The 41019-nt window shown below is 74.7% G+C and carries 35 protein-coding genes; 16 read left to right on the forward strand and 19 right to left on the reverse strand.

What is annotated here, in order from left to right; translation table 11 throughout:
- Nucleotides 1–127: 127 nt before the first annotated feature.
- From ACWD4P_RS27985 to ACWD4P_RS28025, 9 genes are all read right to left on the reverse strand, one after another.
- Complete coding sequence (locus ACWD4P_RS27985) at nucleotides 128–1129, reverse strand: TauD/TfdA family dioxygenase (protein ID WP_449781518.1); 1002 nt, start codon at nucleotides 1127–1129, stop codon at nucleotides 128–130.
- Between the two features lie 56 nt (nucleotides 1130–1185).
- Nucleotides 1186–1455 carry a phosphopantetheine-binding protein gene (locus ACWD4P_RS27990; RefSeq protein WP_359831178.1) on the reverse strand — a complete coding sequence of 90 codons (270 nt, stop codon included), beginning with the start codon at nucleotides 1453–1455 and terminating at the stop codon, nucleotides 1186–1188.
- A 5-nt stretch (nucleotides 1456–1460) separates the two neighbouring features.
- Entirely contained in the window at nucleotides 1461–2927 is a 1467-nt protein-coding gene (locus ACWD4P_RS27995) for a type III PLP-dependent enzyme (protein ID WP_449781519.1), read from the reverse strand.
- A complete protein-coding gene (locus ACWD4P_RS28000) occupies nucleotides 2917–4548 on the reverse strand; it encodes a class I adenylate-forming enzyme family protein (protein WP_449781520.1) in 1632 nt (543 codons plus the stop codon). The genes ACWD4P_RS27995 and ACWD4P_RS28000 overlap by 11 nt, the downstream gene beginning before the upstream one ends.
- Nucleotides 4545–5600 carry a ketoacyl-ACP synthase III family protein gene (locus ACWD4P_RS28005; RefSeq protein ID WP_359830683.1) on the reverse strand — a complete coding sequence of 352 codons (1056 nt, stop codon included), beginning with the start codon at nucleotides 5598–5600 and terminating at the stop codon, nucleotides 4545–4547. Before ACWD4P_RS28005 ends, ACWD4P_RS28000 begins: the two co-directional genes overlap by 4 nt.
- Before the next feature lie 369 nt (nucleotides 5601–5969).
- Nucleotides 5970–8693 (reverse strand): penicillin acylase family protein, encoded by a 2724-nt coding sequence (locus tag ACWD4P_RS28010; RefSeq protein ID WP_449781521.1) that lies wholly within the window; start codon nucleotides 8691–8693, stop codon nucleotides 5970–5972.
- A gap of 239 nt (nucleotides 8694–8932) precedes the next feature.
- Nucleotides 8933–9952, reverse strand: a complete 1020-nt coding sequence (locus tag ACWD4P_RS28015) for an AfsR/SARP family transcriptional regulator (protein ID WP_449781522.1) — start codon at nucleotides 9950–9952, stop codon at nucleotides 8933–8935.
- A gap of 167 nt (nucleotides 9953–10119) precedes the next feature.
- Nucleotides 10120–10347, reverse strand: coding sequence for a hypothetical protein (locus tag ACWD4P_RS28020; protein ID WP_449781523.1), 228 nt, complete (start codon nucleotides 10345–10347; stop codon nucleotides 10120–10122).
- Nucleotides 10348–10549: 202 nt separating this feature from the next.
- Nucleotides 10550–10822: a hypothetical protein gene (locus ACWD4P_RS28025; RefSeq protein ID WP_359830273.1), complete on the reverse strand. Its 273-nt coding sequence runs from the start codon at nucleotides 10820–10822 to the stop codon at nucleotides 10550–10552.
- Between the two features lie 344 nt (nucleotides 10823–11166).
- Here ACWD4P_RS28025 and ACWD4P_RS28030 point away from each other — a divergent pair, with 344 nt between their 5' ends.
- Complete coding sequence (locus tag ACWD4P_RS28030) at nucleotides 11167–12150, forward strand: helix-turn-helix transcriptional regulator (RefSeq protein WP_359830271.1); 984 nt, start codon at nucleotides 11167–11169, stop codon at nucleotides 12148–12150.
- Between the two features lie 94 nt (nucleotides 12151–12244).
- Here ACWD4P_RS28030 and ACWD4P_RS28035 read toward each other — a convergent pair whose 3' ends face one another.
- Both ACWD4P_RS28035 and ACWD4P_RS28040 read right to left on the reverse strand, forming a co-directional pair.
- Nucleotides 12245–13372 carry an NADH:flavin oxidoreductase gene (locus tag ACWD4P_RS28035; RefSeq protein ID WP_449781524.1) on the reverse strand — a complete coding sequence of 376 codons (1128 nt, stop codon included), beginning with the start codon at nucleotides 13370–13372 and terminating at the stop codon, nucleotides 12245–12247.
- 95 nt (nucleotides 13373–13467) lie between these two features.
- Nucleotides 13468–14823, reverse strand: coding sequence for a cytochrome P450 (locus ACWD4P_RS28040; RefSeq protein WP_449781525.1), 1356 nt, complete (start codon nucleotides 14821–14823; stop codon nucleotides 13468–13470).
- 253 nt (nucleotides 14824–15076) lie between these two features.
- On the opposite strand from ACWD4P_RS28040, the gene ACWD4P_RS28045 reads away from it, so the two are divergent.
- Complete coding sequence (locus tag ACWD4P_RS28045; protein WP_449781526.1) at nucleotides 15077–17137, forward strand: phosphocholine-specific phospholipase C; 2061 nt, start codon at nucleotides 15077–15079, stop codon at nucleotides 17135–17137.
- A gap of 105 nt (nucleotides 17138–17242) precedes the next feature.
- Here ACWD4P_RS28045 and ACWD4P_RS28050 read toward each other — a convergent pair whose 3' ends face one another.
- From ACWD4P_RS28050 to ACWD4P_RS28060, 3 genes are all read right to left on the reverse strand, one after another.
- A complete protein-coding gene (locus tag ACWD4P_RS28050) occupies nucleotides 17243–18439 on the reverse strand; it encodes an agmatine deiminase family protein (RefSeq protein ID WP_449781527.1) in 1197 nt (398 codons plus the stop codon).
- Nucleotides 18440–18590: 151 nt separating this feature from the next.
- Nucleotides 18591–20348 (reverse strand): serine/threonine-protein kinase, encoded by a 1758-nt coding sequence (locus tag ACWD4P_RS28055; protein WP_449781528.1) that lies wholly within the window; start codon nucleotides 20346–20348, stop codon nucleotides 18591–18593.
- Between the two features lie 126 nt (nucleotides 20349–20474).
- Nucleotides 20475–21116 (reverse strand): TetR/AcrR family transcriptional regulator, encoded by a 642-nt coding sequence (locus tag ACWD4P_RS28060; RefSeq protein WP_359829325.1) that lies wholly within the window; start codon nucleotides 21114–21116, stop codon nucleotides 20475–20477.
- A gap of 157 nt (nucleotides 21117–21273) precedes the next feature.
- Between ACWD4P_RS28060 and ACWD4P_RS28065 the strand changes: the two genes are divergently transcribed.
- The 7 genes from ACWD4P_RS28065 (at nucleotide 21274) to ACWD4P_RS28095 (ending at nucleotide 29008) form a co-directional block, all read left to right on the forward strand.
- Nucleotides 21274–22320, forward strand: a complete 1047-nt coding sequence (locus tag ACWD4P_RS28065; protein ID WP_449781529.1) for an agmatine deiminase family protein — start codon at nucleotides 21274–21276, stop codon at nucleotides 22318–22320.
- Between the two features lie 28 nt (nucleotides 22321–22348).
- A complete protein-coding gene (locus ACWD4P_RS28070; protein ID WP_449781530.1) occupies nucleotides 22349–23998 on the forward strand; it encodes an ABC transporter substrate-binding protein in 1650 nt (549 codons plus the stop codon).
- The gene (locus ACWD4P_RS28075; RefSeq protein WP_449781531.1) at nucleotides 23995–24954 is read left to right on the forward strand and encodes an ABC transporter permease; all 960 of its coding nucleotides are present in this window, start codon (nucleotides 23995–23997) and stop codon (nucleotides 24952–24954) included. The genes ACWD4P_RS28070 and ACWD4P_RS28075 overlap by 4 nt, the downstream gene beginning before the upstream one ends.
- Nucleotides 24951–25805: an ABC transporter permease gene (locus tag ACWD4P_RS28080; protein ID WP_449781532.1), complete on the forward strand. Its 855-nt coding sequence runs from the start codon at nucleotides 24951–24953 to the stop codon at nucleotides 25803–25805. The genes ACWD4P_RS28075 and ACWD4P_RS28080 overlap by 4 nt, the downstream gene beginning before the upstream one ends.
- Nucleotides 25802–26854: an ABC transporter ATP-binding protein gene (locus tag ACWD4P_RS28085; RefSeq protein WP_449781533.1), complete on the forward strand. Its 1053-nt coding sequence runs from the start codon at nucleotides 25802–25804 to the stop codon at nucleotides 26852–26854. Before ACWD4P_RS28080 ends, ACWD4P_RS28085 begins: the two co-directional genes overlap by 4 nt.
- Nucleotides 26847–27677, forward strand: a complete 831-nt coding sequence (locus ACWD4P_RS28090; protein WP_449781534.1) for an ABC transporter ATP-binding protein — start codon at nucleotides 26847–26849, stop codon at nucleotides 27675–27677. Before ACWD4P_RS28085 ends, ACWD4P_RS28090 begins: the two co-directional genes overlap by 8 nt.
- 155 nt (nucleotides 27678–27832) lie before the next feature.
- A complete protein-coding gene (locus tag ACWD4P_RS28095; RefSeq protein WP_449781535.1) occupies nucleotides 27833–29008 on the forward strand; it encodes an agmatine deiminase family protein in 1176 nt (391 codons plus the stop codon).
- A 12-nt stretch (nucleotides 29009–29020) separates the two neighbouring features.
- On the opposite strand, the gene ACWD4P_RS28100 is transcribed toward ACWD4P_RS28095, so the two are convergent.
- Complete coding sequence (locus ACWD4P_RS28100; RefSeq protein ID WP_449781536.1) at nucleotides 29021–29716, reverse strand: TetR/AcrR family transcriptional regulator; 696 nt, start codon at nucleotides 29714–29716, stop codon at nucleotides 29021–29023.
- Nucleotides 29717–29858: 142 nt separating this feature from the next.
- On the opposite strand from ACWD4P_RS28100, the gene ACWD4P_RS28105 reads away from it, so the two are divergent.
- Nucleotides 29859–31067, forward strand: a complete 1209-nt coding sequence (locus tag ACWD4P_RS28105; RefSeq protein WP_449781537.1) for an agmatine deiminase family protein — start codon at nucleotides 29859–29861, stop codon at nucleotides 31065–31067.
- A gap of 105 nt (nucleotides 31068–31172) precedes the next feature.
- Here the strand turns inward: ACWD4P_RS28105 and ACWD4P_RS28110 are convergent, their stop codons facing one another.
- From ACWD4P_RS28110 to ACWD4P_RS28120, 3 genes are all read right to left on the reverse strand, one after another.
- Entirely contained in the window at nucleotides 31173–32336 is a 1164-nt protein-coding gene (locus ACWD4P_RS28110) for an agmatine deiminase family protein (protein ID WP_359829225.1), read from the reverse strand.
- Between the two features lie 75 nt (nucleotides 32337–32411).
- Nucleotides 32412–33449, reverse strand: a complete 1038-nt coding sequence (locus tag ACWD4P_RS28115; protein ID WP_449781538.1) for an agmatine deiminase family protein — start codon at nucleotides 33447–33449, stop codon at nucleotides 32412–32414.
- Between the two features lie 234 nt (nucleotides 33450–33683).
- Nucleotides 33684–34238, reverse strand: coding sequence for a TetR/AcrR family transcriptional regulator (locus ACWD4P_RS28120; RefSeq protein ID WP_449781539.1), 555 nt, complete (start codon nucleotides 34236–34238; stop codon nucleotides 33684–33686).
- Between the two features lie 170 nt (nucleotides 34239–34408).
- On the opposite strand from ACWD4P_RS28120, the gene ACWD4P_RS28125 reads away from it, so the two are divergent.
- From ACWD4P_RS28125 to ACWD4P_RS28145, 5 genes are read left to right on the forward strand one after another with little or no spacing between them, the layout of a single operon-like run.
- Nucleotides 34409–34969, forward strand: coding sequence for an RNA polymerase sigma factor (locus tag ACWD4P_RS28125; RefSeq protein WP_359829222.1), 561 nt, complete (start codon nucleotides 34409–34411; stop codon nucleotides 34967–34969).
- Nucleotides 34966–35793, forward strand: a complete 828-nt coding sequence (locus tag ACWD4P_RS28130) for a zf-HC2 domain-containing protein (RefSeq protein ID WP_359829221.1) — start codon at nucleotides 34966–34968, stop codon at nucleotides 35791–35793. Before ACWD4P_RS28125 ends, ACWD4P_RS28130 begins: the two co-directional genes overlap by 4 nt.
- Nucleotides 35794–35825: 32 nt before the next feature.
- Nucleotides 35826–36635: an ABC transporter ATP-binding protein gene (locus ACWD4P_RS28135; RefSeq protein ID WP_359829220.1), complete on the forward strand. Its 810-nt coding sequence runs from the start codon at nucleotides 35826–35828 to the stop codon at nucleotides 36633–36635.
- Nucleotides 36632–38026, forward strand: coding sequence for a hypothetical protein (locus ACWD4P_RS28140; protein WP_449781540.1), 1395 nt, complete (start codon nucleotides 36632–36634; stop codon nucleotides 38024–38026). Before ACWD4P_RS28135 ends, ACWD4P_RS28140 begins: the two co-directional genes overlap by 4 nt.
- A complete protein-coding gene (locus ACWD4P_RS28145; protein WP_449781541.1) occupies nucleotides 38023–38607 on the forward strand; it encodes a hypothetical protein in 585 nt (194 codons plus the stop codon). Before ACWD4P_RS28140 ends, ACWD4P_RS28145 begins: the two co-directional genes overlap by 4 nt.
- A 109-nt stretch (nucleotides 38608–38716) precedes the next feature.
- Here the strand turns inward: ACWD4P_RS28145 and ACWD4P_RS28150 are convergent, their stop codons facing one another.
- The gene (locus ACWD4P_RS28150) at nucleotides 38717–39100 is read right to left on the reverse strand and encodes a peptidase inhibitor family I36 protein (RefSeq protein ID WP_359829217.1); all 384 of its coding nucleotides are present in this window, start codon (nucleotides 39098–39100) and stop codon (nucleotides 38717–38719) included.
- Between the two features lie 462 nt (nucleotides 39101–39562).
- Between ACWD4P_RS28150 and ACWD4P_RS28155 the strand changes: the two genes are divergently transcribed.
- A complete protein-coding gene (locus ACWD4P_RS28155) occupies nucleotides 39563–40552 on the forward strand; it encodes a phospholipase (protein ID WP_449781542.1) in 990 nt (329 codons plus the stop codon).
- Nucleotides 40553–41019: the final 467 nt, after the last annotated feature.

A 41019-nucleotide genomic window follows, 5' to 3' on the forward strand; every position in this document is an offset into this window, starting at 1 on the left:
GGAAACCTCGGCCAACCGCTACACACGGGCTGCCCAGCGCACGGGGAAGGCCCAGATCGAGGAGGGAGGGTCCGCGGTCGGCCGGGCCGTGGGGGTGCGCGGGGACGCGGGGGTGGTGCGGCGGGGCTCAGGCCTCCGGTTCGGCCGGGTCCGCCAGGACGTAGCCGTCGTCCGCCCGGTGGGCGCGCGAGCGGCGCAGGTCGGCGAGGACGAAGGTGCGCTGGAGCCACCGGTCGCTGCCGTCGAAGCGCGGGCTGAACGCGGTGCGCCCGTGCACGGTGATCCGGTTGTCGACGACGGCGAGGTCACCGGGTTCCAGCCGGACGGTCCGGGCGGTGCGCTCGAAGAGCCGCTGGAGCTCGGCCAGTGCGGCCGCGGCCCGTTCGGTCAGGGGCTCGGTGGCGGCCATGTCGACCCGCAGGTCCGGGTCCTCGGGCGCGCCGCCGAGCACCGGGTGCGGCTCGGCGGGGCCGTCGGCGGCGCCGAAGGAGGGCGGCGGCGCGGTGCGGAACTCCGGCCGCCGCAGGTCCGTCCTGGTCCGCTCGTCCAGCAGCGGCAGCACCTCGCGCACGCAGGAGGTGCGCAGCCCGGCCACGCCGCCCGGGTCGGCGCGCAGGCAGAGCAGCATGACGAAGTCCGGGCGGTGCGGGTGGAAGGCGTTCTCGTTGTGGAACGTGAGCAGCACCGAGCCCGCGTTGCCCTGGAACTCCTCCTGCCCGGGCACCGGGACGACGTCCTGGACCAGCGCGCCGGTCTTCTCGGGGAGGAAGGCGGCCGGGTCGCCGAGCCCGCACGCGGCGAGCATCAGCACCGCGGCCGGCACGGTGGCGGTGCGTTGCACCGACCCCCGGGTCAGCGGGGTGCGGCCGAGCGCGGGCCCGGTGACGGGCAGTCCGCGCACCAGCAGCGCCCCGCCGGGCCCCGGGTCGCGCCGGAAGGCGCGCAGGGCGCGGCGCAGCCGGGCGGGCAGGTCCTCCCAGTGGTCGCGTGCCGCGCCCACCCAGGCGGGCTCGTCGACCAGGGACTCCGGCGCGCAGAGGAGCGCGGCGACCTGCTCGGTCGCGGCTCTCTCGGCCCCGGTCAGCACCACGTCCGGTGCCGAGATCTCGATGTCCGGTGAAACCGGCACGGGTACCAGCCTTTCTCGAAGCGGTCGGGGGCGGTCGCACCGGCCCCCGGTGGAGGTCAGGGGCGGGCGGCGGCGTCCAGCTGGGCGGCGACCACGGCCCACAGGCTGCCGACGTTCTCGAAGGCCTCCGGGTCCAACTCCTCGTCGGGAATGGCGATCCCGTAGGCCTCCTCGAGCCGCACCAGCAGTTCGACGGTGGCCATCGAGTCGAGCCCGGCGGTGCGCAGGCGCAGGTCGGCGGCGAGCGGGCGCTCCTCGGCGAGCCGGGGCAGCAGGTCGGTCAGGACGGTCTCGTACCGCTCGTCCCAGGGGGCGGGCGTGGTCATGGTGTTCAACTCCTCGCGGGGCGACCGGCGGGGTCGCGGTGGTGGTCGGTGGGGTCGGTGAGGTCGGTGGGGTGGGTACGGCCGGTGGCGCCGCCGTGGGCCGGGACCGTCCCGGGGACGGGCAGCGGTTCGCGCCGGAGGGCGAGGCGGTCGGCACCGACCACCCGGCCGTCCCGGACGGTGACCTCGGCCGGGGCGGGGCGGCTGAGGAAGCCGAGCAGGCTCGCGGTGGCGCCGTACGCGCCGACGTTGGGCACGGCCAGCAGCGCGCCCGCCCGTGGCGGGACGGCCTCGGCGGCCCGGCTGATCACGTCGGCCGGTGTGCAGAGCGGTCCGACCAGCGCCACCCGGCGGGTCGCGGCGGCGGGGCCGGGTTCGCCACCGCCGCCGGGTTCACCGCCGGGGCCGGGCGCGGGTACGGCCTCCGGCTCGGCGAGGCGCAGCGGTTCGGCGCGCAGCGAGGGCAGCCGGCCGACTCCGGAGAGCCCGCCGAGGTGGTTGATCCCGCTGTCCAGCACGCCGTACGTGGTGCCCCGGCTCTCCTTCACCTCGGTGACGGTGCAGATCAGCCGGCCGCTGTCGCCCACCAGGTACCGGCCGGACTCGAAGGCGAGCTCCAGCCGCTCCCGCCAGCCGGGAAGGTGCTCGTCGAGCGCGGCCGTCAGCGGCTCGCGCAGCCCGTGGTAGAGCGGCCGTTCGCCCGGGGCCGCGTACGGGCAGGCGAAGCCGCCGCCGAGGTCGAGCATCCGCAGCGGCAGTCCCCAGTGGGCCTCCAGCGCGGCGGCGGTGCGGATCGAGGCCACCGCCTCGGCCAGCAGCCCCTGCGGATCGGCGGCGTTGGTCAGCGGGAAGAAGTGCAGGCCGCACAACTCGGCGCCGTCCACGGTGAGTTCGGCGAGGTCCGGCAGACCGTCGGTGATGTCGTGGCCGAACTGGGAGGCGCCGCCGGTCATCCGCAGGCCGACGCCCGCGCCCGCCCCGGTGCCGTTGATCCGCAGCAGGCAGCGCGCGGTCGCCCCCAGGGCCCGGGCCTCGGCACCGACCCGGCGCAGGTCGGCCGGCGACTCCACGGAGAAGGTGCGCACCCCGGCGGCCAGGGCCTCGCGCAGCTCCTCGGCGGTCTTGCCCGGGCCGCCGTAGAGGCAGTCGGCCCCGTCGAAGCCGGCGGCCAGCGCGGCGTCGAGCTCGCCGGTCGAGCAGATCTCCGGAGCGCACCCGGCCGTGCGCAGGGTGCGGACCAGCTCGGGGTGCGGGTTGGCCTTGAGTGAGTAGTAGAGGCGGGACCGCTCGGGCAGCGCCGCCCGCAGGTCCTCGGCGGCCCGGGTGACCCGGTCCAGGTCGTAGACGTACAGCGGGCTGCCGTAGCGGCGCACCAGCGCGGCCGCCAGGACGTCCTCGGCGGCCGGGCCGGTGGCCGTCGGGCCGGTGCCGGTGCCGGCGGCGGAGGCGGCGGGGGAGTGGTCAGTGCGCATCGGTGTCCAGCGCCTTCCGGTCGATCTTGCCGTTGGGCGTGAGCGGCATCCGGTCGAGGATCCGGCAGACGGCGGGCACCTTGGCCGGCTCCAGCCGCTGCTCCAGGCCCTCGATCACCCGGCGGGCCGTCAGCCCCTCCTCGCCGGTGACGACCAGGCGCAGGTCGAGCCCGTCGCGGGGCGGCAGCGCGGCGGCGGCCCGGACGCCCGGGACGTCCAGGGCGGCGGCCTCGATCTCCGGGGTCCCCATCCGTACGCCCCGCCGCTTGAACTGGTCGTCGAGGCGGCCGGCGAAGTAGAGGTGGCCGTCCTCGTCCAGCCGGCCGTGGTCGCCGGTGTGGAGCCGGGTCCGTCCGGTGCGCGGGTCGGGTCGGTAGCGTCCGGCGGTCAGTTCGGGCGCGTTCCAGTACCCGGCCATCACGTGCGGGCCGCTGACGGCGATCTCGCCGACCTCGCCCGGCGGCAGCGGACGGCCCCGGTGGTCGAGCACCTCGACGGTGGTGCCGTCCAGGGCCCGGCCCACCGAGCCGGGGCGCTCGCGGTCGGCGTCCGGCTCCGCGATCGTCACCCGCTTGCACTCGGTGATGCCGTACATCGCCACCACGGCCGCGCCCGGGAAGCCGGACCGCAGCGCCTCGATGGTCGAACCGGCCAGCGCCGCACCGGTGTTGGTGAACAGCCGGACGTGCTCCGGCGGCGTGCCGCGGGCCGCCAGCCGGCACAGCATCTCGGCCAGCGAGGGCACCACCGGCACCACGGTGGCCCGGCACGCGCGCAGGGCGGTCAGTGTCCGCACCGGAGCGGAGGCGTCGGCCAGCACCAGTTCGGAGCCGCCGATCGCGGCCAGCAGGAGCTGGTAGAGGCCGTAGTCGAAGGAGAGCGGCAGCGCGGTGAGCACCACGTCCTCGGGCCGGTAGGCGAGGCGGCGGGCGATCGCGCGGGCGGCGAAGACCACCTGGCGGTGGGTGCAGACCACGCCCTTGGGCGCGGAGGTGCTGCCCGAGGTGTAGATCAGCTGGGCGACGTCGTCGGCGGACGGCCGGTCGGCCGGTGCGGGGCCGTCGTGCTCCGGCCCGTCCTGCCGCGGCCGGTCGTGCTGCGGCCCGTCCTGCTGCGGCCCGTCGTCCGTGAGCAGCTCGGCGGGCGTGGCCGACCGGGCGCCGCAGGCGGTGACCGCCTCGTGGACCGGGAGCTCCTCGGAGGCGCCGAGCACCACGACGGCGGGCGCGGCGTCCGCCAGCACGCCGCGCAGCACGAAGGGCTTCATCTCCGGGTTCAGCGGCACCGCGACGGCTCCGGCGCGCAGCACGCCGTAGTACAGCGCGGCGAACTCCCGCCGGTTGCCGAGCCGCAGGACCACCCGGTCGCCCGGCCGGACGCCGCCGGGCCCGCGCAGCCGGCAGGCCACCGTCCGGCTGGCGCGGGCGAGTTCGGCGTAGCTCCAGGCGCCGTCGGCGTCCCGGACGGCCGGCGCGCCGGGGCGGGCGGTGGCGGTGGCGTCCAGCAGGTCGACGACGAGGGCGCCGTCGCCGTCGCCGTCCGGACCGGCCCCGGCCCAGGGGGCCGTCGGGTGCGTGGTGGCGGCGGGGTGCGGCCGCTCCGCCGCTGCCGCGGCGCTCATGCGCACCAGCCCGAGGGATCGGTGATCTCGACCACCGCGCTGGTGCAGCTGTAGCCGGTGCCGCCGCCGACCAGCAGCACCCGGTCGCCGCCGTCCAGTTCGCCGGTCTCCAGCAGCTCGTTCAGGCCGGCGACGTGGTCCCCCGCGCCCAGGTGGCCCACCTCGCGGCAGAACTCCCAGGTGGAGCGCTTCTCGTCGATGCCCAGCCGTTCCAGCTGCCAGCTCATCCGCTGGTGCCCGGTCGCGTTGAGGACCACCCGGGCGATGCGCTCGACCGGGGTGTCGGCCTCGGCCAGCGCGGTCCGGACGGACTCCGCCGCCACCTCGGCGGTGCGCAGTGTCGCGGCCCGCATGTTGCGGTGCTCGCGGAAGTGCTCCTCGGTCCGGGCCCCCAGGTCCACCGGGCGGTCCGCCGCGTCCGGGCCCGGGCGGAACCCGGTGCCCCGGGGGAGCCCCTCCAGCGAGTTGTCCACCCTGGTCACGGTGGAGAGCAGGCGTCCGACGGCGTTCTCGGGGCAGGAGCTCAGCACCAGCGCGGTGCCCCCGTCGCCGTAGACCATGCCCCGTTCGGCGCGCCAGCGGTCGAAGGCCGGCGGTGCGAAGCGGTCGGCGGTGGTCAGCAGCACGGCCTCGTCCCGGCCGGGTTCGCGGGCCCGGAGCTGCCGGGCCGCCAGCTCGATCCCCGACAGCCCGGCGTTGCACTGCTGCAGCAGCTCGAAGGCGGGCACCGCCGGGCCGACGGTGTGCTGCGCCACGTACGCGGCGGACGGCCACAACTCGGCGCCCTGGAACCACAGGTAGCTGTGCAGGACGGTGCCGACCAGGTCCGCCGAGCGGCCCGCCCGGCGCAGTGCGGTGCGGGCCGCCCGGACCGCCATCTGCGGTGCGGCCAGGTCGTCCGGCCCGCCGGCGGTGGCCGCGCTGACCGAGTCGATCCGGTTGACGGCGTGCTCCTCGGCGTCGTAGCGGCCGTCCGCGACCGCCGCCGCGGCGTCCGCGCGGTCGGCCAGCCAGACACCCGTGCCGGCCAGGTACACCTGCTCCCAGCGCATGTCTCTCCGATCTCCGGCCCCGTGGCAGCGCTCTGCCGGGGCGACTGTCGGTGACGATGCTGCCGTTCGCCGCCTGTCGCGCGGTTGCCGTCCACTGGCGCCCGGTCGGTGCGGCGCTGGTGCCCGGCTGACGGCCCGCGGGCGGCGGGCTGACGGGGCGCGGGCGGCCGGCTGACCGGCCGGGGCGGGGCCGCTGACCGCCCACGGGCGGGCGACTGAACGCCCACTGAAGGCCGGCCGCGCCGCGCTCCGGTAGCACCGCGGCTCCGCTCCGGCTCCGCTCCGGCTCCGCTGCGGGCGCCGTGGCACGCCGGTGCCCGGCCCCGCGTGGGCGGGAACCGGGCACCGGGCGGGACCGTGCGCGGGCGGTCAGGGGGTGAGGCGCAGGCGGTCGTGGGCGGCCGCGTCCACGGCTGCCGCCCCGTAGGGCCAGGCGAGGCTGTCGCCCCGGGCCCAGAGCGCGGTCTGGTCCGTGTAGGTGTCCGCGGTGGCGTGGCCGGAGGCGCCGGTCAGGTTGATCCAGCGGGAGCGCTCGAAGTCCCCGAGGTCCACCACCATCCGCATCGAGGGGACCCAGATCACCTCGAACCCCTTGCGCGGGTCCCAGCCGTTGGCCAGGACGGTGTCGGTGCCGCCGCCGACGCCGATCGGGTCGGCGTTCAGCAGCCACTGGAGGGGGGCCGGGCCGGCGGTGCCCAGGGTGGGGCTCTCCAGCGTCAGGGTGTGCAGGGCGCCCCAGCGCCACTTCCGCGGATCGTCGCCGAGCCGCTTGCGCAGGTCGGTGGCCGCCTGCTCCATCGCCCGGCGGAGCATCGCGTCGCGGCCGTGGACGGAGGGGTCGGTGGTGCTCGTCCACCAGAGGCTGTCGGGCTTGTCGAGGAGGCCGCGGACGACGTCGAACCAGTGGCCGCCGCCGTCCGGGTAGGCGTAGCTCTTGACCCCGGCCTGGCTGAGCCGGTCGGTGAACGCCTCCTTCAGCAGTTCGCGCCAGACCGCGTTGAAGTAGGCGGCCGGTGCCGAGTCGGCGCCCTGGGTGTAGTCCCAGTCGCGCAGCAGGGCCTGGGCGGGCTCGGCCCGGGCGTCGACCTGGACCCGGAGCAGGGCGGGCGCCAGGGTGGCGGCGTTGCCGTTCCAGGTGTCCTGGGTGATCCGCTCCATCGCCGCGACGTCCAGCTTGCCGGCCTGCTCGATCAGTTCGGCGATCCGCCGGCTGCGGTGGCCGGTGCCCCAGTCGCTGCCGATCAGGTGCGGGTAGTCCGGGCCGACGACCGCGTTGTTGGCGGTGACGATGTAGCCCTCCGGCGGGTTGAAGCTGGTGGGTAGCTGGTCGAAGGGCAGGTAGCCGGTCCAGTCGTAGGTGCCGGTCCAACCCGGGACGGGGCGCCGGGCGTCGCCGGCCTTGCGGACCGGGATCCGGCCGGGGGTCTGGTAGCCGATGTTGCCGGCCGTGTCCGCGTAGATCATGTTCTGCACGGGGGAGGCGAAGGCCGCGGCGGCGGCGCGGAAGTCGTTCCAGTCCTTGGCCCGGTCCAGGGCGAAGAGGGCGTCGAGGGTGGGGGCGGGGTCGAGCGCGGTCCACTGCATGGCCACCGCGTAGCCGTCCTGCTCGCCGTGCGGCGGGACGTCCGGTACCCGGCCGTGGTCGGCGACCTCGTCGGCGGACTTGAGGACGTCCGAGATCAGCGGGCCGTGCAGGGTCGAGCGGACGGTCAGGTCGACCGGGCGCCCGCCCGCCACCTTGATGGTCTCCTGGCGGACGGTCAGCGGCAGCTGCTGCCCCTCGTGCTCGTAGCCGGAGCCGCTGACCCGCTCCACGAACAGGTCGGAGTCGGCGGCGCCGAGGTCGGTGAAGCCCCAGGCGATGTCGGCGTTGTGGCCGATCACCACGCCGGGCATGCCGGCGAAGGTGAAGCCGCTGACGTCGTACCCGCAGTCCGGGCCGATCCGGTTGCAGTGCAGGCCGACCTGGTACCAGATGCCGGGCAGCGAGGGCGTCAGGTGGGGGTCGTTCTCCAGCAGCGGCTTGCCGGTGGTGGTGCGACTGCCCGCCACCACCCAGGAGTTGGAGCCGATGCCGGTGCCCTGGGGGCCGAGGACGGCGGCCAGGACGGTGCGCACCTCCGCGCTGTCGGCGAGCGCGGCCGAGGCCGCGGCGGGGACGGGGGGAGCGGTGGGGACGGGGGGAGCGGTGGGGGCGGCAGGGGCGGCGGTCGGGTCGGCCGCCGGCGTGGCCGTGCCGGCCCGGTCGGGGACGATCGGCGTCCAGCGCTGGTAGTCGTAGGGCGGGAAGAGGTCGTCGGTGGCACCCTCCGGCAGGTCGGCGGGCAGCATCGCGTGCTCGAACTGGTCGATCATGCCGGTGTTCAGGTTCCAGGCCATGGTCTTCAGCCAGGAGACCGAGTCGGCCGGCGTCCACTGCTCGGGGCGGTAGTCGTCGGCGACGAAACCGAGCACGGGGTACTCCACCGACAGCTCGGCGCCCTCGTGCTTCGCCAGGTAGGCGTTGACGCCGTCGGCGAAGGCCCGCAGGTACTCCTGGGTCTGCGGCGACAGCATCGTCACCTCCTGCTCGGCCACCCGGTACCAGCCGAAGGTGCGCGCCACCTTGTCGGTCTGCACCTCGCCGGGGCCGAACATCTCCGCGAGCCGTCCGGCGGTGACGTGCCGTTGGACGTCCATCTGCCAGAACCGGTCCTGCGCCTGGGCGTAGCCCTCGGCGAGGAACAGGTCGTGGGCGGTGTCGGCGTAGATCTGCGGGATGCCGGAGGCGTCGCGGACGATCCGGGCCTCGCCGTGCAGCCCCTGCACGGTGGTGCTGCCGGACAGCTTCGGCATCGAGCGCTGGACCGTCCAGTACGCGTAGCCGGCCAGGCTGCCGGCGGCCACCAGGACCAGGGCGGTGAGGACGGCGGCGGTGCGCCTGGCGATGCGCAGCACGCGGCGGCGCCGGGGGGGCGGCGCGGGCTCGGGCCCGGGGTCCGCGACGGCGACGGCGGCCGGGGCGGTGCCGGGTTCGGCGGAGTCCGCCGCCGGCCGGGGCTCGGCGGCCGGACGCGGATCGTCCGGCGGGGTGGTGTCGGTGTGGACTGTCACGGGGCGGTGCTTCCTTGTCTCGACGGGGTCCGGCCATGGCAAGTGCCGCCGCGCGCGCGGGAAGGCGCGGGCGCGGCGGCGGGGAACGAGCAGGGGGAGAGCGGCGGAGCGCGGCGCCGGGGACGGGGCGCGCGACGGGCACGGAGAAGCCGAGCAGGATGCGCACGACTGCCGGCGGAACGGCGGAACGGCGGAACGGCGGTGCGGCAACAGCGGTGATGCGGTGGGCGGCAGGAGGCTCAGCGGGCCAGTCGGGCCGGTCCGCCGCTCCAGGGGCCGTGCGGAGTCGCGCCGGGCGCGGGCGCCGGGGCGGGCGTCCGGCCGACCAGGGCCAGGTGCGGTCGTCCGGGGGCCGGCTCGTGGCGGTACGCGGCCGGGGTGTCGAAGCGCGGGTCGGCGTCGGCCGGCCGGGCGGGGACGGGTCGGGTGAGGTGAGCGGTGTCGTCGGGGCGGGCCCGGACGAGCGGGTCCGGGCGTCCGGCGAGGATCGCCTCCTCGATGCCGCGCAGTTCCGGCCCCGGCAGCAGGCCGAGGTTCTCCATCAGGGTGTGCCGGGCGCGCTGGTAGGCGGCCAGGGCGTCGGCCTGCCGGCAGCCCCGGTAGAGCGCGATCATGAGCAGGGCCCAGAGCCGTTCGCGGTACGGGTGCTCGGTGGTGAGGACGAGCAGGTGGGGCACCAGCCACGCGTGGCCGCCGAGTTGGAGCGCGAGTTCGGCGTGCTCCTCGACCACCGCGAGCCGCAGCTCGGCGAGCCGGGCGCGTTCGACGTCGAGCAGCGGGCCGCTGACGCCGGTGAGCGCGGGGCCCTTCCAGGAGGCCAGGGCGGTGGACAGGGTCCGTTCGGCTGCGTCGGGCTGCCCGGCCGACCGCAGCGAACGGGCGTCCGCCACCGACTGCTCGAACCGGCCGAGGTCGTACTGCCGGGGAGCGATGGAGAGCCGGTAGGAGGCGCCGACCCTGGTGAGGAGGCCGCCGGAGGTGCGCGGCGCCCGGTCGGGCTCGAAGAGTCTGCGCAGCTTGGAGATGTACGCCTGTACCAGGTTGGCGCCGTCCGTCACGGTGGCGTCGCCCCAGATGCCGTCGATCAGGTGGTCGCGGCCGACGGGGGAGCCGGCGCGCAGCAGCAGGGCGGCGAGCAGGGCGCGTTGGCGGGGGGCTCCGAGCGGGAGTTCGACGCCGCCGCGCCAGCCGCGGACCTCACCCAGCAGTTCGAAGCCGAGGTCGTCCGGGCAGGTGGTCGGAAGGGGTGGAGTGGTCATGGCAGCCTCCGCCGAGCCTGGACCGTCGGGTGGTGGCTCGGACGCAGTCGAGGGAACTGGTGCGGGGTCGGGGTCCGGGGGGCTTGGCCGGGGAGGGCTGGGCCGGGGTCAGGGACGGGACGTACCCGGTCGGGCCGGACTGCGGTGCCGGGCGGGCCGGCGCCGGTTCACCACTGCCAGCCCATGTCCTCGGTGCTCGCGGTGCCGTGGCCGGTGCCGGCGGCGGCGGCGGTGGTGGGGCCGGCGGCACCGGCGGCCGGGGCCTGGTCGGCGGCGACCGCGGTGGCGCTCCGGTCGGCGGCGGTGTTCCCGGCGAGGTCGGCGAGTCCGGCGGCGGCGCCGAGGACGACGGTGGCGGCGGCGAGGACGGAGACGAGGCGGGACTTGGCGGACATGAGGGCTCCTTTCGGGCATGGGGATGCCCGGTGGCTTGGGGTGGATTCGCCGGACGGGGCAGTGGTTCGTCCTGCTGCCCGGGGTGCCTCGGCGAGTTCGATTCTGCCGGGCCCGGAAGCCGGTTGTCCCGGCTCTCCGGTGACACAATCTGTCGCTGGCATATCTGTGTCAGCGGTTCCGGCCGGATCGTGCCAGGGGCGGTCACGACGGGTAGACGTGAACGAACCACCCCTCCAACTGCGGGGTTCTGGCGATGGCCTGGACGCAGACGATCAGGCACAGGGCGCGGGCGATGTCCGGGCTCGGCGCGATCACGAACATCACGCCGCGGGCACCCGCGCGCGAGCCGTGGACCCGGACGTGTTCAGGACCGTCGTGGAGATCGGCGGCGGTGCGTAAGGCGGTGGCCACCGCGCCCTCGGCCGGCATCGGGGCTTCGCGGGGGCGGGTCAGGGCGAAGTGAACGACATGCACTCAGCCACGATGGAGGAAGCGGCGCGCCGATGGGCGGGCTTGCGTCGGCACGTTCCTGCCATGGCGTGCCTGTGCCAGCCCGAACGTCCGGATATGTGTGACGAATCCCGTTCCATGGCGGTCAGTTGCGGTCTGGGCGCGCCCCGCCGTCCGGCCCGTGCGCTCCTCCGGGTGGCGGAGGTGGATTCCTGCTGATCGGCGGGTGTCTGGGCTCTCCGGGGCGGTGGTATTTTCTGACCCCCGGACCTGCCCGTTTGTGGTTGTGGGCGACGTCCGGCACCACGGCCACGGGAAGCGGACCCCGTGGCCGCACCGCTCGTCTCATGGCCAGGGGGGCCGATCGAATGCTCACCACACTGGGCCTCACGCACCAGGCCGAGGCGGTCTACCGCCTCATGCTGGGTCAGCCCGACTGGGGCGTGCTCCGGATCGCCGAGGCGCTCGGCTGGGACGAGACGGCCGTCCGCGCGGCGATGGACGAACTGGCCGACCAGGAGCTGATCAGGCCGTCCTGGGACGACGGCGGCGCCATGCGCACGGTCAGCCCCAAGGTGGCCTTCGAGGCCCTCATCGCCCGCCGGCAGGCCGAGATCGCGCGCAAGCAGCACGAGGTCGAGTCCAGCCGGGCCGCGATCGCCGGGCTGGTGGCCGAGTACTCCATGCTGCGTCCCGAGGAGGGCGCCGGCGGCATCGAGCACCTGACCGGCCTCGACGAGATCCGCTCCCGCCTGGAGGAGCTGGGCGCCCGGGCCTGCCGCGAGACCATGGCCTTCGCCCCCGGCGGGAAGCAGACCCCGGAGAACCGCGAGGCCAGCCGCCCCATCACCCAGGCGCTGCTCGACCGCGGCGTCAAGGTGAAGACCATCTACCTCAGCAGCATCCGCAACGACCCGGGCAGCGTCGACCACGCCAACTGGCTGGCCGCGCACGGCGGCGAGACCCGCACCATCGGCGTCCTGCCGATGCGGATGCAGATCGTCGACCGCGAGATCGCGATGGTGCCCCTCGACCCCGACGACGTGACCAAGGGCGTCGCGGTGATCCGCGAACCCGGGGCCCTCGCCGGGCTGTGCGCGCTCTTCGACCAGGTCTGGGAGCAGTCCGAGCTGCTCGGCGCCGCGCCGGTCACGCCGGCCGGCGAGATCACCCCGCAGCAGCGCGAACTGCTCCGCCTCCTGTCCGCCGGTCTCACCGACGAGGCCGCCGCCCGCCGGCTCGGCATCTCGCTGCGCACCGAGCGCCGGATGATCACCGACCTGATGGAGCAGTTCGACGCGCAGAGCCGGTTCCAGCTCGGCCAGCGCGTCAGCGAACGCGGCCTGCTCTGACGCCGCCCGGCGGCCGACCGCCGCCGGGTGGTGCGGCGGGCGGCGGTCGGCGGCCGCCGACGCGGCCCGGTCGGGGCCGGGTCGGGGCCCGCGGTCAGCTCAGGGTGCGGACCGCGACGGCGTCGTACGGGCGCAGCTCGGCGAAGCGGCCGGAGAGGACCTTGGCGGCCCACTGCGGGTCCTGGAGGAGGGCCCGGCCGACGGCGACCAGGTCGAACTCGTCGCGCTCCAGCCGGTCGAGCAGGTTGTCGATGCCCTGGACCGGCGCGCCCTGGCCCGCGAAGGCGCCGATGAAGTCGCCGTCGAGGCCGACCGAGCCGACGGTGATGGCGGGGCGGCCGGTGAGCTTCTTGGTCCAGCCGGCCAGGTTGAGGTCCGAGTCGTCGAACTCGGGGACCCAGTAGCGGCGGGTCGAGGCGTGGAAGGCGTCGACGCCGGCCTCGGCGAGCGGGGTGAGGATCGCCTCCAGCTCCTGCGGGGTCTCGGCGAGGCGGGCGTCGTAGTTGCCCGACTTCCACTGCGAGTAGCGGAAGATCACCGGGAACTCCGGGGAGACGGCGGCGCGGACCGCGGCGACGAGCTCGGCGGCGAACCGCGTCCGGGCGACCGGGTCGCCGCCGTAGGCGTCGGTGCGGCGGTTGGTCCCGGCCCACAGGAACTGGTCGAGCAGGTAGCCGTGGGCGCCGTGCAGCTCGACGCCGTCGAAGCCGATCCGCTCGGCGGCCGCGGCGGCCTCGGCGAACGCGCCGATGACGGCGTCCAGGTCGGTCCGGGTCATCGCCCGACCCGTTCCCTCGGTGCCGTCCAGCCGGATCCCGGACGGGCCGACGGCGGGGGCGTCGGCGAACGGCGGGTCGCCCTGCTTGCGGGCCATGCCGATGTGCCAGAGCTGCGGCACGATGGTGCCGCCCGCCGCGTGGACGTCCTCGGCGACGCGGGCCCAGCCGGCCAGTTGCTCCGCGCCGTGGAAGCGCGGGATGTCGGCGCTCTGGCCGGCGGACTCGTGGCCGACGTAGGTGCCCTCGGTGATGATCAGGCCGACGCCCGCGGCGGCGCGGCGGGCGTAGTACGAGCGCACGTCCTCGCCGGGGACGCCGCCCGGGGAGAAGCTGCGCGTCATGGGCGCCATCGCGATGCGGTTGGGCACGGTCAGCCCGTTGATCGTGACGGGCCGGGACAGGATTCCGGCCGCGCGGGAGGCGGCGGGCTCGGTGACGGTCATGGGGATTCCTCGTGGACGGTGGCGGGTCGGGCCGGGACGTGAACGGCTGCCCGCACCAACCGCCGCGGCGGCCTGCGCATTCCGCGCGCCGGGTCCTAAGGAGTGCGCGGGCGCGGTTCCACCCGCATCAGCAGGTTGTCGGGGTGGTTGGTGCTGGTCATGACGCCCCGTACCCGCACGCCCGGGACGGGCACCAGCCGCCAGCGGCCCGCCACGGTCGCGGCCACGGTGAGCATCTCGGTGCGGGCGAAGGACTCCCCGACGCACTGGTGGTGGCCGGCGCCGAAGGGCAGGAACGCGCCGCGCGGGACGGCGGGCCGGTCGGGCAGCCAGCGGTCGGGGTCGAACCGCCGGGGGTGGGGGAAGTGGCGCGGGTTCCGGTGCAGGACCAGGGCGCTGAAGATGAACTCGGTGCCGCGGCGGAAGCGGTAGCCGCCGAGTTCGACGTCGACGACGGCGCGGCGGATGGTGATGCCGCCGGGGTTGCGCATCCGCAGCGCCTCGTCGACGACGCGCCGCGTGTAGTCCAGCTCCGGCAGCCGGTCGCCGGTGGGCGGGACGGCGTTCCGGTCGTGCAGCTCCTGGTGGAGCCGCTCGTCGACGAGGGGGTTCCGGCCGAGTTCGTGGAAGAGCCACGCGAGCCCGCCCGCGGCGGTCTCGGTGCCGGCCACCAGCAGGGTGATGAGTTCGTCGTGGAGCTGACGTTCGGTCATCGCCTCCCCGCTGTCGGCGTCCCGGGCGTCCAGGAGCATGGAGAGCAGGTCCGGCCGCTCGCCCGCGGGGTCGGCGCGTTCGGTCCGGACGAGGTGGTCGATGACCCTGCGCAGTCGGGCGTGGGCGTCGGCGAGGCGGCGGTTGCCCGGGGTGGGGATCCGGTGCCACAGGTCGGTGGGGTCCAGCACGCGGGTGTACATGCCGCGCAGGACGACGGGCAGGGCGCGGCGGATCTCCGCGGCGGCGGCCGCGTCGAGCGCGGTGGAGAACAGCGTCGAGGTGACGATGGCGAGCGACAGTTCCAGCATCTGCCGGGTGACGTCCACGACCTGGCCGGGCCGCCAGGAGGCGGCGCGCTCGGCGGCGAACCGCGCCATGGTGTCGACGTAGTGGGTGATCCGGCGGTGGTGGAACGCCGGTTGCACCAGGCGCCGTTGGCGGAGGTGGAAGGCTCCCTGGGAGGTGGCCAGCCCGTTCCCGAGGTAGGGGCGGAGCTTGTCGAAGGAGCGGCCCTTGGCGAAGCTCGCCGCGTCGGTGACCAGCACGCGGTGGACGAGGTCCGGGCCGGTCAGCAGGTAGCTCGGTTTCGGGCCGAGGTGGGTGGCGACGATCGGGTCGTACGCGGTGAGGCCGTCGAGGAACTCCAGTGGGCGCCGCCACAGTTCGAGGGCGTGGCCGAGCAGCGGGAGCCGTCCGGGAGCGACGGGAGGAGCCGGCGGGCGGCTGGCGGTGGGCATCGTCGTTCCTCCGGTGAGGGGTGGGGAACCAGTCTGCGGCCCGGCGCGCCGTCCGGGCATCCGTGACACCGGGGCGCGCTGGTGGACTCCGGGGCGCGCGGGGCGCGAAGCTGGTCTTGTCCGTACAACTCGATGCGTTCGCCTGCCGTACGGCGGGCCGTCACGAACGGGCCGCCGGGCGGTACCCCGCACGCGCTGTCCTTGGTGGCGCCGTCCTCCACCCTCCCTCCTGACATGTAGAGGTCAACCACCCATGGCAGACCCGACCCGCCGCCGCTTCCTGCAACTCGCGGGCGCGACCCTCGCGTTCCCGGCCCTGTCGCAGAGCATCGCGCGCGCCACCTCCATCGCCCCGCAGGGGAGCACCGGTACCATCCAGGACGTCGAGCACATCGTCGTCCTGATGCAGGAGAACCGTTCCTTCGACCACTACTTCGGCTCGCTCAAGGGCGTCCGCGGCTTCGGCGACCCCCGGCCGGTGACCCTGCCGAGCGGCGCCTCGGTCTGGCACCAGACGGACGCCCTCAAGCGGGAGGTCCTGCCGTTCCGGCCGCAGGTCGACGACCTCGGGATGCAGTTCGTCCAGGACCTCAACCACGACTGGGCCGGCGGCCACCGGGCCTTCAACGGCGGCCGGTACGACCAGTGGGTGCCCGCCAAGACGGCCACCACGATGGCCTACCTGACCCGCGAGGACATCCCCTTCCACTACGCCCTCGCCGACGCGTTCACCATCTGCGACGCCTACCACTGCTCGTTCATCGGCTCCACCGACCCCAACCGCTACTACATGTGGTCGGGCTGCACCGGCAACGGCGTCACCGGCAACGGACCGGTCCTCGGCAACCAGGAGGCCGGGTACACCTGGACCACCTACCCCGAGCGGCTGGAGAAGGCCGGGATCTCCTGGAAGGTCTACCAGGACGTCGGCGACGGACTGGACGCCGCCGGGTCCTGGGGCTGGATCGGCGACGCCTACCGCGGGAACTACGGCGACAACTCGCTGCTCTACTTCGACAACTACCGCAACGCCAAGCCCGGCGACGCGCTCTACGACAAGGCCCGCACCGGCACGAACGCCAAGGCGGGCGACGGCCTCTTCGACCACCTGCGGCGTGACGTCCAGGCCGGCACCCTGCCGCAGATCTCCTGGATCGCCGCCCCCGAAGCCTTCACCGAGCACCCCAACTGGCCCGCCAACTACGGCGCCTGGTACGTCTCCCAGGTGCTGGACGCGCTGACCTCGAACCCCGCGGTGTGGGCGAGGACGGCGCTGTTCATCACCTACGACGAGAACGACGGCTTCTTCGACCACGTCGTCCCGCCGTTCCCGCCCTCCGGCGCCTCCCAGGGCCTGTCGACCGCGGCGACCGGCGCCGACCACTACGGCGGCGGCATCGGCTACGCGGCCGGTCCGTACGGGCTCGGCCAGCGGGTGCCGATGCTCGTCGTCTCGCCGTGGAGCACCGGCGGCTACACCTGCTCGGAGACCTTCGACCACACCTCGATCCTGCGCTTCATGGAGCGCCGCTTCGGCGTCCGGGAGCCCAACATCTCGCCCTGGCGGCGCGCGATCTGCGGCGACCTCACCTCCGCCTTCGACTTCACCGCGTCCGACCCGACGGCGGCGGCACTGCCCTCCACGGCCGGCTACGCCCCGCCGGACCGCAACCGGCACGCCGACTACGTGCCCACCCCGCCCGCCACCGGCACCCTGCCCCGGCAGGAGGCGGGCGCCAAGCCCACCCGCCCGCTGGCGTACGCGCCGTACGTGGACGGGGCGGCCGACACCGCCACCGGCAAGTACCGGCTCACCTTCAGCGCCGGCGCGGCGGCCGGCGCCCAGTTCCTGGTGACCTCGGCCAACCGCACCGACGGCCCGTGGACGTACACCGCGGAGGCCGGGAAGACGATCGCGGACGCCTGGAACACCACGTACTCCCAGGGCGTCACGGATCTGAGCGTGTTCGGGCCGAACGGCTTCCTGCGCCGCTTCCGCAACCCCGGGAAGACGGCCGGGCCGGAGGTCACCGCGCGCCACGACGCGGCCACCGGCAACCTCGTCCTCACCCTCACCAACGCGGGCGCCGCGGACGCGGTGCTCACCCTCGTCAACGCCTACGGGGGCACGCCGCGGACCCTCACCGTCGGCCGGGGTGCGACCGTCACGCACACCGTCGACCTGAGTGCCTGCCGCAACTGGTACGACGTGACGGTCACCTCCGGGGCGGGCGCCGACTTCGTGCGCCGGCTCGCCGGGCACGTCGAGACCGGCGCCCCCGGCCTCTCCGACCCGGGCATCCTCACCCGCTGACGGCCCCGCCGCGCCGCCGTTCCGCCGCCCCGGCTCCCGGGGTGCCCGGTGCGGCGGTGCGGCGGCACGGTCGGTGCGGTCGGTGCGGCGGGGCGCCGGCCGGGGTCAGCCGGCGGGCTGGTCGTGGGTGGAGCAGTGGATGCCGCCCCCGCCGCCGGCGATGGTGTCGATCCGGAGGGGGACGATCTCGCGGTCCGGGAACCGGTCCCGGAAGACCTCCTGGGCGTGGCGGTCGGCCCTGGCGTCGCCGAACTCCGGCAGGTAGACGCCCTTGTCGCCGATGTAGAAGTTCATGTAGGTGGAGACGAAGGCGTCGCCGCGGCCGGTGATCCGGTCAGGGTCGGGCTGGCCGACCTCGATCACCGTCAGCTTGCGGCCGGCGGCGTCGGTGGCCTCGGCGAGGACGGCGCGGGCCTGGTCCGCGGCGCGGGACCAGACGTCCGGCGGGGTGCCGGGGAAGGCCCGGTCGAGCAGGACGACTCCGGGGGCGACGGACCGGGCGAGGCAGTCGACGTGGGCGTCGGTGATGTCCTTGCCCCGGACGCCCGCCAGCCAGATCACCTTGGTGAGGCCCAGGGCCCGCTTGAGCTCCGCCTCGATCTCGTCGCGGGTGCGGCCCGGGTTGCGGTTGTCGTTGACCACGGAGCTCTCGGTGACCAGCAGGGTGCCCTGGCCGTCGGTCTCGAAGGAGCCGCCCTCGGCGGTGACCGGGGTCGCGATCCGCTCGATCCCGTACTTCTCCAGGACCGTACGGGCGATCCGGGCGTCGTTGGTGTGCTCCTGCTTGCCGCCCCAGCCGCTGAAGTTGAAGTCGACGCCCTGGACCTTGCCGTTCTCCTCCACGAAGACCGGCACGGTGTCGCGGGCCCACAGGTCGTCCACCGGGACGGAGAGCAGCTCGACGTCCGAGCCGCAGGCGTTGCGGGCGGAGGCCTCCTGGCCGGGGCGGACGAGCATGACCACGGGTTCGCGCCCGCCGATGGCCCGGGCCACCGAGGCGATGTCCGTACGGACGGCTCCGAGCTGCTCGCCCCAGACGTTCTCGGAGGCGGGCCAGGCCATGAAGGTCCGCGCGTGCTTCTCCCACTCGCCGCCGAGGCGGCGGCCGCGGGCGGGGGCCGGTGTGGGGGAGGGCGCCGCCGGCGACGGCGGCTCGGGAGTGCCGCTGCCCGGGGCGGTCGGCGCGGTGGAGTCGGCCGGGCCGTCCTCGGAGGCGGCGCAGGCGGTCGCGCCGAGGGCGATCGCACCGGCGCCGACGAGGGAGCGCAGGACCGTGCGGCGGGCGAGGGAGGGCTTGGACACGCGGGACTCCGGTGGGGCTGGGGGTGGTTCTGGCCCGGCACCGCCGGGACCTGCACTCTTACACTGACTGAAAAATCAGTCAAGCTCGCTGAGGGGAGCCGCCCAGGGGCGCCGGAGCGCCGCCGCGGCTGCGCCCCCGCCGTTGCGGCGCTCAGTCGTTGCGGCGGTACTGGTCCAGGGAGACCCTGACCGGCCCGTCCGTGCCCGGGGCCGACAGCACCCGGACGACGGCCAGGTCCAGGCCGTCCGCGGACCGGACGCAGAACGAGCCGCGCGGTCCGAGGGCACCGAACGGCACCCGCCCGGCGGGGTTGGCGCCGAGCCCCTTCAGGCAGTCGGCGCCGCCCGGGCCGGCGTCCCGGCGGACGAAGGTGTCGGCGCCCTCCGGGACGAGGAACTCGCCGTCGCCGCGGCCGACGTACCACGTCGCGCTGTCGGCCGGGACGACCGTGCCGGTGGCGAGGTCGAACTCGTGGCCCGGGTCCGCCGAGGTCAGCTCGACCCCGCGGTAGACGGCGGCGTAGCCGGTGGGTGGAGGCGCGGAGGCGCTCGGCGCGGACGTGCTCGGCGCGGCCGGGATCGACCGGGCCGGGGAGGGGGAACCGGGACGCGCCGAGGGGGCTGCCGGCGGCGTCGTGCCCGGTGCGGCGGAGCCGGTGACCGGGGCCTCGACGGCCGCGGCCTCCACCCGGTCCGGGTCGTCGAGCAGGAACACCGCCGCCGCGGCGCCGACGGTCAGGGCGACGGCGGCGGTCAGCGCCGTCCGCCCGAGGGCGCGCCCGCGGACCTCCTTGCGCCGGGCGCCGGGGCGCGGCGCGGGTGCGTCCGTGGGCCCCGGGCCCGGCCCGGAACCGGAGGGGGACCCGGTGACGGACGCGAGGACGGTGGGCGTCGGGGCCACCGCCGGGGCGAGCGCGGTCGGCGCCGTGTGCCGGTCGGAGTGGGCGGCGGCCCCGGCGGCCCCGGCGGCCCCGGCGGGCACCCGCGGCAGGTCGGCGTGCCGGGTGATCTGGCTGGTCAGCGGGTGCGGCAGCCAGTCGTCGCCGAACCTGAGCTGCCCGCCCACCGCCGGGTGGCTCCGGGCGGCCGCGATCACCTCGGCGGTGGTCGGGCGGTCCTCGGGCCGCTTGGCGAGGCAGTGCAGCAGCAGCGCGCGCAGGCCGTCCGGGACGGGTCCGAGGTCCGGCTCCTCGTGGACGGTCCGGTAGAGCGTCGCCGGGTCCGGCCCGTCGCCGAAGGGCGGTGCGCCGCCGGCCACGTGGACGGCGAGGGCGCCCAGGGCGTACACGTCGGTGGCGGGGGTCGCGGCCCGGCCCATCGCCTGCTCGGGCGCCATGTACGCGGGCGAGCCGATCCGCAGCCCGGTGCCGGTCAGCGCGGCGGCGTCGGCGGCGCGGGCGATGCCGAAGTCGATCACCCGGGGGCCGTCGGGGGCGATCAGCACGTTGCCGGGCTTGAGGTCCCGGTGGACCACGCCGCTGGCGTGGACGGCCTGGAGGGCCTCGGCGATCCCGGCCACCAGCAGCAGGACGGTCCGTTCCGGGAGCGGTCCGAAGCGCTGCACCACCTGCTGGAGCGAGGGGCCCGGCACGTAGGTGGTGGCCAGCCACGGGGTGGCGGCGTCCACCCCCGCGTCGACCACCTGCGCGGTGAACAGCCCGTGGATGCGTCTGGCGCTGGCCACCTCCTGGGCGAAGCGGGCCCGGAACTCCGGGTCCTCGGCCAGTTCGGGCCGCACCACCTTGAGTGCCACCGGGCGCCCGCCGGGGGTGTAGGAGAGGTAGACCCGGCCCATGCCGCCGGCGCCGAGCCGGGCGGCCAGCAGGTGGCCGCCGACCTCGCGCGGGTCGTCCGGGGCCAGTTCCTGGAAGACCGGCTGGAGGGCGAAGGGGGATCGGTCAGCGGACATGCGGACTGCCTCTCTCGGCGGTCGGGGGCGGGACGCGCGGGGCCGGACACCCCGGAAGGGCGTGGGGCCGGACACCCCCGGGAACCGGCGCGCGGCGGGCGTGGCTCGGAGAGTTTAGAGGTTTTGTCAGGATCGGCCGAATCCGGCCCCGACGGGTCCGCCCGACGTGCCGCCCGGTGCCCCGCAGGGCGTGCCCTGGGTGTGCCCGAGCTCCGCCTCGATCGCCCCGCGCAGCAGGCCGCGGGCGTGCTCGACCGGCAGGGAGCCGCTGAGCCAGCGCACGCTCAGCCCTTCGACGAGTGCGGTCAGCCGCTCGGCGGCCGCCGCGTGGGCGGGGGCGGTGCCGCCCGGGTCGGCCCGGGCGAGCAGCTCGGCGATGTCGTGCACCCAGGTGTGGGTGGTCCGCGCCAGGTCCGTGCGCAGGTCCGGGTCGAAGACTGCGGTGGCCCTCAACTCGCCCCAGGCGGTGCTGTTCTCCCGCACCTCGACGGTGTCCTGGAGCTCCAGGAGCAGTACCTGTTCGAGGTCGGCGAGGGGGTCCCCGCTCAGGGGCGCCGGGTCCTCGTCGGCGGTGTAGCGGTCGGCGCGGTCGCTGATGAACTCCAGGGTCTGGCGCAGCAGGCCGGCCCGGTCGGTGAAGTGGTAGTAGATCAGCGAGGCGGACACCCCGGCCTCGCCCGCCAGCTCGTTCACCCGCAGCCCGCGTACGCCGCGCCGGGCGATCACCCGGGTCGCGGCCTTGAGTATTTCCGTCCGACGGTCCGACATGGTGGCCCACTCTACCGGCCCACCCGGCTGGTCAGTCCACTTCCTGATGATCGTTTCAGGGATCAGCGGAGGCCTTGAAGGAAAAGCTTGACTGAATTTTCAGTACGGTGCAGGATGCGGGGCACCCCCCCCACCCCCGATGCAGAAGAGGCTTCCCGTGACGTACCGCATGCCCGCGGAGTGGACCGAGCACGACGGCTGCCTGATGGCCTGGCCCGTCCGTCCGGACCTCTGGGGCGACACCCTCGCCGAGGTGAAGCACGAGTACGCGGCGGTCGCCCAGGCCGTCGCGGAGTTCGAGCCGGTCACCATGGTGGCGCCGCCCGGCCACGGCGACGAGGCGCGCGCCCACTGCGGCGCGGGCGTCACCGTCGTCGAACTCCCCATCGACGACTCCTGGTTCCGCGACTCCGCGCCGATCTTCGTCCTCGACGCGGACGGCCGCCGGGCCGGCGTGGACTTCCGTTTCAACGCCTGGGGCCGCAAGCACAGCCCCTGGGACGCCGACGACCGGATCAGCGGCCTGCTGCTGGACCACCTCGGCACCCCGGCGATCCGCTCCGAGATGATCCTCGAAGGCGGCGCTATCACCGTCGACGGCGAGGGCACGCTGATCACCACCGAGCAGTGCCTGCTCCACCCCAACCGCAACCCCGGGATGACCCGGGAGGAGATCGAGGCCGAGCTGAAGGCCAGGCTCGGCGTCACCAAGGTGATCTGGCTGCCGTACGGCGGGGCGCTGGACACCGAGACCGACGGCCACGTGGACGGCGTCTGCGCCTTCGTCGCCCCCGGCCGGGTCGTGGTGCAGCTCCCGGCCGACCCGGAGCACCCGGACCACGCGCGGATGCGGGCCAACCGCGCCGTGCTGGAGCACTCCACGGACGCCCAGGGCCGGCCCTTCGAGATCGTCGACCTCCCGCAGGCCGCCTTCGTCGAGGTCGACGGCGGGGAGGTCGAGGTCGGCTACCTCAACTTCTACCTGGCCAACGGCGGGATGGTGGTGCCGGTCGCCGACCACCCCGAGGACGCCGGGGCGCTGGCGGTGCTCGCCGCCGCCTGCCCGGACCGCAAGGTCGTCGGCGTGCGCGCCCGGGTGATCGCCCACGGCGGCGGCGGCGTCCACTGCATCACCCAGCAGATCCCGGCCGCCACCCCGCCCGCCGCCGCGAACCCGGCCACCCCGCCCGCCGCCCGCGCCTGACGCTCGCCAGCGAACGGAGAACACCCTCATGACTCCCACCGCGCCCGCGAGACGCACCCCCGCCCGACGGCGTCTCGTCCTCACCGCCGCCCTGCTCTCGGCCGCGGCCCTGGTCGCCTCCTGCTCCGGCCCGCCCCGCGGCGACGCCGACCGGCCGCCCGTGCAGCTCTCGGCCGGCACCCCGCCGGCCCGGGGCGAGCTCGACTCCTTCACCTGGGCGAGCTACGCCGAGCCGCCCACCCTCGACTACGTCCAGGCCTTCGACTACCCGCAGAACACCGTGCTGGCCAACGTCTGCGAGAGCCTGATGCGCTGGACGCCTCAGCTCACCCTGGCCCCCGGCCTGGCCGAGAAGGCCTCCAACCCCGACCCGACCACCTGGGTCTACGACCTGCGCCCCGGCGTGCACTTCCACGACGGCACGGTGATGACCGCCGACGACGTCGTGTACAGCCTCGGCCGCCAGACGAACCCGGACAACGCCTCCGCCTGGGCCCAGGTGTTCCAGAACGTCGACTCCGTCACCGGGACGGGCCCGCTCCAGGTCACCGTCAAGCTCAAGCAGCCCGACTCCCAGTTCCCGCAGTACATGGCGACGGCCGCCGGGGTGGTCGCCGCCAAGGCCGGGGTGGAGGCCGCCGGCAAGGACTACGGCACCAGCGGCGGCCTCGACTGCACCGGCCCCTTCGAACTGGGCGCCTGGGCCAAGGGCCAGTCGATCGAGCTCCGGCGCTTCGACGGCTACTGGGGCACCAGGGCCAAGTCCGGGAAGGTCGTCCTCACCTTCCTCACCGACCCGTCCGCCCGCACCAACGCGATGCTCACCGGGGACGTCGACGGCGGCTACCTGATCCCGACCGAGAGTTACGACCGGCTGAGGAGGAGCGGCGCGGGCACCCTGTACTTCGGCGAGGGCCTGAGCACCGTCAACCTCAACGTCACCAGCATGCGGGGCGCACTCGGGGACGTCCGGGTCCGCCAGGCGCTGTCCCTGGCGCTGGACCGCTCCGGCTTCGTCAGGACCGGCCTCGCCGGCGCGGGCACCGTCACCGGCTCCCTCACCACCCGGGCCGCCTGGGCCGGCGCCCCCGCCGACGTCCGGACGGCCGCCTTCGAACACCTCACCCCGACCGTCCAGGACATCGACCGGGCCAAGGCCCTGGTCAAGGAGGCCGGCGCGGAGGGCCGCACCCTCACCGTCGCCACCAGCACCATCGGCCAGGACGTCTCCCTGCTCGCCACCGCCGTCCAGGCCGCCGGGGCGAGGATCGGCCTCGACGTCCGGCTGAGGACGATCGCCCCGAACGCCTTCACCGCGCTGTTCACCGACCCCAAGGCGCGCGAGGGCCTGGACCTGTTCCCCGAGACCTACTACGACTCGGTCACCGACCCGCTCGACCTGCTCGCCAACTTCCGTACCGGCGCCTACCAGAACTACGCCGGCTACAGCGACAAGGCCTACGACGACCTCGTCGACGAGGCCTCCGCCGCGTACGACCCGGCCGTGCGCGGCGCGATCGAGGCCAAGCTCCAGCAGGCCGCCTCCGAGCGGCTGCTGTGGATCCCGGTCGCCGAGTGGCCGACCGCCGTCTTCCTCAACAAGCGCGTCACCGGAGCCCCCACCACCATCTCGTACCTCTACTACCCGTGGGCCGCCGACGTGGGGGCCGCCCGGTGAACTTCCTGAGATTCGCCGCCCGGCGACTGGCGGAGATGGCCGCGACCCTGCTCGGCGCCTCCTTCGTGGTCTTCGGCGCGATGTACCTGGCGCCGGGCGATCCGGCGAGCTTCCTCCTGTCGGGCCGGTCCGCCTCACCGGCCGCCCTGCAGGCGATCAACGCGCAGTACCACCTCGACGACCCGTTCCTGGTCCGCTACCTCCGCTGGCTCGGCCAGGTGCTGCAGGGCGACTTCGGGCGCTCGCTGACCTACCGCACGGACGTCTCCCGGCTCCTCGCCGACCGGCTGCCCGCCACCCTGACGCTCGTCGCCATGGCCCTGGTCGTGGTCGTCGTCATCGGGCTGGCGCTCGGCTGGATCGGCGCCGTGCGCGGCGGTGCGACCGACTCCGCGATCCTGCTCTCCACCACCCTCGCCGTCGGCACCCCCTCCTTCGTCGCGGCCGTGCTGCTCCAGGGCCTGTTCGCGGTCCGGCTGGGCTGGTTCCCGACCAGCGGCACCGGGGACGGCCCCCTCGACCTGCTGTGGCACCTCACCCTGCCGGCGATCGCCCTCGCGCTGTACCTGATCGGCATGCTCGCCCGGGTCACCCGCTCGGCGATGCTGGACGCGCTGGAGGGCGAGCACGTCACGGTGGCCCGCAGCCGCGGCGTTCCCGAGCGCGAGGTGATCCGCCGCCACGTGTTCCGCAACTCGCTGGGCACCGTGCTGACCACCGGCGGCCTGATCGTCTCCACGCTGCTGGTCTGCACGGTCCTGGTGGAGTCGGCCTTCAGCGTCGGCGGCATCGGCCAGCTCCTCGAACTGTCCACCACCACCAAGGACTTCCCGACCGTCCAGGCCATCTCGCTGCTCGTCGTCGCCCTGTTCATGGCCGTCAACCTGGTCGTCGACCTGCTCCACCCCGTGGTCGATCCCCGGGTCGCCCTCGGGACCGGGAGGGCCGACGCATGAGCACCGCCCTCGCCCGCCGGCCCGGCCTCGGCCGGATCAAGGCCACCCGCGCCCCGCTCCACGCGGCCTGCCTGGGCGTCACCGCCCTGGTGGTGCTCGCCGCGCTGCTCGCCCCCTGGCTCGCCCCGGCCGACCCGAACGCTGTCGACCTCGGCAACGCCCTGGCCGGCCCCTCGCCCGACCACCTGCTCGGCGTCGACGCCGCGGGCCGCGACACCCTCTCCCGGCTCCTGCTCGGAGCCCGCACCTCGCTGCTCGGCCCGCTCGGCGTGGTCGCCTTCTCCACCGTCGCGGGCGTCGCCGTCGGCCTGGTCGCGGGCTGGCGCGGCGGCCGGATCGACTCGATCCTGTCCCGCGCCACCGAACTCGTCTTCGCCTTCCCCGGCATGCTGCTCGCCATCCTGATCGTCTCGGTGTACGGGGAGGGCCTGCTCGCCCCCGTCGTCGCCCTGGCCGTCGCCTACCTGCCGTACGTCTCCCGGCTCACCCGCTCGCTGGTGCTCGCCGAACGCGCCCGGCCCTACGTCTCCGCCCACCGGGTCCAGGGCTTCTCCACCGCGCAGATCTGCCTGCGGCACGTCCTGCCCAACATCGCCCCGATCGTCCTCGCCCAGTCCACCATCAACTTCGGCTACGCCCTGATGGACCTCGCCGGCCTCTCCTTCCTCGGCCTGGGCGTGCCCGCGCTCACCCCCGACTGGGGCCGGATGGTCTTCGACGGCCAGACCGCGATCCAGTACGGCTATCCGCTCGCCGCGATCCTGCCGTGCGTCCTCATCGTGCTCACCGTCGTCGCCTTCAACGTCGTCGGCGAGCGCTGGGCCGACCGCGTCGCCCGGAGGACCCCATGAAGTGGAAGGACCCCGTGACCCGGGAGGCACCGATGACCCGGGAGGCACCGACGAAGCCGGAGGACCCCGTGGACCGCGGCGGCCACGAACCCGAGCGGCCCGTGAACGCCCTCGACGTCCGGGGCCTGCGCCTGCGCCTGCCCGGCACCGCCCGACCCGTCCTGGACGGGGTCGACCTCACCGTGGGCCGGGGCGAGACCGTCGCCCTGGTCGGCGAGTCCGGCTCCGGCAAGAGCCTCACCTCCCGCAGCGCCCTCGGCCTGCTGCCGCCCGGCGCCACCGTGGAGGGCGGCGTCCTCGTCGACGGCGAGGACGTCCTGGCCATGGGCCCCGACCGGCTGCGCGCCCTGCGCACCGGCCGGGCCGCCATGATCTTCCAGGACCCCCGGGCGGCCATCAACCCGCTGCGCCGGGTCGGCGACTTCCTCACCGAGAGCGTCCGACTCACCGGCGCGATGGGCCGGGAGGACGCCGACCGGCGGGCCGCCGAACTGCTGGACGCCGTCGGCCTCGGCCCGGAACTGCTGCGCCGCCACCCCGGGCAGCTGTCCGGCGGCATGCTCCAACGCGTCATGATCGCCGCCGCGTTGATGGGGGACCCGGTCCTGCTGCTCGCCGACGAGCCCACCACCGCGCTCGACGTCACCAGCCAGGCCGAGGTCATCGCGCTCCTCGCCCGGCTGCGCGAACGCTTCGGCACCGGCCTGCTGTTCGTCACCCACGACCTGGGCCTCGCCGCCGCCATCAGCGACCGCGTCCACGTCATGTACGCCGGGCGGATCGTTGAGTCGGGCCCCGCCGCCGACCTCTTCGACCGGCCCCGACACCCCTACACCGCCGCGCTGCTGGCCTCCACCCCCGGGCTGGAGTCCGACGGCCGCCGGCTCGCCGCGATCGACGGCCAACCACCGGACCTGCGCGAGGAGCCGACCGGCTGCGCCTTCGCCGCGCGGTGCCGGTACGCGACCGACCGGTGCCGCGAGGAGACCCCGCAGGCGCACCCGGTCGCCTGCCACCACCCGCTCGAAGGGAGCCGCGCCGATGCCTGAGGCCGTACTGGAGGTCACCGGACTGTGCCGGACCTTCGGCACCGTACGGGCGGTGGACGAGGTCTCCTTCGCCCTCGCCGCCGGCGGGTCGCTCGGCATCGTGGGCGAGTCGGGGTCCGGCAAGACCACCACCGCCCGGATCGTCGTCGGCCTCGAACCGGCCGACGAGGGGCGGGTCACCGTCCGGGGCCGGCCCCGCGGCGGCCGGGTGCGGGGGCGGGCGGAGCGGCTGGCCCGCGCCCGCGAGGTCCAGATGGTCTTCCAGGACCCGTACCTCTCCCTGGACCCGCGCACCAGCGTCGGGGCCGCGCTCCGCGAGACCCTGCGGCTGCACTTCCCCGGCACCGACCACCCGGCCCGGATCCGGGAACTCCTCGACCAGGTCGGCCTCGGCACCAGGGCGGCCGAGGCGCTGCCCCGGGAGCTCTCCGGGGGCCAGCGCCAACGCGTCGCCATCGCCCGGGCGCTGGCCGTCCAGCCGGCCGTCCTGGTGCTGGACGAGGCGGTCGCCGCGCTGGACGTGTCCGTGCAGGCGCAGGTCCTGAACCTGCTCGCCGACATCCGCGAACGGACCGGCATCGGCTACCTGTTCATCACCCACGACCTCGGCGTCGTCCGCTGCGTGACCGACGAGGTCGTCGTCATGCGCCACGGACGGATCGTCGAGTCCGGCCCCACCGCCCGCGTCCTGGACTCCCCGCGGCACGCCTACACCCGGCTGCTGCTGGAGTCCGTCCCGAGGCCCGGCTGGGACCCCGACCGGATCGCCGCCGCGCGCCGCGCGCTGCGGGACGACTCCGACCCGGCGGAGGGCGGGACCTGACGGGCCGGGGCGGCCGGGCGGCGCGGGCAGCCCCCGGGGCCGCCGGCGCACCGTGAGCGAATTCCCTCGAACGGCGGGTGCGTGCCGCACCGGATTCCGATGTTCGGCTCAGTAGCCTGCGGAGCCGAACCCGACACCAAGCGGATCGAGGCCCCATGGCTCACCCCCGGCCGTCCCGCCGTTCGCTGCTGCAGTCCGGGGCCGCACTGGCCGCCCTGGCCCTGACGGGCGGCTGTTCCTCCGACGGGGGAGGGGAGGAGCAGCCCGGGTCCGGCGGTACGGCCCAGGGGGCGGCCGGGTCCGGCAGCCCGGCGGCGGGCGGGTGGGCCATGCCGGCCGAGTCCGAGCCGCACACCCGCACCTTCATGGCCTGGCCGGCGCTCGACCAGGTCTGGGGCGACGAACTGCCCGGTGTCCGGCAGGACATCGCGGGGCTGGCGCAGGCGATCGCCGCCTTCGAACCGGTCGTCCTGCTGGCCCGCCCCGACCAGGCCGCCCAGGCCCGCCAGGCCTGCGGCTCCTCGGTCGAGGTGCTCGAACTGAAGGTCGACGACCTGTGGGTCCGGGACACCGGCCCGACCTTCGTCACCGGCCCGAAGGGGCTCGCCGGGGTCGACTTCAACTTCAACGGCTGGGGCGACAAGCAGACCCACGCCAACGACAGCCTGGTCGCCCGCTACCTCCTCGACCACTACCGCATCACCCGCGTCCAGGCGCCGATCACCGGCGAGGGCGGCGGCATCGAGGTGGACGGCGAGGGCACGCTGATGGCCACCGAGAGCTCCTGGGTCAACGGCAACCGCAACCCGGGCAGAACCCGGGACGGGATCGAGGCGAGCCTGAAGGAACTGCTCGGCGTCGAGAAGGTGATCTGGTTCCAGGGGGTCGCCGGGCAGGACATCACCGACTGCCACGTCGACGCCCTCGCCCGCTTCGCCGAGCCCGGCACCGTCGTCCTGCACCGGCCCGCCGCCGATGCCCCGGCGGACGTCTGGACCACCGCCGCCGCCCAGGCGCTGCAGGTGATCCAGACGGAGACCGACGCCAAGGGCCGCACCCTCAAGGTGGTCGACCTCCCCGAGCCGGACCTCGGCCTGATCCCGGGCGCGGGCAAGGACTTCCTGGCCACGTACGTCAACTACTACGTCTGCAACGGCGGCGTGATCGTCCCGCGCTTCGGGGACCAGAACGCCGACCAGCGGGCGGCCGGCATCATCGGCGAGCTCCACCCGGGCCGCAAGGTCACCCAGGTGGACATCAACCACGTCGCCGCGGGCGGCGGCGGCATCCACTGCGCCACCCAGCAGCAGCCGGTCGCGCCCGGGGCCTGAGCCTCCTGACCGTCAGGCCCGGGGCGGCCGGGCGGCCAGCGAGTCCAGCAGCGTCCGCAGCACCCGTTCGGCGTCCACCGTCCCGTCGAGCGACCCGATGGCGGCGAGCCCGTCCACGGCGGCGGCGAAGGCCTCCCCGAGCGGGACCGGGTCGACGCCGCCGGGTCCGCCCGGCAGGCCGTCTCCCTCCGGCAGGCCGCGTTCCTCCACCAGGCCGCGTTCCTCCACCAGGCACCGGAACAGCCGCACGAAGGCGGCCCGCCAGCGGGCGTACTCGGCCTCCAGGCTGGTGCGGACGCGTTCGTCGTTGAGGGCGAGCCAGTGCAGGGCCGCGTGCAGCCGGGCCAGGTCGGGGCTCTCCGGCCGGGTGAGCAGGGCCAGTACCCGTTCGGCGCGCTCGGCGTAGCCGCCGGGGCCGGCGACGGCCTCCTCCAGCGGGGTGATCCACTCGGGCCGGATGTCGGCCACGACGGCGACGATCAGCTCGGTGCGGTCCGCGAAGTGGTAGTGGCACATCCCGTGCGAGACCCCGCACAGCGCGGCCACGTTGCGGGTGGTGAACCGTCCGGCGCCGTCGCCCGCGAGCAGGGTGCGGGCGGCGGCGATCAGCCGGGCCCGGGTCTGCTCGCCCTTGGCGGCGCGGGCCCGGCCGGGGCCGCCCGTCCCGGAGCCGGTTCCCGCCGCTGTGCCCGTCGCCCGTGTCGCCATGGCCGTCACTGTAACGAGCGCGGGGGCCGGGCTGCGGCGGATCGGGGAGGACGCCTGCGCAAAGTATTGACCGAGCGCTTGGTCAGTTTTACCTTTTCGGTCAACTGCTGGACCAGCAGCGGACTTTGACATGGAGGCAGTGATGGAAGACCTCTCCGGATCCGAGGCGACGACCGTGGCCCGGCTCGGCCGCCGCCGGTTCCTGACGGCCGCCGGGGCCGTCGCCGCCGGCACGGCGCTGACCGCCGCCACCGGCGGGCGGGCCATGGCCGCGCCGCCCCGCGCCACCGACAAGGGCGCGACCGACACGGCCACCGCCGTCGCGGGCGCCGGTCTCGCCGCGGGTTTCCGGGTGCCGCCGGACACCGTCCGGCACACCCGCACCTGGATGGCCTGGCCGGACAGCAGCACCATCTGGCGGGGCAGGCTCGGCGGCGTCCAGTCGAACATCGCCCTGATCGCCAGGACCATCGCGACGTACGAGCCGGTCGTCCTGTGCGCCAACCCGTCGAGCGTCGCCAAGGCGCGGTCGATGTGCGGCTCGGCCGTCACCGTGATCGGGGACGTCCCGGTCGACGACTGCTGGATGCGCGACACCGGCCCGGTGTTCCGCACCGACGGCGCGGGCGGCCTCGACACGATCGGCCTCAACTTCAACGGCTGGGGCAACCACCAGAACCCGCACGGCAACGACGCCCTGGTCGCCCGGCGGGTCGCCGCCTACCTCGGCCTGCCGTTCACCGCCGCCGGACTCGTCGCCGAGGGCGGCGGCATCGAGACCGACGGCGCGGGGACGCTGATGGCCACCCGCAGCAGCATCCTCAACGCCAACCGCAACCCGGGCGTGTCCCAGGCCGCGGCCGAGAGCGCGATGTGCGCCGCCTACGGCGCCACCAAGGTGATCTGGTTCGCCGGTGTCGCCGGCCAGGACATCACCGACGACCACGTGGACGCCACCTCCCGCTTCCTCGGGACGGGTGCGGCCGCGGTCCAGATGCCGCTGGCGAGCGACACCGACGCCTGGTCGAACGACGCGCGGCAGCAGTACCGGATCCTGACCACCTCCACCGGCGCCCAGGGGACCCCGTTCACGGTCAGCCGGATCCAGGGGCCCGACTACAACCTCATCCGTTCGACCGACCCCGCCTTCGTCGGCTCCTACGCCAACTACTACCTGTGCAACGGCGCGGTGATCGCGGCGCAGTTCGGCGACACCAAGGCCGACGCCGCCGCCAGGACGGCCCTCGCCCGGCTGTTCCCCGGCCGCACCGTCGAGCAGCTCGACATCGACAACCTGGGCGCGGGCGGCGGCGGGATCCACTGCGTCACCCAGCAGCAGCCCGCCGTCTGACGAGCCCGCCCTCTGACGAGCCCGCCGTCCGGCTCGACGGACCCGCCGCCCGACGCGAGGTGGCCGGGTCCGGTCCGCCGACCGGACCCGGCCCGTCCGGGGGCCTCAGCCGAGGGCGGGGATGTCGTGGGTCGCGCAGTGGATCCCGCCGCCGCCGGCCGCGATCGCGTCGATCTTGACCTGGACGACCTCCCGGTCCGGGAAGTACTGCTTCAGGATCTGCCGGGCCCGGTCGTCGGCCCTGGCGTCGCCGAACTTCGGCAGGTAGACGCCCTTGTCGCCGACGTAGAAGTTCATGTACGAGGAGACGAAGGCGTCGCCGCGCCCGGTGATCCGGTCCGGGTCCGGCTGCTGGAGCTCGACCACCTGGAGCTTCCGCCCCTGGGCGTCGGTCGCGTCCTTGAAGACGGCGCGCGCCTGGTCGGCCGAGCGGGACCAGACGTCCGGCGGGGTGCCGGGGAAGGCCTGGTCGAGCAGGACGACGCCGGGGGCGGCGAAGCGGGTCAGGCAGTCGACGTGGGCGTCGGTGATGTCCTTGCCCCGGACGCCCGCCAGCCAGATCACCTTCGTCACGCCGAGGAGCCTCTTCAGCTCCGCCTCGACCTGGTCGCGGGTCATGCCCGGGTTGCGGTTGTCGTTGACCACCGAGCTCTCGGTCACCATCAGGGTGCCCTGTCCGTCGGTCTCGAAGGAGCCGCCCTCGGCGACCAGCCGGGTCTCGATCCGCTCCACGCCGTACGTGGCCAGCACCGTCCGGGCGACCTTGGCGTCGTTGCCGCGCTGCTGCTTGCCGCCCCAGCCGTTGAAGTTGAAGTCGACGCCCTTGACCTTGCCGCCCTCCTCGACGAACACCGGCAGGGTGTCCCGGGCCCACAGGTCGTCGACGGCGATCGGCACCACCTCGACGGCCGAGCCGCAGGCCTTCTGGGCGGCGTCCTTCTGCTCGGGGCGGGCCATCAGGACGACCGGTTCGCGCGCCGCGATCGCCTGGGCCAGGCCGGCCACGTCCCTGCGGACGTCCGCGAGCTGGTCGCCCCAGACGTTCTCCGAGGCGGGCCAGGACATCACGGTGCGCAGGTGCTTCTCCCACTCGGCGCCGAAGCGGCGCACCCCGGGGGTGCCGCCGGGCCGGGTGGGCGGCACGGCGCCGCCCGGGCCCTCGATGTCGTTGGGGTCGCAGGCGGTGAGGCCGAGGGCGAGGGCGCCGACTCCGGCGCCGACACCGGCGAGGCGGCGCATCAGGGTGCGGCGGGACAGGTCAGTGGACATGCGGGTACTCCGGCTGGTGGTCGGTGCGGTGGAGGGGAGGGCCGCGGTACGGCCCCGGCGGCGGGACGCCGGTGGCTACGGCAGCGGCTCGTGCATGGTCGAGCAGTGGATGCCGCCGCCCCCGGCCATCAGGCGGTCGACGTCGAGCTGGACCACCTCGCGGCCGGGGAACGCCGCGGCGAGCGCGTCCCTGGCGGCGGCGTCCTTGTACGCGTCGCCGAACTGGGCGGTGATGACGCCTCCGTTGACGAGGTGGAAGTTGAGGTAGGAGTCGACGAACTTGGAGCTGCGGGAGCGGACGGTGTCCGGGCCGTGCACCGGGACGACCTGGAGGCGCCGGCCCCGGGCGTCGGTCGCGGCGGACAGGAGGGCGAACTGCTCGCGGGCGTCCCGCGCCCAGTCGTCGTCGCGGTCCGCCGGCGGCAGCTGGACCATCACGACCCCGGGGCGGACGAACCGGGAGGTGACGTCCACGTGGTCGTCGGTGATGTCCTGGCCCTTGATGCCCGGCAGCCAGATCATGGTGTCGGCACCGTAGGCCTCCAGGACGGCCTCCTCGATCTCGTCCCGGCTCATGCCGCGGTTGCGGTTCTTGTTGACCAGGCTGCTCTCGGTGGCCATCACCGTGCCGTCGCCGTCGGTCTCGATCGCGCCGCCCTCGCCGACGAAGTCCGCGTAGGTGTGGCGCAGGCCGCGGCGGGCGGCGAGGCGCTCGGCGACCCGGGCGTCGTCGTGGTGCACCTGCTTGTTGCCCCAGCCGTTGAAGTTGAGGATCACGGCGTCCAGGCCGCCGTGGCCGTCCCGGCGGAACACCGGGGCGGTGTCGCGCATCCACAGGTCGTCGGTGGGGATGGCCGTGATCACCTCCACGCCGGAGCCGCACCGGGACTGCGCCTTGCCGGCCGTCCAGTCGTCGGGGGCGCACATCACCACCGGCTCGAACTCGGCGATCGTGCGGGCGATCAGGGCGATGTCCTCCTGGACGCCGCCCAGGCGCAGCCCCCACACGCCTCGGCGGGACGGCCAGGACATCCAGGTCCGCGCGTGCGGGACGTCGTCCGCCGGCACCCAGGGGTACGGCCCGGTGGAACGGTCATCGCGGTAGTGGGTCATGAGGGTCTCCTGATCGTGCGACGGTGCCGGGCAGGGCGTCGGCCGTCGGTTCCACTCTTCGCGCCGCGACGCGGCGGCGCACCACGGGGCGGTCCCGGTGGCAACGCCCTGCCTGCGGCCCAGGCTCGCACTGACTGAAAAGTCAGTCAAACTCGTCGGCATGCCTTGACGCATCCTTGACGGGTGTCCTGCGCGGCGTGACGCCCCCCCCGAACGGGGCCGGGCCCGCGGGGATCAGGACCCGAGCCGGGCCACCTCGGCGTCGATCGCGTCGGTCAGCAGCGAGCGGGCGTGCGCCAGCGGCAGGCTGCCGCTGAGCCAACGCGTACTCAGCCCCTCCAGCAGCGCCGTCAACCGCTCCGCCGCCCCGGCCAGCGCGACCGCCGAGGCCATCGGCCGCACCCCGCCGAGCAGTTCCGCGACCTCCTGCACCCAGATCCGGGTGGCCCGCGCCAGGTCCTCGCGCAGCGTCTCGTCGAACACCGCGCTCGCCCGCAGCTCACCCCAGGCGGTGCTGTTCTCCCGCACCTCGGCGGTGTCCTGGAGCTCCAGCAGCAGGGTCTGCTCCAGCTCCTCACGGGGCGTCAGCGGCGGGGCGTCCGCGGCGCGCTCGGTCGTGTACCGCTCCGCCCGGTCGTTGATGAACTCCAGCGTCTGCCGGAGGATCCCCGTGCGGTCCTTGAAGTGGTAGTAGATCAGCGCGGTGGACACGCCCGCCTCGGCCGCGAGCTCCTCCACCCGCAGTCCGCGCACCCCGCGCCGCGCGATCACCCGCGCCGCTGCTTCCATGATCGACGTTTTACGACTGGCCACGATCCACCACCCTACCGGCGGTGCCGGCGCCGGCCGGGCCACCTGCCGGAACGCCGGTCGGCGACCGGGGCCGGCCGCCCCGACCGACTGTGACGCAGGTCACGCCGAACGCAGAACCCGGACGCCGCGGCGGGCGTCTGGCTGGTGTGAGATCACGCAGGAGAACACTGGACGAGCTCGACGAGGAGCGCCTCCTCAGGCTGGTGGCCAGGGGTGACCGCGCGGCGTTCGACGAGCTGTACCGGCGCACGTCGCCGTGGCTGGCGGTGCGGTTGCGCCGCCGCTGCGCCGACGAGCAGATCGTCGCCGAGGTCATGCAGGAGACCTACCTGGCCGTGTGGCGCGCCGCCGGCGCGTTCGCCGGCAGCGCCGTGGGCGGGACGGCCGTCGGATGGCTGTGGACGATCGCGGCACGCCGCCTCGTCGACGCCTTCCGGCGCCGCGCCCACCACGCGGAGCCGCCCGCGGCCGCCGCCGAACGGACGGTGGTGCCCGCGGCGGAGGAGGAGGCCCTCGCCGGCACCGTCGGCGGGGACGTCGGCGACGCCCTGCGGCGACTGGCGCCGGAACTCCGGGAGGTCCTGCAGGCCACCGTGCTCGACGGGCTCTCCGTCCGGGAGACCGCCGTCCTGCTCAGACTGCCCGAAGGCACGGTCAAGACCCGTGCCCGCCGGGCCCGGATCGCGATGCGGGAGGCATTGGCATGACCGGGGAACACGCGTCGAGGCGGCTGATCGACGACTACGCGCGCGGAGACGTGGCGATGGCCGCGGACACGGTGTGGGCACTGGAAGCCCACCTGGAGTCCTGCGCGCCCTGCCGGAGCCGGCTGGCGGCCTCCGTCGCCGTCGAGGCGCCCGACGTCGCCGCGCTCCTCGACACCGTCCGGGCCGGCCTGGAACCCCGACTGGACGCGGCGGTCCCGGTGGCCTCGCGGCGGCACCGTCCGCGGTGGGTGTCGTCCTGGCTGACACCGGTCATGACCCCGTGGCTGGCCATGACCGCCGTCGTCACCCTGGCGGCGCTGCTGCTGGACGCGCTCGCACCGGCGGACGTCTTCGGCGCCTCCTCGCCGGTGTCGCTGATCGCGCCGGTGCTGCCGCTGTGCGGTGTCGCCGCGTCCTGGTCGGCAGGCCTGGACCCGGCCCACGAACTGACCGCCTCGACCGCCCGGGCCGGCCTGCCCCTGCTGCTCAGGCGCACCACCTCGGTCCTCGTGGTGGTCCTGCCCGCGCTCCTGCTGGGGGGATGGCTGACCGGGGCCACGACGGTCGCGCAGTGGCTGCTGCCCTCCCTCGCCTTCACCTCCACCGCCCTGGCGCTGGGCAGCGTGGTCGGCGTGACCCGTGCCGCCGCCGGCCTGGTGGCCGGGTGGGGTGTCGCCGTCGTGGTGCCCGTGTCGGTCGTCGGCCGGGTCCCCTCCTTCCTCCAACTGGCCCTGCAGCCGGACTGGCTGCCCGCGTGGGCGCTGCTCCTGGCGCTCGGTGCCGGCGCCGTGATCGCCCGCAGGAACGCGTACTCGACGCTGTGAAACCCCTGTCCACCATCGAAAGGAACCACCGCATGACACGCATGACGAGCGTGGCCGACACCGCGCCGAAGACCTACGCCTGGGAGATCCGGGCCGCCGGCCTGAGGGTGCGGGTCGGCCGGAAGAAGATGGCCGTCGACGGCCTCGACCTCTCCCTCGGCATCGGCGCCCACGGCCTCCTGGGGCCCAACGGGGCGGGCAAGACCACCCTGATCCGGACGCTGGCCACGGTGCTGCGCCCCACCGAGGGCGAACTGGAACTGCTCGGCGCCCCCTTGGGCGGGATGGGCGACCAGCGGGCCCTGCGCCGCCGGATCGGCTACCTCCCGCAGGACTTCGGCTACTACAAGCGGTTCACGGTACGCGAGTTCGTCGAGTACATGGCCTGGCTGAAGGAGGTCCCGAAGGCGGACGTCCCCGGGGCCGTCCAACGGGCCGTGGAACGGGTCGGGCTGGCGGACCGCGCCGACCACCGGATGAAGACCCTGTCCGGCGGCATGGTGCGCCGGGCCGGCATCGCCCAGGCCATCGTCAACGACCCGGCGGTGCTGCTGCTCGACGAGCCGACGGCCGGCCTGGACCCGGCGCAGCGGCTGCGCTTCCGCGAACTGCTCCAGGAACTGGGCCGCGACACCTGCGTGGTGGTCTCCACCCACCTGGTCGAGGACGTCGCGGCCGCCTGCTCCGACGTGGTGCTCTTCGCCGACGGCCGCCTCGTCTTCCAGGGCACACCGGAGGACCTGGCCGCGGCCGGCGGCCCCGAGCACCCGGGCGACAGCCCCCTGGAACGCGGCTACTCGGCCCTGCTGCGCGACTCCGGCCGGCAGGGGGGAGCCTGGTGAACGGACGTGTCCTGCGCACCGAGCTGAAGCGCTCGGCCGCCCCGTGGGCCGGAGCCGTCGTCCTGGCCGGCAGCCTGGCGGTCCTCTTCCTGATCGACGGCATCTGGTGGAGGGGCACCGCGGGGTGGACGGCCCAGTGGACCACCATGGCCATGTGGACCCGCTACCTGCTGAGCTTCTGGCTGCCGCTCGTGGTCGGCATCGGGGCGGTGTACGGGCTGCGTGAACCCCGCTCGCGGATGACCGAACTGCTGACGACCACACCGCTGCCGGCCTGGCGCCGCGCGGCGCTGCCGGCCGGTGCGCTCGCGCTCGCGCTGGCGGTGGGCTTCGGCCTCCTCGTCGTGGTGGGCGGAGCGCAGGTGGCGTTCGGCCCGACCACCTACGCGGGCCTCGGCTGGCTGCCGATCTCGCTGGTGGCGGTCCTGGGCCTCGTCGCGGCCGCCGTGTTCGCCATGGGAGCGGCCCGGGCGCTGCCCTCCGTCCTCACCCCGCCGGCCCTGGTGGTGGCCTGCCTCGTGGCGACGAACCTGCTGCGGGTGGGGATCGAAGGGGTGGTGCCGGAGAGCAGGACGTCGAACCGGCTCGGCCTGCTGTCCCCGGTGACCGCGGACCCGCGGCAGATGCTGCTGACCCTCTCCGGCTCCGTCCACCTCGGCCAGACGATCTGGCTGCTCGGACTGCTCGCCACCGGCTTCGCGCTGCTGGCGGCCGCCACCCGGCGGGCCCGGCTGCTCGCGACGGCTCCCGCCCTGGGCTGCGCGGCCGTGGCCCTGCTGATCCTGCCGGCCGCCGCGCGTGACGCCTACGTCGTCGACCGGGCCGCTGCCGCCCCGGCCTGCGACGGACCGGTGTGCGTGACGGAGGCGAGCCGGTCGCACCTGGCCGAGCTCGCGCCGCGCGGCCGGGAGGCGCTGAGCGTGCTGCACGACGTCCTCGGCGACCGGGCGCCGACCTCGGTACGGGAGGACACCGCGCTGCGCGCCCTCGGCGATCCCCGCGCACTCCCCGCCGACGCGGTGCTCGTCGACTTCGACGAGCAGCTGTTTATCGACGCGAGCGGCGAGGGCCTGACCCGTGCGCTGGTCGCCCAGGGACTGGCGCCGAGCTGCCACGCCCGCACCGCCCGGGAGGGCGGGGGACAGGACGACGTCGCCCTCCAGAGCATCGCCGTGAGCTGGGCCCTCGGCGACCCCGACCTCCGGCCGATGGCGGAGAGGGCCGCCGACGAGTACTCGCGCAGGACCTGGGCGGCCGCCGACGCCGCCTGGCGGGAGCTGAACGGGCTGGCGCCGGCCGAGCAGCGCTCGTGGATCGCCGAGCTGCGCACCGCGGCCCTCTCCTGCACGGCGAGGCTGCGCGAGGTGCCGACGGGGGGTGCGGCGCGGTGAGGTGGCTGCTGCTGTACGCGCGTTCACGACAGGTGCCCACGTCGGCCGCCGCCGTCGCCCTCGTCGCGTCGGCGGTGTGGGCCCTCACCCGGGAAGACGGTACGGGCGCGAGGGAGGCGATGGATCCGACCGCGTTCTTCGTGCTCGCCGCGGGCGTGGCGGCCGGCTCCGTCGGGTTCGGTGGGCAGGACCTCGCGCTGGACCGGACGGCCGCGATCCGGTGGGCGCCCCGCAGGGCGGCGCACGCCGTGCTGGTCGGCGCGGTCGCCGGGGCCGCGCTGCTGGCGGTGCAGGCGGTGGGCCCGACGTTCGCCCCCACCGAGGTCGTCGTCCGGGACAGCGCGGGCCTGGTCGGCCTGGCCGCGCTCGGCGCGGCGCTCTGCGGGGCGCAGCTCGCCTGGACGCTGCCGACCGGCTGGCTCGCGTTCACCGTCCTCGTCCCTCCGCTGCCGCCCACCATCGTGGGGAAGGCGGTCGGTTGGATGACGTATCCCGCCGGCACGGCGGCGTCCACCTGGGCCGCGGTGGCGCTGCTGGTGGTCGGCGGCGCGCTGTACGCCGTGGCCGGTCCGAGGCGGTAGGCCCCTCCCGGTCGGCCCTGGCGTTCGCCGCCCGCTCGGCCACCAGCCGGAGCGGGCGGCCGGGGAGACCGGGACAGCGGGCTGACCCGGCCTCCCCGGCCGGAGGGTGCTACCCGAGGTGGGCGCGGTAGGCGCTGACCCAGGCGCCGATGCTGTTGTACCCGGTGCGGTCGATGGTGATCGACCCCCCGGTGCAGTCGTAGTTGTCCCACAGCTCCACCCAGTCACCCCCCTCGGTACGGGCGGAGCGGATCTGGTCGTTCCAGTTGTCCCCGACGTAGGTGCACGCCCCGTCGTTGCCGGAGAACCAGCGGTCCGCGCCCGAGAAACCGGTGTCGTTGAAGGCGTGGAAGCTGGGCTGGCGGGCGAGCGGGGCGGTGCCGGCGGTGTGGGTGGTGGAGGGGGCGAGGGGCTGGGCGGAGGAGGTGGGGACGACGACCACGGTGGCGGTGAGGACCGCGGCCGTGAGCAGGAGCCTGCGAACGACGGACATGGCGTCTCCTTCGGTAGCGCACTTCCGGGTGAACGGAGCCGTGGGAGGGGCGGAGTCGGCGCCGGTGCTTCGGCTTCGTCGGCCCGTTCCCTCGGCGGGAGTTCAGAATTTCACGCCGTGGCGGCGGGTAGCTGTGTGTACGAAGAAATGGCGGGAACGGGCATCGGGCCCCCGGCTTGGGTTCGAGTACGGATTCGACAGCGGGGGAACTCACCGGAACGGTGAGCAGGGTGAGGTGCCTGGGGTCGGAGGAGACGACCGCCTGTTCGACGAGGGGTGGTCCTTGTCGGTGTCCCCGCGGACACCAGGTCGATTCCCACCCGCCGGATCCGGCCGTCCCGGACCGGTCGCCGACCCGGGGCGAAGCACCGTCCATCGCCCATTTGCCGTACGGCAACGCATAGTTGGTGATATCGCTTGTCGGAGCACGGACAACAGGGCGCGAGCGAGAAGGAGCACCTCTTGACGACTCACCACGGGCGCGGCGCGCACGTACGGACGCTGTCGGCCCTGACGGCGACGCTGTGCGGGATCGTCGGGGCCACCACGATAGGCACCACCCCGGCCGCGGCCGCCGACCAGCGCCACCCCGTCTACGCCATCGCCCACCGGGTCGACACCCTGGACGGCGTGGACGCCGCGATCAACCACGGTGCCAACGCCATCGAGATCGACGTCTGCGCCTGGTGGAACCCCAACGAGTGGCGCGCCTACCACGACTGCTCCTCGGCCGGCGAGAACCGGCTCGGCCCCAGCTTCGACAGCATGCTCGACCGCATCGTCTCGAACGCCGACGCGGGCCGCCGGCTGTCGTTGGTCTGGCTGGACATCAAGGACCCCAACTACTGCGGCGAGGAGCCCAACCGCAGCTGCAGCGTCGCCGGACTGCGCGACAAGGCCCAACGGCTGACGGCCGCCGGCATCCAGGTGCTCTACGGCTTCTACGAGTACCACGGCGGCAGCACCCCGGACGTCAACGGCCGCGGCTGGAAGAGCCTGGAGGGCAAGCTCGGCCCGCTGGAGGGCATCACCACCACCGGCACCCGCGACCAGGTGCAGAGCGCCTTCGCCAAGTCCGGCGCCGGATTCCCCAACGGCCGCCGGGCCATGGACTACGGGGACAGCGACATCACCAAGGGCTTCGGCAACTGCACGGAGGCCACCTACAACACCTGTGCGGAGCTGAAGAAGGGAGCGGCCGACCGGGCCGCCGGACGGCTCGCGGCCACCCTCTCCTGGACGACCACCTACAACGACCCGTGGTACGTCGACAAGCTGCTCGGCGACGCCCAGGTGGACGGCATCATCGCCGGCTACGGCGCCTTCACCGGCGTCCGCGAGTACGACAACAGCTGGCAGTGCGCCAATGCCGTCAACCTCGTCCGGGACTGGGTGAACCGCCACAGCGGGACCCACCGCATGGCCGCCGCCGGCGACCGCCTCTTCAGGTAGTCGTCCCGCACGCCCCGGTGCCGCCCGGTCGGCGGCACCGGGGCGTGACGTGGGCGTTTGTCTCGGGGGCCGAGGAGGAGTACTGTCTCCCAGTCGCTCGACTGGGAGCACCGGACACGCAACGGCGCGGACGGTCCCGGGGCGGCCAATCCTCTGAAACGCCATTTCCCGGCTCGGGCCGGGGCGAATCCGCCATGTGCGGATGCGGCCCGGTCTGTATGTGGCATGTTCGTTTTATTGGATTGCGGCCGGATTCGCTTTCGGAAGCGGAGATCGGCTACTGTTTGAAACGTCGGACAGGGCGCCAAGCGCTGGAAGACACCGGCAAGTCGGAAGCGAAAAGCCCCGGTCAACGGAGCGGAAAGCATCTGGTAAGCTGGAAACACGAAAGAACGAAGCCCGGAGGGTCCGCTGGAAGGCGGTCCGAAGGAAGCGTCCGTTCCTTGAGAACTCAACAGCGTGCCAAA

This window comes from Kitasatospora sp. NPDC002543, assembly GCF_053594915.1.

Coding starts and splice junctions, on each gene's coding strand:
- ACWD4P_RS27990 (WP_359831178.1), bottom strand. CDS start 1,455: ATGACCACGCCCGCCCCCTGGGACGAGCGGTACGAGACCGTCCTGACC.
- ACWD4P_RS27995 (WP_449781519.1), bottom strand. CDS start 2,927: ATGCGCACTGACCACTCCCCCGCCGCCTCCGCCGCCGGCACCGGCACC.
- ACWD4P_RS28000 (WP_449781520.1), bottom strand. CDS start 4,548: ATGAGCGCCGCGGCAGCGGCGGAGCGGCCGCACCCCGCCGCCACCACG.
- ACWD4P_RS28005 (WP_359830683.1), bottom strand. CDS start 5,600: ATGCGCTGGGAGCAGGTGTACCTGGCCGGCACGGGTGTCTGGCTGGCC.
- ACWD4P_RS28015 (WP_449781522.1), bottom strand. CDS start 9,952: ATGACCACTCCACCCCTTCCGACCACCTGCCCGGACGACCTCGGCTTC.
- ACWD4P_RS28020 (WP_449781523.1), bottom strand. CDS start 10,347: ATGTCCGCCAAGTCCCGCCTCGTCTCCGTCCTCGCCGCCGCCACCGTC.
- ACWD4P_RS28030 (WP_359830271.1), top strand. CDS start 11,167: ATGCTCACCACACTGGGCCTCACGCACCAGGCCGAGGCGGTCTACCGC.
- ACWD4P_RS28035 (WP_449781524.1), bottom strand. CDS start 13,372: ATGACCGTCACCGAGCCCGCCGCCTCCCGCGCGGCCGGAATCCTGTCC.
- ACWD4P_RS28040 (WP_449781525.1), bottom strand. CDS start 14,823: ATGCCCACCGCCAGCCGCCCGCCGGCTCCTCCCGTCGCTCCCGGACGG.
- ACWD4P_RS28045 (WP_449781526.1), top strand. CDS start 15,077: ATGGCAGACCCGACCCGCCGCCGCTTCCTGCAACTCGCGGGCGCGACC.
- ACWD4P_RS28055 (WP_449781528.1), bottom strand. CDS start 20,348: ATGTCCGCTGACCGATCCCCCTTCGCCCTCCAGCCGGTCTTCCAGGAA.
- ACWD4P_RS28060 (WP_359829325.1), bottom strand. CDS start 21,116: ATGTCGGACCGTCGGACGGAAATACTCAAGGCCGCGACCCGGGTGATC.
- ACWD4P_RS28070 (WP_449781530.1), top strand. CDS start 22,349: ATGACTCCCACCGCGCCCGCGAGACGCACCCCCGCCCGACGGCGTCTC.
- ACWD4P_RS28080 (WP_449781532.1), top strand. CDS start 24,951: ATGAGCACCGCCCTCGCCCGCCGGCCCGGCCTCGGCCGGATCAAGGCC.
- ACWD4P_RS28085 (WP_449781533.1), top strand. CDS start 25,802: ATGAAGTGGAAGGACCCCGTGACCCGGGAGGCACCGATGACCCGGGAG.
- ACWD4P_RS28090 (WP_449781534.1), top strand. CDS start 26,847: ATGCCTGAGGCCGTACTGGAGGTCACCGGACTGTGCCGGACCTTCGGC.
- ACWD4P_RS28095 (WP_449781535.1), top strand. CDS start 27,833: ATGGCTCACCCCCGGCCGTCCCGCCGTTCGCTGCTGCAGTCCGGGGCC.
- ACWD4P_RS28100 (WP_449781536.1), bottom strand. CDS start 29,716: ATGGCGACACGGGCGACGGGCACAGCGGCGGGAACCGGCTCCGGGACG.
- ACWD4P_RS28105 (WP_449781537.1), top strand. CDS start 29,859: ATGGAAGACCTCTCCGGATCCGAGGCGACGACCGTGGCCCGGCTCGGC.
- ACWD4P_RS28110 (WP_359829225.1), bottom strand. CDS start 32,336: ATGTCCACTGACCTGTCCCGCCGCACCCTGATGCGCCGCCTCGCCGGT.
- ACWD4P_RS28115 (WP_449781538.1), bottom strand. CDS start 33,449: ATGACCCACTACCGCGATGACCGTTCCACCGGGCCGTACCCCTGGGTG.
- ACWD4P_RS28120 (WP_449781539.1), bottom strand. CDS start 34,238: ATGGAAGCAGCGGCGCGGGTGATCGCGCGGCGCGGGGTGCGCGGACTG.
- ACWD4P_RS28130 (WP_359829221.1), top strand. CDS start 34,966: ATGACCGGGGAACACGCGTCGAGGCGGCTGATCGACGACTACGCGCGC.
- ACWD4P_RS28135 (WP_359829220.1), top strand. CDS start 35,826: ATGACACGCATGACGAGCGTGGCCGACACCGCGCCGAAGACCTACGCC.
- ACWD4P_RS28150 (WP_359829217.1), bottom strand. CDS start 39,100: ATGTCCGTCGTTCGCAGGCTCCTGCTCACGGCCGCGGTCCTCACCGCC.